This window comes from Shewanella sp. SM32 (assembly GCF_025654235.1).
Classification (GTDB): Bacteria; Pseudomonadota; Gammaproteobacteria; order Enterobacterales; family Shewanellaceae; genus Shewanella; species Shewanella oncorhynchi.
Genome location: NZ_JAKKRO010000030.1, coordinates 1 through 57,671, shown reverse-complemented (window position 1 = coordinate 57,671; position 57,671 = coordinate 1). Strand labels below are relative to the sequence as shown.

The 57,671-nt window shown below is 46.3% G+C and carries 49 protein-coding genes and 2 pseudogenes (1 of these 51 running past the window's edge); 21 read left to right on the top strand and 30 right to left on the bottom strand.

Translation table 11 applies throughout. The annotated features are described in order from the left end of the window. From L5M10_RS13535 to gmtY, 3 genes are all read right to left on the bottom strand, one after another. A protein-coding gene (locus L5M10_RS13535) for an integrase repeat-containing protein (RefSeq protein WP_263255415.1) crosses the window boundary here: on the bottom strand, positions 1-1,800 show its 5' portion. The gene continues 327 nt to the left of window position 1, outside the view; the window shows 1,800 of its 2,127 coding nt (coding positions 1-1,800); it begins with the start codon at positions 1,798-1,800; the stop codon falls past the left edge of the window. A gap of 88 nt (positions 1,801-1,888) precedes the next feature. Further along, on the bottom strand, positions 1,889-2,203 hold the full coding sequence (locus L5M10_RS13530; RefSeq protein ID WP_263255414.1) for an integrase repeat-containing protein: 315 nt from the start codon (positions 2,201-2,203) through the stop codon (positions 1,889-1,891). Then, entirely contained in the window at positions 2,200-3,501 is a 1,302-nt protein-coding gene (gene gmtY, locus L5M10_RS13525) for a gamma-mobile-trio recombinase GmtY (protein ID WP_263255413.1), read from the bottom strand. Before gmtY ends, L5M10_RS13530 begins: the two co-directional genes overlap by 4 nt. A gap of 137 nt (positions 3,502-3,638) precedes the next feature. Here gmtY and L5M10_RS13520 point away from each other — a divergent pair. The 3 genes and pseudogenes from L5M10_RS13520 to L5M10_RS13510 form a co-directional block, all read left to right on the top strand. Continuing rightward, a pseudogene (locus L5M10_RS13520) lies at positions 3,639-4,001 on the top strand (GreA/GreB family elongation factor); the annotation flags it as partial. 162 nt (positions 4,002-4,163) lie between these two features. After that, positions 4,164-6,527: a Tex family protein gene (locus tag L5M10_RS13515; protein WP_198572413.1), complete on the top strand. Its 2,364-nt coding sequence runs from the start codon at positions 4,164-4,166 to the stop codon at positions 6,525-6,527. 218 nt (positions 6,528-6,745) lie between these two features. Further along, complete coding sequence (locus L5M10_RS13510) at positions 6,746-8,710, top strand: LTA synthase family protein (RefSeq protein ID WP_263162437.1); 1,965 nt, start codon at positions 6,746-6,748, stop codon at positions 8,708-8,710. 99 nt (positions 8,711-8,809) lie between these two features. On the opposite strand, the gene L5M10_RS13505 is transcribed toward L5M10_RS13510, so the two are convergent. Both L5M10_RS13505 and bioH read right to left on the bottom strand, forming a co-directional pair. Next, entirely contained in the window at positions 8,810-9,367 is a 558-nt protein-coding gene (locus L5M10_RS13505; protein ID WP_173248241.1) for a hypothetical protein, read from the bottom strand. Positions 9,368-9,428: 61 nt separating this feature from the next. After that, positions 9,429-10,223, bottom strand: a complete 795-nt coding sequence (gene bioH / locus L5M10_RS13500; RefSeq protein ID WP_212599493.1) for a pimeloyl-ACP methyl ester esterase BioH — start codon at positions 10,221-10,223, stop codon at positions 9,429-9,431. 32 nt (positions 10,224-10,255) lie between these two features. Here bioH and L5M10_RS13495 point away from each other — a divergent pair, with 32 nt between their 5' ends. From L5M10_RS13495 to nfuA, 7 genes are all read left to right on the top strand, one after another. Next, on the top strand, positions 10,256-11,038 hold the full coding sequence (locus L5M10_RS13495) for a ComF family protein (RefSeq protein WP_263162434.1): 783 nt from the start codon (positions 10,256-10,258) through the stop codon (positions 11,036-11,038). A gap of 177 nt (positions 11,039-11,215) precedes the next feature. Beyond that, a complete protein-coding gene (locus L5M10_RS13490; protein ID WP_263162431.1) occupies positions 11,216-11,962 on the top strand; it encodes a helix-turn-helix transcriptional regulator in 747 nt (248 codons plus the stop codon). 2 nt (positions 11,963-11,964) lie between these two features. Further along, entirely contained in the window at positions 11,965-12,642 is a 678-nt protein-coding gene (locus tag L5M10_RS13485) for a response regulator transcription factor (protein ID WP_263192496.1), read from the top strand. After that, positions 12,629-13,873, top strand: a complete 1,245-nt coding sequence (locus tag L5M10_RS13480; RefSeq protein WP_263196380.1) for a sensor histidine kinase — start codon at positions 12,629-12,631, stop codon at positions 13,871-13,873. The genes L5M10_RS13485 and L5M10_RS13480 overlap by 14 nt, the downstream gene beginning before the upstream one ends. 174 nt (positions 13,874-14,047) lie before the next feature. After that, entirely contained in the window at positions 14,048-14,812 is a 765-nt protein-coding gene (locus L5M10_RS13475; RefSeq protein WP_263196378.1) for an outer membrane protein OmpK, read from the top strand. A gap of 92 nt (positions 14,813-14,904) precedes the next feature. Next, positions 14,905-16,653 (top strand): urocanate reductase, encoded by a 1,749-nt coding sequence (gene urdA, locus L5M10_RS13470; RefSeq protein ID WP_263196376.1) that lies wholly within the window; start codon positions 14,905-14,907, stop codon positions 16,651-16,653. A gap of 239 nt (positions 16,654-16,892) precedes the next feature. Then, positions 16,893-17,471: a Fe-S biogenesis protein NfuA gene (gene nfuA / locus L5M10_RS13465; RefSeq protein ID WP_006079591.1), complete on the top strand. Its 579-nt coding sequence runs from the start codon at positions 16,893-16,895 to the stop codon at positions 17,469-17,471. 83 nt (positions 17,472-17,554) lie between these two features. Here the strand turns inward: nfuA and L5M10_RS13460 are convergent. Together L5M10_RS13460 and L5M10_RS13455 are read right to left on the bottom strand one after the other, a co-directional pair. Next, positions 17,555-19,482, bottom strand: a pseudogene (locus L5M10_RS13460) (alpha/beta hydrolase family protein). An 80-nt stretch (positions 19,483-19,562) separates the two neighbouring features. Further along, positions 19,563-20,930 carry an MATE family efflux transporter gene (locus tag L5M10_RS13455; protein WP_263141484.1) on the bottom strand — a complete coding sequence of 456 codons (1,368 nt, stop codon included), beginning with the start codon at positions 20,928-20,930 and terminating at the stop codon, positions 19,563-19,565. A gap of 22 nt (positions 20,931-20,952) precedes the next feature. Between L5M10_RS13455 and L5M10_RS13450 the strand changes: the two genes are divergently transcribed. Beyond that, complete coding sequence (locus tag L5M10_RS13450; RefSeq protein WP_263196374.1) at positions 20,953-21,999, top strand: polysaccharide deacetylase family protein; 1,047 nt, start codon at positions 20,953-20,955, stop codon at positions 21,997-21,999. On the opposite strand, the gene L5M10_RS13445 is transcribed toward L5M10_RS13450, so the two are convergent. The 5 genes from L5M10_RS13445 to L5M10_RS13425 form a co-directional block, all read right to left on the bottom strand. Further along, the gene (locus tag L5M10_RS13445; RefSeq protein ID WP_263196373.1) at positions 22,000-22,632 is read right to left on the bottom strand and encodes an SCO family protein; all 633 of its coding nucleotides are present in this window, start codon (positions 22,630-22,632) and stop codon (positions 22,000-22,002) included. A 47-nt stretch (positions 22,633-22,679) separates the two neighbouring features. Beyond that, entirely contained in the window at positions 22,680-23,585 is a 906-nt protein-coding gene (gene cyoE / locus L5M10_RS13440; protein WP_168827217.1) for a heme o synthase, read from the bottom strand. A gap of 14 nt (positions 23,586-23,599) precedes the next feature. Continuing rightward, a complete protein-coding gene (locus tag L5M10_RS13435; protein ID WP_263162416.1) occupies positions 23,600-24,577 on the bottom strand; it encodes a COX15/CtaA family protein in 978 nt (325 codons plus the stop codon). After that, a complete protein-coding gene (locus tag L5M10_RS13430) occupies positions 24,577-25,122 on the bottom strand; it encodes a hypothetical protein (protein ID WP_198572401.1) in 546 nt (181 codons plus the stop codon). Before L5M10_RS13430 ends, L5M10_RS13435 begins: the two co-directional genes overlap by 1 nt. Positions 25,123-25,212: 90 nt before the next feature. After that, complete coding sequence (locus tag L5M10_RS13425; RefSeq protein ID WP_263162685.1) at positions 25,213-25,977, bottom strand: SURF1 family protein; 765 nt, start codon at positions 25,975-25,977, stop codon at positions 25,213-25,215. Here L5M10_RS13425 and L5M10_RS13420 point away from each other — a divergent pair. Continuing rightward, positions 25,976-26,194: a DUF2909 family protein gene (locus tag L5M10_RS13420; RefSeq protein WP_105250645.1), complete on the top strand. Its 219-nt coding sequence runs from the start codon at positions 25,976-25,978 to the stop codon at positions 26,192-26,194. The genes L5M10_RS13425 and L5M10_RS13420 overlap by 2 nt on opposite strands. Positions 26,195-26,198: 4 nt before the next feature. Here L5M10_RS13420 and L5M10_RS13415 read toward each other — a convergent pair whose 3' ends face one another. From L5M10_RS13415 to lexA, 6 genes are all read right to left on the bottom strand, one after another. Continuing rightward, positions 26,199-27,074 (bottom strand): cytochrome c oxidase subunit 3, encoded by an 876-nt coding sequence (locus tag L5M10_RS13415; RefSeq protein ID WP_105250644.1) that lies wholly within the window; start codon positions 27,072-27,074, stop codon positions 26,199-26,201. After that, positions 27,071-27,652, bottom strand: coding sequence for a cytochrome c oxidase assembly protein (locus tag L5M10_RS13410; protein WP_198572399.1), 582 nt, complete (start codon positions 27,650-27,652; stop codon positions 27,071-27,073). Before L5M10_RS13410 ends, L5M10_RS13415 begins: the two co-directional genes overlap by 4 nt. Before the next feature lies 1 nt (position 27,653). Continuing rightward, complete coding sequence (gene ctaD, locus L5M10_RS13405; protein WP_263162411.1) at positions 27,654-29,246, bottom strand: cytochrome c oxidase subunit I; 1,593 nt, start codon at positions 29,244-29,246, stop codon at positions 27,654-27,656. A gap of 9 nt (positions 29,247-29,255) precedes the next feature. After that, the gene (gene coxB, locus L5M10_RS13400; RefSeq protein WP_263162408.1) at positions 29,256-30,791 is read right to left on the bottom strand and encodes a cytochrome c oxidase subunit II; all 1,536 of its coding nucleotides are present in this window, start codon (positions 30,789-30,791) and stop codon (positions 29,256-29,258) included. 403 nt (positions 30,792-31,194) lie between these two features. Beyond that, positions 31,195-31,707, bottom strand: a complete 513-nt coding sequence (locus L5M10_RS13395; RefSeq protein ID WP_131524817.1) for a cell division inhibitor SulA — start codon at positions 31,705-31,707, stop codon at positions 31,195-31,197. Beyond that, positions 31,704-32,324, bottom strand: a complete 621-nt coding sequence (lexA, locus tag L5M10_RS13390; protein ID WP_105250639.1) for a transcriptional repressor LexA — start codon at positions 32,322-32,324, stop codon at positions 31,704-31,706. The genes L5M10_RS13395 and lexA overlap by 4 nt, the downstream gene beginning before the upstream one ends. Positions 32,325-32,484: 160 nt before the next feature. Here lexA and plsB point away from each other — a divergent pair, with 160 nt between their 5' ends. From plsB to L5M10_RS13375, 3 genes are all read left to right on the top strand, one after another. Further along, the gene (gene plsB / locus L5M10_RS13385; RefSeq protein ID WP_263168569.1) at positions 32,485-34,908 is read left to right on the top strand and encodes a glycerol-3-phosphate 1-O-acyltransferase PlsB; all 2,424 of its coding nucleotides are present in this window, start codon (positions 32,485-32,487) and stop codon (positions 34,906-34,908) included. Next, complete coding sequence (mtr, locus tag L5M10_RS13380; RefSeq protein ID WP_263168567.1) at positions 34,908-36,164, top strand: tryptophan permease; 1,257 nt, start codon at positions 34,908-34,910, stop codon at positions 36,162-36,164. The genes plsB and mtr overlap by 1 nt, the downstream gene beginning before the upstream one ends. A 148-nt stretch (positions 36,165-36,312) precedes the next feature. Next, positions 36,313-37,086 carry a VOC family protein gene (locus L5M10_RS13375; protein WP_263168563.1) on the top strand — a complete coding sequence of 258 codons (774 nt, stop codon included), beginning with the start codon at positions 36,313-36,315 and terminating at the stop codon, positions 37,084-37,086. Between the two features lie 76 nt (positions 37,087-37,162). Here L5M10_RS13375 and L5M10_RS13370 read toward each other — a convergent pair whose 3' ends face one another. From L5M10_RS13370 to L5M10_RS13350, 5 genes are all read right to left on the bottom strand, one after another. Then, positions 37,163-38,329, bottom strand: coding sequence for a ribonuclease T2 (locus tag L5M10_RS13370; protein WP_263147440.1), 1,167 nt, complete (start codon positions 38,327-38,329; stop codon positions 37,163-37,165). 218 nt (positions 38,330-38,547) lie between these two features. After that, a complete protein-coding gene (locus L5M10_RS13365) occupies positions 38,548-41,688 on the bottom strand; it encodes an efflux RND transporter permease subunit (RefSeq protein WP_263147443.1) in 3,141 nt (1,046 codons plus the stop codon). 9 nt (positions 41,689-41,697) lie between these two features. Beyond that, complete coding sequence (locus L5M10_RS13360) at positions 41,698-43,239, bottom strand: efflux RND transporter periplasmic adaptor subunit (protein WP_263168561.1); 1,542 nt, start codon at positions 43,237-43,239, stop codon at positions 41,698-41,700. Between the two features lie 21 nt (positions 43,240-43,260). Beyond that, positions 43,261-43,521, bottom strand: coding sequence for a heavy metal-binding domain-containing protein (locus tag L5M10_RS13355; RefSeq protein ID WP_198572393.1), 261 nt, complete (start codon positions 43,519-43,521; stop codon positions 43,261-43,263). Between the two features lie 278 nt (positions 43,522-43,799). Further along, complete coding sequence (locus L5M10_RS13350; protein ID WP_168827238.1) at positions 43,800-44,237, bottom strand: hypothetical protein; 438 nt, start codon at positions 44,235-44,237, stop codon at positions 43,800-43,802. A 593-nt stretch (positions 44,238-44,830) separates the two neighbouring features. Between L5M10_RS13350 and L5M10_RS13345 the strand changes: the two genes are divergently transcribed. Continuing rightward, positions 44,831-45,394: a NapC/NirT family cytochrome c gene (locus tag L5M10_RS13345; protein WP_105250630.1), complete on the top strand. Its 564-nt coding sequence runs from the start codon at positions 44,831-44,833 to the stop codon at positions 45,392-45,394. Positions 45,395-45,472: 78 nt separating this feature from the next. Here L5M10_RS13345 and L5M10_RS13340 read toward each other — a convergent pair whose 3' ends face one another. Continuing rightward, entirely contained in the window at positions 45,473-45,757 is a 285-nt protein-coding gene (locus L5M10_RS13340; protein ID WP_173248200.1) for a DUF1145 domain-containing protein, read from the bottom strand. Then, on the bottom strand, positions 45,732-46,400 hold the full coding sequence (rsmD, locus tag L5M10_RS13335; protein ID WP_263196370.1) for a 16S rRNA (guanine(966)-N(2))-methyltransferase RsmD: 669 nt from the start codon (positions 46,398-46,400) through the stop codon (positions 45,732-45,734). The genes L5M10_RS13340 and rsmD overlap by 26 nt, the downstream gene beginning before the upstream one ends. Before the next feature lie 213 nt (positions 46,401-46,613). Here rsmD and ftsY point away from each other — a divergent pair, with 213 nt between their 5' ends. From ftsY to rpoH, 4 genes are all read left to right on the top strand, one after another. Further along, positions 46,614-48,224, top strand: a complete 1,611-nt coding sequence (ftsY, locus tag L5M10_RS13330; protein ID WP_263196368.1) for a signal recognition particle-docking protein FtsY — start codon at positions 46,614-46,616, stop codon at positions 48,222-48,224. A gap of 3 nt (positions 48,225-48,227) precedes the next feature. Beyond that, entirely contained in the window at positions 48,228-48,944 is a 717-nt protein-coding gene (gene ftsE / locus L5M10_RS13325) for a cell division ATP-binding protein FtsE (protein ID WP_212599516.1), read from the top strand. Continuing rightward, the gene (gene ftsX / locus L5M10_RS13320; RefSeq protein ID WP_113940269.1) at positions 48,941-49,906 is read left to right on the top strand and encodes a permease-like cell division protein FtsX; all 966 of its coding nucleotides are present in this window, start codon (positions 48,941-48,943) and stop codon (positions 49,904-49,906) included. Before ftsE ends, ftsX begins: the two co-directional genes overlap by 4 nt. A gap of 225 nt (positions 49,907-50,131) precedes the next feature. Further along, positions 50,132-50,989, top strand: coding sequence for an RNA polymerase sigma factor RpoH (gene rpoH, locus L5M10_RS13315; RefSeq protein WP_006079635.1), 858 nt, complete (start codon positions 50,132-50,134; stop codon positions 50,987-50,989). 100 nt (positions 50,990-51,089) lie between these two features. Here the strand turns inward: rpoH and menE are convergent, their stop codons facing one another. From menE to L5M10_RS13290, 5 genes are all read right to left on the bottom strand, one after another. Continuing rightward, a complete protein-coding gene (gene menE, locus L5M10_RS13310) occupies positions 51,090-52,529 on the bottom strand; it encodes an o-succinylbenzoate--CoA ligase (RefSeq protein ID WP_411569267.1) in 1,440 nt (479 codons plus the stop codon). Then, a complete protein-coding gene (gene menC / locus L5M10_RS13305; RefSeq protein ID WP_263196365.1) occupies positions 52,495-53,607 on the bottom strand; it encodes an o-succinylbenzoate synthase in 1,113 nt (370 codons plus the stop codon). The genes menE and menC overlap by 35 nt, the downstream gene beginning before the upstream one ends. Positions 53,608-53,633: 26 nt before the next feature. Further along, a complete protein-coding gene (gene menH, locus L5M10_RS13300; RefSeq protein WP_263196364.1) occupies positions 53,634-54,422 on the bottom strand; it encodes a 2-succinyl-6-hydroxy-2,4-cyclohexadiene-1-carboxylate synthase in 789 nt (262 codons plus the stop codon). Next, entirely contained in the window at positions 54,422-56,143 is a 1,722-nt protein-coding gene (menD, locus tag L5M10_RS13295; RefSeq protein WP_263196362.1) for a 2-succinyl-5-enolpyruvyl-6-hydroxy-3-cyclohexene-1-carboxylic-acid synthase, read from the bottom strand. The genes menH and menD overlap by 1 nt, the downstream gene beginning before the upstream one ends. 185 nt (positions 56,144-56,328) lie before the next feature. After that, positions 56,329-57,297, bottom strand: coding sequence for a LysR family transcriptional regulator (locus L5M10_RS13290; protein ID WP_105250597.1), 969 nt, complete (start codon positions 57,295-57,297; stop codon positions 56,329-56,331). Between the two features lie 192 nt (positions 57,298-57,489). On the opposite strand from L5M10_RS13290, the gene L5M10_RS13285 reads away from it, so the two are divergent. Continuing rightward, the coding region (locus tag L5M10_RS13285; RefSeq protein ID WP_263175411.1) for a transposase at positions 57,490-57,671 on the top strand (182 nt) is incomplete at its 3' end.

The following is a 57,671-nucleotide window of genomic DNA, read 5'->3' as shown; positions in this document are numbered from 1 at the left end:
TAGGTAATCTGGCTGAGAAGTGATGCTGAGGGCTTGGGCAGCCAGTTGGGCTTCGGCGAGGGAGGCATAGAATTTATTTTCTGTACCTAAAAATGTGGGCCAGGATTGCCAGTCGGCGGAATAGGTTGCATTCGGGGCGCTGGGCAAGCGCGGGTCTTCACGGTAGCGCTGTTTGTAATCTGGCTGAGAGGTGATGCTGAGGGCTTGGACAGCCAGTTGGGCTTCGGCGAGAGTGGTATAGAATGTTTTTTCTTCTTTACCTAAAAATGTGGGCCAGGATTGCCAGTCGGCGGAGTAGACTGTCACAGGGCGACTGGGCAAGCGCGGGTCTTCACGGTAGCGCTGTAGGTAATCTGGCTGAGAGGTGATGCTGAGGGCTTGGGCAGCCAGTTGGGCTTCGGCGAGGGAGGCATAGAATTTATTTTCTGTACCTAAAAATGTGGGCCAGGATTGCCAATCGGCGGAATAGGTTGCATTCGGGGCGCTGGGCAAGCGCGGGTCTCTACGGTAGCGCTGTTTGTAATCTGGCTGAGAGGTGATGCTGAGGGCTTGGGCAGCCAGTTGGGCTTCGGCGAGGGAGGTATAGAATGTTTTTTCTTCTTTACCTAAAAATGTGGGCCAGGATTGCCAGTCGGCGGAATAGACTGTCTCAGGGCGACTGGGCAAGCGCGGGTCTTTACGGTAGCGCTGTTTGTAATCTGGCTTTGAGGTGATGCTGAGGACTTGGGCAGCCAGTTGGGCTTCGGCGAGGGAGGTATAGAATTTATTTTCTGTACCTAAAAATGTGGGCCAGGATTGCCAGTCGACGGAATAGACTGTCTCAGGGCGACTGGGCAAGCGCGGGTCTTCACGGTAGCGCTGTAGGTAATCTGGCTTAGAGGTGATGCTGAGGACTTGGACAGCCAGTTGGGCTTCGGCGAGGGAGGTATAGAATTTATTTTCTGTACCTAAAAATGTGGGCCAGGATTGCCAGTCGACGGAATAGACTGTCTCAGGGCGACTGGGCAAGCGCGGGTCTTCACGGTAGCGCTGTTTGTAATCTGGCTGAGAAGTGATGCTGAGGGCTTGGGCTGCCAGTTGGGCTTCGGCGATGGAGGTATAGAATTTATTTTCTGTACCTAAAAATGTGGGCCAGGATTGCCAGTCGGCGGAATAGACTGTCTCAGGGCGACTGGGCAAGCGCGGGTCTCTACGGTAGCGCTGTTTGTAATCTGGCTTAGAGGTGATGCTGAGGACTTGGGCAGCCAGTTGGGCTTCGGCGAGGGAGGCATAGAATTTATTTTCTGTACCTAAAAATGTGGGCCAGGATTGCCAGTCGGCGGAATAGGTTGCATTAGGGTTGCTGGGTAATCGTGGGTCTTCACGGTAGCGCTGTAGGTAATCTGGCTGAGAGGTGATGCTGAGGACTTGGACAGCCAGTTGGGCTTCGGCGAGGGAGGTATAGAATGTTTTTTCTGTACCTAAAAATGTGGGCCAGGATTGCCAGTCGCCGGAATAGGTTGCATTAGGGTTGCTGGGTAATCGTGGGTCTTCACGGTAACGCTGTTTGTAATCTGGCTGAGAGGTGATGCAGAGGACTTGGGCAGCCAGTTGGGCTTCGGCGAGGGAGGCATAGAATTTATTTTCTGTACCTAAAAATGTGGGCCAGGATTGCCAGTCGGCGGAATAGGTTGCATTAGGGTTGCTGGGTAATCGTGGGTCTTCACGGTAGCGCTGTAGGTAATCTGGCTTAGAGGTGATGCTGAGGACTTGGACAGCCAGTTGGGCTTCTGTTAACGAAGCATAAAAATATTTTTTCATTGGCCTAACTCCCTAGCTTTTCTATAATTTCATAGTGTTGAGGTTGAAATTACAACAAACAACTTTCTGTGTTTTATGGTTCCCAGGTTTATTCGACATTTCTCCCAGGGCTTCTTGGCAGACGCGGGTCTTCGTGGTAACGCTTTTGGTATTCAGGCACTGAAGTGATGCCTAGCGTTTGAGCGACCAGCTGAGCTTCTGTGAAGGAGGGATGGAATGTTTTTTCTTCTTTACCTAAAAATGTGGGCCAGGATTGCCAGTTGGCGGAATAGGTCACATTCGGGGCGACTGGGCAGTCGCGGGTTTTCAAGGTGTCGCTGCTGGTATTCTGCCTGTGAGGCGATGCCAAGGGCTTGGTAGCCTGTTGGGCTTCTGCTAGCGAAGCATAAAAACATTTTTTCATAGGCTCATCTCCCTGATTTTTTCTCTAATTTCATAGTCTTGAGGTTTTATATACACCAAGCAACTTTCTGGGTTTTTATGGTGCATTGCTTTTTGAATTTCTAACTGATTAAAACCAGAAGTCGCGAGCCTATAACCATATGAATGCCTGTGAGCGTGTGGGCTAGTTCCTTGATGCTTATCCGAATCAAGTCCTATACGTTCAATTGCTTTTTGATACTTTTTTATAAAATTCTTCTTGGATTCGGGTTGCCCTTTACTGTTGGTAAAGAGATAAGGGTGATCTCCATCTACTCTGCTAGATAAGTAATCTCTTAGCAGATCAGTAAATTCGACGGCTTTAATGTGAGGAAAAATCATGACATTGAAAGAAAGGTTACGGGCAGTAAGCAGTGATCCTTTCCAACCCGAAAAAAGTCTGTGTGAGCGTTGATATTCATTTCGGGGCTTAAGATGAAACTGTAGATTTAAAAAATCGCGCCGATTTGTAAAATTAGGCAATGGACTGGCCCCGTCGCTTGGATGAAACACTGAAATGATCGTAGCGCCAGTTTTATTATCAATCGCAACATCATGAGTATAGATATGGAAACATTCGGATAGTCTTAGGCCACCATAGTGCATAAGCATCACGATGAGTATGCTGCCTAAATCGAATTTTCCAGCTTGATTGGTAAACCCATATTGTAAAAAACGTTCAAAATGTTCATCTGGGAATCGGGATACTGATTCAACCGAAAGTACATGTGCGGTTGGGGCTTGTACCCTACGACTCATTGCAAATTTGTTTGGAGATGGGTGATTTAGGTGGTTTAAAAAGCAGTTCGATTGACGTTTGTAGTAGGCACACCATCGGATTCTTTCTTCTGCCTTAGTTGCTCGTCTTAGGGGATTTAAATTGGGTAATTCGTGCCCATAAATTCCATCAATGTAATCGCAATACAAGTTGATATGACTTAGCAGAGTATTCACATCTGCAATCCTTCGAGGGAACCAGTAGAGGTTCAATTCATCAATCTGTTGGCTGTCTAAAGTTCCAAAGTTTAGGGCATCAACGAAAGATTGGAGCAACTCAGTTGCAGACATGTCTGAATGTTGATGTGCATCTATGAACTTTAAAAGTAGCTGAATTGCAAACGTATTCCGTTCAATCCAAGATTGGGATTTATTTCGTTTTGAGAAGAGAAATCGCAAATGAGAAATGAGCAAGCCATTTTCAGTGAAAAGGGCAGGAAGTCTTATTGCTGTAGTTGCATAAGAAGTGGTAAATGCAACATTGAGCTTTAGAACTGAAGGCATTTTTATACCAACAAATTAATAGTATAAAGTATATAGTTGGGGATTCTAATTTTGTCAAAGTGATAAGGATTAGGAAGAAAAATGATCTCATTGAGACGATAACGATGTATTTAGTATGATGTTGTTAGGAGTACTAATACACCTACAACAAGCGTTTGTTAAGACAAATTGATGGCCGAGTCAGATACTTAGTTAAGCGGTTAGAAGAATTAAAAATCGTCGATTACTCGCCGCAGCAGGAAGGCAAAATATTCTTTGGCGCTTGGTTTGAGCTTGAAAATGAAGCAGGTGATCGAGTGCGTTATCGGATCGTCGGTAAAGATGAGCTCGATACAAAATTAGGCTATATCACCATCGACTCGCCCATGGCGCGTGCCTTAATCGGCAAGCAAGTGGATGATGAGGTGCTAGTGCAAACGCCATCGGGTCCAAAAGAGTGGTATATCAATCAGATCCGTTATACCCCTTTTGAAACTACTCTCGCCAGCGAGGCGAATTAACCACAGACTTGCCGCTCTTAAAATAGCGGCGGTAGTCACTGGATTGCGGGAAAGATCAAACTCTCTGATTTGACCTAGGCTTTAGCATGAAACATACGGGGCGCCTGTGGTATCTTTGGCGCAATAACGATTTACTTTACAGTTAGGCACGACACTTTATTTATGCAAACTAATGCACATAACATCGCTCTGATTATCGCTCAAGAACTGAATGTTCGTGAGCAACAAGTTGCCGCAACCATCACTCTGCTCGACGATGGCGCGACAGTTCCCTTCGTTGCCCGTTACCGTAAAGAAGCCACAGGCGGTTTAGACGATACACAACTGCGTACCTTGTACACACGTTTAGGTTACCTGCGTGAGCTGAACGACAGACGCCAAGTGATCCTGTCTAGCATCCAAGCTCAGGGTAAGTTAACGCCAGAATTACAATGGGCGATTGACGAGGCAGACAGTAAGACACGCCTCGAAGATTTATACCTGCCCTTCAAACCTAAGCGTCGTACTAAGGGCCAAATCGCTATCGAGGCTGGGCTTGAGCCATTAGCCGATGCATTACTGGCTGATCGTAGCGTAGATGTCGAGACTACAGCGGCAGGCTATATCAATAGCGAAGCGGGTTTTGCCGATGTTAAAGCTGTGCTCGAGGGCGCGCGTTATATCCTGATGGAGCGTTACGCCGAAGACGCTGAATTACTGCGTAAAGTGCGTGAGCATTTAAGCCAAAACAGTGTGTTAGAAAGCCGTTTAATTGCTGGCAAAGAGAAAGACGGCGCGAAGTTCCGCGATTATTTTGAGCATACAGAACAGTTAGCTAAGATCCCATCACACCGTGCACTGGCTATGCTGCGTGGGCGTAATGAAGGTTTCTTAACCTTATCTATGAATGCCGATCCAGCCGCTGAAGCGGGCCAAGGTAGTTACTGCGAAGTGATTATCTGTGATCATTTAGGGCTGAAATTAGGTGATAGCAGCGTTGATCAATGGTTGAAAACTGTGGTGACGGCGACATGGCGTATTAAGATTGCCCTGCAGATGGAAACTGAGTTTATTTCGCAAATGCGCGAACGCGCTGAAGCCGAAGCGATTAAAGTTTTCGCCCGTAATCTAGGTGATTTATTGATGGCCGCTCCTGCGGGCGCGAAAGCCACCATGGGACTCGATCCTGGTTTACGTACCGGTGTTAAAGTCGCTGTGGTCGATAACACAGGTAAGTTGTTGTGCCATGCGACTATTTTCCCACACGCACCGCAAAATCTGTGGGAAAAGTCGATCCGTACTTTGGCTAACTTAGTCAAAATGCATAAGGTTGAGCTGATTGCGATTGGTAACGGCACTGCATCAAGGGAAACTGACAAACTGGCTGCTGAGCTGATTGCCGAAGTGAAAGATACCCATCCACATTTGACCAAAGTGATGGTCAGTGAGGCGGGTGCGTCTGTGTATTCTGCATCGGAATTGGCGGCGTTGGAGTTTCCTGATCTTGATGTGTCGATTCGTGGTGCAGTGTCTATCGCCCGTCGCTTGCAAGATCCATTAGCCGAATTAGTGAAGATTGAGCCTAAGTCTATCGGTGTCGGTCAATACCAACACGACGTGAGTCAAAGCCAATTATCGGGTTCGTTGGAAGCCGTGGTGGAAGACTGTGTAAACGGCGTGGGTGTAGATCTCAACATGGCCTCAGTGCCGTTATTGTCACAAGTGGCAGGTTTAAATAAGACGTTAGCGAAAAACGTGGTCGATTATCGCGATGCCAATGGTCAGTTTAAGAATCGTAAAGAGCTGCTGAAAGTACCGCGTTTAGGGCCTAAAGCCTACGAGCAAGCAGCGGGCTTTTTGCGTATTCGAGAAGGGGACAATCCACTCGATGCCTCGTCTGTGCATCCTGAGGCTTATTCGCTAGTGGAAACTATCGCTAAGACTAAGCAAGTAGAGTTGGCGAGCCTGATGGGTAACTCTGATTTGCTGCGCAGCATCAAGGCAGAAGAGTTTATTACGGCGGAATTTGGTTTGCCGACGGTCACAGATATTTTAGCCGAACTGGATAAGCCTGGACGCGATCCCCGCGGTGAGTTCAAAACCGCCAAGTTTAAAGATGGTGTTGAAGAACTTAAACATCTGAAACCTGAAATGGTACTCGAAGGCGTAGTGACCAACGTGACTAATTTTGGTGCCTTCGTCGATATTGGCGTACATCAAGATGGGCTCGTGCATATCTCTTCTCTAACCGACAAGTTCATCAGCGACCCGCACACTGTGGTGAAAGCGGGAGATGTGGTGAAAGTCAAAGTAATGGAAGTTGACGTTGAGCGCCGCCGCATCGGTTTGAGCATGCGTTTGGATGAAGCTATCGACCAAAGCAAGCCGCAGCAAAGACCGCACAATCCTGCCAGAACTAATCATGGTAAAACACCGCAGTCAGCGAAACCGGCTGCGCGTCCTGCGCAAAAGCAAGCACCTAAAGCGCCAGCAAACGCGGCCATGGGCAATGCCTTTGCTGATGCCTTCGCTAAGCTGAAAAAGTAGACGCTGTAATGTTAATACTCGGACATACGTCATGTCCGAGTCGACTTTTTAACCTGTTACTCACAAAATTGTTGCATAAATGTCGTCTTAGGGAATATAAAGTCGGCATTTAATGCAACGTTAAGCAAAATCGGTTGTCATAGCACAGCTTATTCACCGATTTTTCAAATTGACACTCCAAAGCAGAGTGGCTCTTTTTACACGTTTTGGGGTAACACATGCAATCTGGTTTATCACCTCGCGGGCGAAACAATGCCCATGGGCCTTTTCGCGCCATCTTTATCTTTTCGTTATTAGTGCTTTTCATTGCCACCGCGAGCCGTATCGCTTTAGGGCTGTGGCAAGCCGATCGCGTGGCCGCTGTGGATGGTTGGTCGCATCTCTTAATTCAAGGTTTACGCGTCGATATCGCTACCCTGTGCTGGTTATGGGGTATTGCTGCCTTAGGAACCGCATTATTTTCAGGTGATCATTTTATTGGCCGTCTGTGGCAGCCGATTTTACGGGTGTGGTTAACCGTCGGTCTGTGGATAATGCTGTTTTTAGAAGCATCGACCCCCGCTTTTATTGAAGAATACGGTTTTCGTCCGAATCGTTTGTATGTGGAATATCTGATCTACCCGAAAGAAGTGCTTTCTATGCTGTGGGCGGGTCGTAAGCTTGAGCTTATTTTCTCAATATTATTAACCATAGGTACACTCTGGGGCGGTTGGGTTCTCAGCGGTAAACTGACGAAAAACCTGCGCTTTCCACGCTGGTATTGGCGTCCAGTATTAGCGTTAATCGTTATCGCAATTACGATATTAGGTGCCCGTTCAACCTTGGGTCATCGTCCGCTTAACCCCGCTCTGGTGGCCTTTGCTGACGATCCATTGGTGAACTCTTTAGTGATTAACTCTGCTTATTCCTTGGTGTTTGCCATCAAGCAGATGGATAGTGAAGAAGATGCTTCTAAAGTGTATGGCAAGCTAGATAACGCGGAGGTTATTGCAACGATTAGGCAGGAAAGTGGTCGCCCTGAAAGTGCCTTTACTTCAACGGATATCCCATCACTGAGCTTTAACCAAGCCAGTTATACTGGTAAGCCAAAGAACTTAGTGATCCTACTGCAAGAGAGCTTAGGCGCCCGTTTTGTCGGCAGTTTAGGTGGGTTACCCCTGACACCGAATATCGATGCCTTGTCTAAAGAAGGTTGGTATTTCGATAACTTGTACGCTACTGGTACACGATCTGTACGCGGAATCGAAGCCGTGACAACAGGTTTTACGCCAACGCCAGCTCGCGCTGTGGTGAAGCTAGGTAAGAGCCAAGTTGGCTTTTTCAGTATTGCTGAATTACTTAAAAATCATGGATATACCACGCAGTTTATTTATGGTGGTGAGAGCCATTTCGACAATATGCGTAGCTTCTTCTTGGGCAACGGCTTTAGTGACATTATAGATCAGAAAGATTACAAATCTCCGGCCTTCGTGGGTTCGTGGGGCGCGTCAGACGAAGATTTAATGCGCAAGGCCAACAGTGAGTTTGAGCGTCTGCATAGTGAAGGTAAGCCTTTCTTTAGTTTGGTGTTTAGTTCGAGTAACCATGATCCATTTGAATTCCCAGATGATCGTATCGAACTTTATGAACAACCTAAGCAAACTCGCAATAATGCGGCGAAATATGCCGACTATGCGGTTGGTGAGTTTTTCAAATTGGCGAAAAACGCAGACTATTGGAAAGACACGATTTTTATCGTGGTTGCCGACCATGACAGTCGAGTGGGTGGCGCGGATCTGGTGCCAGTGTCACGTTTTCGTATTCCGGGATTAATTCTTGGGGATAATGTTGCACCAAAACGCGATCATCGTATTGTGAGCCAGATTGATTTACCGCCAACACTGTTATCATTGATTGGTATTTCAGACTCTTATCCTATGCTGGGCCGAGATTTGACCCAAGTCAGCGATGATTGGCCTGGACGCGCGTTAATGCAATACGATAAAAACTTTGCCCTGATGGAAGGTAAAGATGTAGTGATCCTGCAGCCAGAAAAAGCGGCTCAAGGTTTCGAATACAATGAAAAAACTGAGCAGTTAACGCCTTATGCGCCAGCCGCTGCAGCGCTAGAGAAGAAAGCCTTAAGTTGGGCATTGTGGGGCAGTTTGGCCTACCAGCAAGAGCTGTATCGTTTGCCTAAATAAGCGTTAAACAGAATGGAAAATGCCGCTATTTTTAGCGGCATTTTTGTTTATCATTCAGGTTAATTTTGTGCGCAAACGGATTCATACGATTGGAATAGGTTAAATCCACGTCGACATAATAGATTCTTGCTCTGGCTGAGTCTGTTGTTGATAGAACTGACTAATGCGTTGCCCAAGTTGTTGATAAAATTGACTCGATTCGCCTTGAAGCGATTGCCTTGCCGTACTGCTGGTATTCGCTTTGGCGTTACTGCTGGCATAATTTGCCGCACCTTGACTGACCTTTAAGCGTATATCCTTACGTTGCAGCGCCGCTTGGCCTCTTGCAGCAATTTTTAGCGTTTTAGGTAAAACACGCTCGGCCACTACAAGGGGCGCTTTTTTCTCTTGCTGTTGTTGGTTCTGTTGCTGTGAGGATTGCTGTTGCTGCTGTTTTTCTTGAACTTGTTGCTGATTATGCTCGAGCGTTTTCGCCTGTTGTTGAGCTTGATCCGCAGTGCGTTCATTCTGTGGATTAAAGGCGCGTTCTTCGTGACCTTTAGTTGCAGCTTGTGGTGGGATGACCACAGGTTTCAGTTGGTTGTCGACCCGAGCCGAGTCCGTCGCGACATTACTGGTCGCTAGCGGGACTTGGGGGTAGTTACTGACAACTAACATGGGAAATTCCTTGGCACATTAATGGTTAAATACTAGTCATTAATCGCTCAAAGATAAAGCGTTAACGTGTCTGTAACGTTAACCAAGGCATAAATACCTGCAAAAACTCCTGCTGATGGGAAATAAAGGGCGCGTGAGAGGCTTTGGCGAGCATCACATCCTCACTTTGAGCTGTGATGGGCATTTTAGGTGGTACGCGTTTGGGTACTAGCCCGTCGAGTCGGCCCCAGATCCTTAGCCAAGGTTGTTGCAACTCTATCAGTTGCTGCCTTAAGTCGACGTCGGTCAGCATATTTAGGCCTTGAGTTAAGGCTCTGGCATTGGGTAAAGGGCGTGCGAGGACAAGATCGCGCAGTTGTTTGATGTCTTCTTTGGCGGTTTCGCTACCCATGGCTTGAATCGCCAGAAATCTCTCTATAGTTTTAGGTAAATTTTGGCCGAGTTGTTCTCTAAATTGATTGAGGACTTGTGGCGGAATGCCCGGCCATGCTTCGTCCTCCCTTGCCATAAAGCAAGGGGATGAGGCAATAGTAATCAAGCCTTTGATTTTTTGTGGATAACTTAACGCTGCCTGAGTCGCAACGAGCCCACCGAGTGACCAGCCGGCCCAAATAGCGTGTTCAGGCAATGCAGCGACCAAGGTATCTACCCAGGTTGATAGGCCACCTTCAACCATTTGGCTATGGCCAAAGCCCGGCAAGTCTACATAGTGTACCCTATACTGAGACAGTGACTCATGTAATGGCGTAAACACAGCGCTATTCACTCCCCAACCGTGAAGCATCACCAGATCTGGCCCTTGGCCGCTGATTTCAATATGCAAATTTGCTTGGTTTGTGGATGTCACTTGGCTCACTTGAGTGCCTCAAAAATGGATTAGGTGAATGTATGCCGTACTTTGTCAAAAGGATTTGGTCGCAATCTGCTTTGCGGGTAATGCGTTTAGGCTATCAACTCGGTACAAGGTGGTTGGCGGGCAGTTTACCTAACCGTTGCCTGCTGTGCCACCAATCCATATCACTTCCCGAGACTGGCATTTGCGCCGTTTGTCTTCAATCTGGCTTATATCATGGGCCTATTTGCTTAGGTTGCGGTAAGTCGATGCAAATAGAAGTCGATTATTGCGGTGAATGCCAAAAGCGTCAGCCACGTAAAGTCATTGCGCCTTGTAGTTATCATCAAGGTTTGGGTGCTTGGGTTGGTGCGATTAAATATCAAGGTCAACTTGCCGCTTTGCCCGTGCTGTGTCGCGCCTTAGTGGCACGACTTAAGGTATTAGAACAGCAAGGATTAATCTCGCTGCCTCAAGCGATAGTGCCAGTTCCATTGCATCCAAAACGTTTGCAACAACGGGGATTTAATCAGGCGTGGTTAATTGCCCATGACTTATCGCAGCTCTTGCAACTGCCATTAGTGAGCGAAGGGTTAACGCGTCAACAAGACACTCGACCGCAGGCGGGGCTTTCGGGGGCGCAGCGACGACGCAACTTACATGATGCCTTTATGTTAGCGGATGATTTTGCGTTCCAGCGTATTGCATTGGTGGATGATGTGGTCACCACTGGCACTACAGTCTCTGAAATTGCTCGCTTATTCGAAGCGCGTTATGTGCATGTTCAAGTATGGTGTTTGGCAAGGGCTGAGGCGCCAGGCTTGTTGGATGATATTTAAAAAGGTTAAAAGCATTGCTCCATTATATCTTTGTGTATGTCAAAATTATGTCAAAAATACTGCGTAAACATGAATAAGTTTTAATTTTGCGACAAGATGTAAGTATCTGTATCAATGGGTTTTGTTTATTTTTTGTATTGAGATACCTTCCTATATTATTTCGTTTGGAGGGTATTTATGGACGCTAAACTGGCGCGATCAAATGCAGATACGGCATCAACGCTGAAGGACGTTATTCAGGCGATAAACTACTCTTTAAAGCTACATGGTTTTTGTGGTTTCTGGTTTCAAGGAGTTCCACATTGTGCGTATGAAAATTATCACTTTCCAAAAGATACCAATCTGTTCTCTCCTACGGCACTAAGAAAACCTATCGCCAGCATAGCTTCTTCCCATGTCATAGCTGAATTACAGCATTTTTATTTAAATCAGATAGCCTCCCATGATTTCAATTTTGGTTTTTCATTGGATACTTCAAAATCTTATATGTATAGATTCACGAGTGAAAAAAATGATAAGACCAGCTTACTGTTTAGTAAGCATAATATTCAAAGTGTTTTGAGCTGGCCCATCTCATGCCACTCTAATCGTCATTGGGCAGGCCGGTTTATACTACTTAGCCATCTTAGTGCTTCGGAGGTGGTATTAGAGGGATTGGCAGACACTTTAAAGGAAGCTCAAAACAAGCTTTTTGAATGTAATAAACAATTGTTCAATCCATTTCTACAAAGCTCTCTGCTTAAAGATAATGCGAGAGATATCCTACTTATGGTCGCAAACGGTCTTCAAAACGACGAAATTTCAACTCAGCTCCCGATAAGTGTCAGAGGAGTTGAATATCATATGGAATCTATGCGTAAGAAGTTTGGGGCTACAAATAGAGCAAATTTAATCCATTTAGCCCATCAATATGAGTTGATTTAAAAATGTTGATATTACTGGTTGAAGATAATCGACTTCTTTCTAACAACATCATTCAATATCTTGAATTGAGTGGTATAGAGTGTGATTACGCTTTCAACTTGGCACAAGCGGATATGCTCATTAGTCAGCAGCAGTTCGACGCTATTATTCTCGATCTAAATTTGCCGGATGGTGATGGGATTGAAGCGTGTGAACGCTGGAAAGCACAGTGCATTACCTCACCAGTAATCATGTTAACTGCACGAAGTAGTCTGAATGATCGCTTGAGTGGGTTTGCTGTGGGCGCGGACGATTATTTAGTAAAACCCTTTGCAATGGAGGAACTGGTCGCGCGATTGAAGGTGGTTGCTCAGCGTCGTCCCGCACCCCAAAGGTTGACTATTGGCGACCTAGAAATCGATTTTGCAAACCACATGGTGTATCGGCAAGGGCAACTGCTGGCTTTGTCTAAAACCGGATGGCAGATCTTGGCTTTATTAGCTAGGCGTAGTCCAGAAACGGTGAGTAGAGAAGAGATTGAGCGAATGCTTTGGCCCGACAGTACACCTGATAGTGATAGCTTGCGCAGCCATATTCATCTTTTGCGCCGAGTGATCGATCGCCCCTTTGAACGGCAAATATTACATACGATTCGTGGCGTCGGTTTAAGCCTTAGAGATGATATCAATGCAAGCGCCTAAACTTAGCCTCAAGCGTAGTTATCAAGTGTGGGGAGTTATTTTTCTATTAATAACCTTAGGTGTAAATAGTTTTATCCCGCTTTGCATGATGTGTGCAGGTATGATTTCTATGCATGAAGTCACAATGCACAATGCAGGGCAAGCGGCCGAAGCATTACTGAAGCTGGCGGAGCCAACTCAGCAATCATTACTTCATCAACCACTTCTAAAAACCGATAACTTAACAGTCTATCCTCATTGGCGAGATATTCCGCTGCAAATTCGTGAGTTAAGTAACAATGAAGTCTTAACTGATGCGAGCACAATTCACTATGAGCATGCAGAAGGTCCCATTGTTAACGCGTTAAGTGTGTACTACACTCAAACTGGCCAGCCGCTATATGTTTGGCTGCAGTTTAGTGTTACCCATGATTTGCAATTTGCCCCTAAAAATATGACGGCGATCTTGCTGCTTGTCTTGATAACCTTTTGTGCCAGTGCAAGTTTAGCGTTTTATATGCAAAGTAAAGTGATTACGCCTGTTCATCAAATTAGTCATGCGATTAAACAACATGATTGGGAAGGAGGAGGAAAACTGAGTTTACCAGAACAAGAATATGCTGAATTAAAAGCTATTGTTGATGCTTTAGATAACTCGATTTTACAACTTCAGGAGGCTCAGCAGCGAGAACTCAATTTTTTACGTTTTGCTAGTCATGAGTTACGTACGCCAGTCGCCATATGCCAATCTTCATTCGAAATCCTCGCATTACAACAAGGTGAGCTTACGGGGGCAACTCTGTATGCTTCCCAAGCGACCAATCAAATGAAGTCACTCATTGAAACCCTACTATGGTTAACTAATAAAGAGTGTTCAAACCTAGAAAAGGAAAACGTAGCATTATCGCCTTTACTTGCCAGTATTATCGAGGAGCAGCAACGGGTACATGGTTATGAGCAAAAAATTCAATTATTGTGTGACGATACTTGCTTGCCCGTCCAGCTTCATCCGCTAAAAATCATATTAAGCAATTTATTAAGGAATAGTATTGAGCATGGTGGGATGGATATTAGTATTACTCAAGATGCTTGTTGTATAGCAATAACCAATTCCTACAATAGTAAGGGCCGCCATGGATTTGGTTTAGGGCTTTTACTGGTGAAACGTCTCGCGAATCAACTGGGTTGGATTTTTACTAGCTCATCTGCAAATAATTTATTTACTGCTAGGCTGGTAATATCTAATAACTAAAGAATGGGAACTATAGATTTACTGCATTAAACCACACACTTTTAAAATGCAAAAGCGCCGTTGGGCTTAGATCACATAGTCATCATGCTATTCGTAGTAACTTTATTATATAAAGTTTACTGGTCGATAAGTATTTTAAAATACTTCCTAGAATACATGGTTGAGAGGGACTCTATGTGTAAAAAAAGTGTGGCATCCATTTTAGTCAGTGCAATTATTTTTAGTGGTTCAGTATATTCTGATGTGAATAAAACGAGCGTGGATTTAGGTTATAAGTTTTATACCAGTGACGCAAAAAATGATAACCCAGGTGTTTTTAATCAACCTTTTGTAAAGTTGAATCATTTAGGAATTGCTGATTGGGGTACTTACTTTGCTAATCTTAAGCTCGAAAACCCTGCTGAAATCGCGGAAAATCAGAAGAACCTTGATGGTAAAACTACCATTAAGTCATTATTGATACTTGAAAATAAGCTGGGAGAGTCGCAGTTCAACTTCTGGACTCAGAACTTTATCTCTGCGAGTGAAACGCTAGTTGAAGATAATCTTTACTTAGGTATTACCCATAATGCAAAAATTCAAAATTTATCACTAAACTATGGTGTCGGTTTAAATTATACCATTGGTAGCTTTTCTCCCACATCAGAGAAGTTTAATGATCTGTCAGGTTATGCCGTGGTTTTAAATGCAAAGTACCCATTTGAGTTGCTAGGGTTAAAACATAGTTTAAGTTTGAATTATGAAGCACAAATTGATAGGGATGCAGCGCATCAAGCATTATTTTCATATGACAGCTATGGCCATCAGATAATTACAACATTACAAACAAGCCTCACGGATTCAATATTTTCAAAGTTATATATCACCCATTATGATAGCTGGGGCTCACAATATAATGATGGTATTGAATACGGTATATCTGTTGGTTATCAGTTTTAACGGTTTATCAAATAGGTTGAAATTTTGATAAGTAGAATCTCATTTAATTTGGTGCTGTTCTAATTTTCATCAAAAATAATAAGGGAATTGTAATGCATTATAAAAAATCCATTATTGGTATTGCTGCCACGGCAACAGCAATTATTGTCGGCTGTCAAGTTACCCATCAAATAGTAAAAAGCCAGGGAACCGCTCAAGGCAAGCATGGCGAAGTGCAGGTCGAAACCACATTCAAAGACGGACACATTGTGGCGATTGATGTACTAAAGCAAAAGGAAAATAAGGTCCTTGCTGGTGCCGTATTTAAAGATGTTAAACAGGCGATTATTGATAATAACTCTATCGAGGTTGACGGTATTGCAGGCGCAACCGTAACGTCTAAAGCGCTTAAAGAAGCCGTGGGTAAAAGTGTTGAAGCCGCAGGTGTTACGTTAGTTGCTGTCGCTTCAGCTAAAAAAAATGAAGCATTAACACCAGCAGAATATACCTATGATGTGGTGATTATTGGCTCGGGTGGTGCAGGTTTCAGTGCTGGTTTAGAGGCTATGGCCGCAGGCCGCTCCGCCGTTATTATTGAAAAAATGCCAATTATTGGTGGTAACTCATTGATCTCGGGTGCTGAGATGAATGTTGCTGGTAGTTGGGTACAAAAAAATATGGGTGTTACTGATAGCAAAGAGCTGTTTATTAACGACACGCTAAAAGGCGGCGATTTCAAAGGTGACCCTGAAATGGTTAAGACCATGGTCGATAATGCGGTTGATGCAGCTGAGTGGTTAAGGGATTACGTCAAAGTAGAATTTTACCCAGATCAATTATTTCAGTTTGGTGGACACAGCGTGAAACGAGCGCTAATCCCTAAAGGTCATACCGGAGCAGAGGTGATCAGCAAGTTTTCTATTAAAGCTGAAGAAGTTGGCTTACCAATTCATACCAATACTAAGGCTGAAAAGTTAATTCAAGATCAAACGGGCCGAATTGTGGGTGTAGAAGCGACTCATAATGGCAAAACGGTAACCTACTATGCAAAACGCGGTGTTGTGATTGCCACGGGTGGCTTCTCGTCTAACATGGAAATGCGTAAAAAATATAACCCAGAGTTAGATGAACGATATGGCAGCACTGGTCATTCAGGTGGTACTGGTGACGGTATTGTGATGGCAGAAAAAATACATGCAGCAGCTAAAAATATGGGATATATCCAGTCATATCCCATTTGTAGCCCAACCTCGGGTGCGATTGCCTTGATTGCTGACTCTCGCTTCTTTGGTGCGGTGTTAATCAACCAGAAGGGTGAGCGCTTTGTTGAGGAATTGGAACGCCGAGATGTGATTTCACAGGCCATTCTAGCCCAACCAGGCCGTTATACTTATCTGCTCTGGAACCAAGCTATTGAAGATGTTGCCCATACTGTTGAAATGCATCAAGGTGAACTGAAGGAATTCACAAAAGACGGGCTAATGTATAAGGTCGACACCTTAGAAGAAGCCGCTAAAGTCTTTAATATTCCTGAAGATAAGCTGTTATCAACGATTAAAGACGTGAATCGTTATGCCGCAACAGGAAAGGATGAAGCCTTTAATCATCGCTCAGGATTGGTTGATTTAAGTAAAGGACCTTATTGGATTTTAAAGGCGACACCTTCTGTGCACCATACAATGGGTGGACTAGCGGTTGATATACGTACTCGTGTACTTGATGAACAAGGAAAGGTGATTCCGGGCTTGTTTGCTGCGGGTGAAGTGACTGGTTTAACCCATGGAACCAATCGACTCGGTGGAAATGCTTACACTGATATCATTGTCTTTGGTCGTATCGCTGGACAAGAAGCGGCTAAATAGTTTGTATTTTATGTCTGGCTTAAAGCGACCCAATTGGGTCGCTTTTGTTTGTAAATGATGCAGTTCACTCGCGTACAACACATTCGTTTAAAGCTTGTTTATGATGAATAAATCGTGATCGCTATGGCAAAAATCCATAAACTTGCTATCCAAAGGACTACAAAGCGAAGGTGAGTCGGAGTATCATACGGCTAATTCTTACTAAAACACTCAGGTATCCCCTGACGGAGCAGGTTTTCATGATTACCATTTCCGATGCGGCTCAAGCCCATTTTGTTAAGTTGTTAGCAGATCAACCTGAAGGCACTCATATTCGCGTATTTGTGATCAGTCCTGGTACCTCGCAAGCCGAGTGTGGTGTGTCTTATTGTCCACCGGATGCAGTGGAAAGTGATGATATTGAAATCGAGTTCACTGGCTTCAATGCTATGGTCGATGAGAAGAGTGCACCTTTCCTTGAAGATGCCACTATCGATTTTGTGACTGACCAATTAGGTTCACAACTCACGCTCAAAGCACCTAACGCAAAAATGCGTAAAGTGTCAGGTGATGCACCTTTAGTCGAGCGTATCGAATACGTGATCCAATCTGAAATCAACCCTCAGTTAGCTGGCCATGGTGGTAATATCATGCTGGTTGAAATCACTAAAGAAGGCGTGGCTGTACTGCAGTTCGGCGGTGGTTGTAACGGTTGTTCTCAAGTTGATATCACCCTGAAAGATGGTATCGAAAAACAATTGTTAGACATGTTCCCAGGTGAGTTGACTGGCGTACGTGACGTGACAGATCACCAACACGGTGAACATTCTTACGCTTAATCTTGTTTGTTAAGCTGAATGAAAAACGCGACCTTGAGTCGCGTTTTTTATATTTGGCTTTCGCTTTAAGTGCAGTTGTTCAGTTATAACTTAGGGTTGAGATTATCAGCTAAGAACTTATCTAAGGCTTTAAACGTCGCGAGTCTGTTGTCGTTATTGCTCAGGTAATGATCACCATTTTCCAACTCAATATACTCCACTGGTTTATTCAGTGATTTGAGCTCGTCATACATTTCTCGGCTATGTTGAACCTTAACGACTCTGTCCTTATCGCCATGTAGCAGTAATACTGGGATGTTAATTTTATCTGCTTTACTGATAGGTGAGCGCTCATAGAGGGCATCGAGATCATCTCCTATTTGCTCTTTAACCACTTCATAGTTGGTATGTCTGCGGCTTGATTTTACTAGGTAGGCCACATCGGTCACACCAGCCACACTGATGGCGCAACGGTAAAGATCGGGAGCCCCATTAAGGCCGCGTAACCACCATAACTCGCACCGGCAATACAAATGCGTTTAGGATCGCTAATCCCTTGAGCTATTAGGTAACGAGTCCCGTCTTCAACATCGTTTTGCATTTCGAGACCCCAGCTTTTTAGGCCAGCCTTCATAAACTCATAGCCGTAACCTGCCGACCCCCTGAAATTCATTCGAAATACCGCATAACCACGATTAGCGAAAAACTGTGCCCAGTAGTCGAAGTCGTTACTGTCATAACTGATCGGGCCGCCATGGGGGAAAATAATCGTCGGTAGCTGTTTGGCTTCGAGTCCCTTTGGCACTGTTAGGTAAGCATCGATTTTGAGCTTATCCCTTGCTTCGTAAGTTAGATGTTGGGTGTTGGCGAGTAGCTCACTATTGAGCTTGCCGTATCTGTTCGCGATGGGATATAACGTTTTTTCGTCCCTATCGCCGAAGTAATAAGTGCCAGGCTCGGTTGAGCTGGTGGAATACACTATGTAGCGGCGTTCATTTGCACTGAATTGAGTAATATAGTTGTGAGCATCGGGTAATACAGCCTTAAGACCATTTTGTAGTCCGACATATTCTGTTTCCCAGAAGGTGTATTCCTCGCCGTCGCCTTCACTGATACCAATGACTTTTTTCTTTAATTGCGAGTAGAGTAAATCCCCTTCGACGTCAGTTGCTTCATTGGCGTAAACCAACTCTTTTGTAAGATTAGGGTCGGTCAGGTTCACTTTAAAAATGGCTTCGAAACCTTGGTGATAGGCGCGAACGTAGAGGATATTAGGGTCTGCATCAAAACCTAATGGCCAAACCGTGTCCTCAGAGAAGGCTTTAAAGGTCCAAAGCAAGCGTGAATCACTCTTTTGCTCGGCCTGTTCATAAATACGGTACTCAGTATCATCGTTGTAGATAGAAATTCGGACTTTGTGCTGCCTGTCGGTAATCCAACTTATAATCTTCTTTTTAGCATTTTGGGTGTAACTGGATTTCCCCTGCGCTAAATTGACTTTCAGAACGCTGTCTTCGCCTACGTTTTCGCCCATTCCGTCTAATGACAGTAAAATATTATCGGGATCATCTGGCATAAGATCGATAATTTGCCCCTGATGTTGCGGGATCCAATTAAGACGGTCTAAGACGCTGCGCGGAAGGACACTCGAGGTCTTTTTCGTGGTCAAATCATACTTAACAAGGCGGGTTTCGGTTGTAGGTGTACCGTAACGGTTAGCCGGAAACTTAGCACTGATCAGTAAGATATTATCGTTTGCCCACTGCAGAGACAGGATGACAAATTTTTGATTATCCGTGTGCAGCGGAATGCTTTTTTCGCCTGTTTCTATATCTTGGATACTAACGACAGTACCTTTGAGTTTGGCTTGATCGACCCGTACAACAGAAGCGATTTTTTTGCCATTAGGCGAGAGCTGCACAGAGCTAACATCTGGGATGCTTGCAAAGGCTTCAACGGGTAATTGTGGCGCAGTGTTGGCAACCGTATAGTTACATAGCCACAGCAATAGCAGCGGTAAAATCCTTTTCATTATCGATTCACATCTTCGTTACAATTGTAAAATCAACATAATAATGATTTTGAGATTAGTAAACTACTGTCTTTACAGATTTATTTATGTAAAAAGGCCTGACTGAAATAATAATGCCCTGCGAGCGTTAGGCTTCTGACGATCATAAAGACACTCATCGCGGCCCAGAGGGCATGGTTGCCTTGCTCTGGTAGTAATAGCTGCTGCAGTAAATACCATGTTGGGAAAAACGCGCCAAAGGTGGCGAGTATCATGCTATTGCGCATCACTTTTCCTTTAGCGGCACCTATGTAAACACCATCGAATAAATACGAGCTAAAGGACCATAAAGGCAAGAATATTAGCCAGATAAGATAGGTTTGCGCAGTGGCTCTGACCTCATTAATACTGGTCAATAACGCGATAATATTACTGCCAAAAAGACTAAATACAGCGCAGAATCCTAGTGCCGTTATGGCCGACCAGCACCAAGCTAAGATCACAGCTTCCCTTAATTGTTCTGCCTGTTTTTGCCCATAGGCTCGACCGACTTCTGCCTCGGCATAATAGGCTATACCATCTAGAGCGTAGGAGATTAATAGCAGTAAATTCAATAACACGGCATTGGCCGCAACGGTATTATCACCTAGACCTGCACCATGGAATGTCATAAAGGCAAAAGCTGCCTGCAAACAGAGGCTGCGGACAAAAATATCTGTGTTGAGCCTCAGTAATTTGCCATAACCCGTTAAGGTGACATGGGGGAATAGCTGAGATAAGTGAAACTCGGGTGCGCGCTTGAGTTGTTGTAACACCATAGTGAGTGCGACTGAGAAAGCGGTGATATCGGCAAATACTGAGGCGAGGGCAGCGCCTTTAACGCCCCAACCCAAGCCGAGGACAAACACCACATCGAGAATAATATTGGCAAGGTTGGCTAAAATCAACTGCCACATGGCGGCTTTAGGTTGTTGTCGCCCTAAGAGCCAACCTAACATCACTAAATTGAGCAGGGCGAAGGGCGTTGACCAAATCCGTACCTGAAAATACTCGCGGCAATAACGTTCGACCTCGCTACTCGCTTCGGATAATCCTAACGCTAAATTCAATATCGGGACTTGCAGTGCGATAACGCCTGCGCCCAATAACATCGCTAGCATAGCGCCTTGGACTAAGAGTTTGTGCTGGGCGTGAAGATCGTCAGCACCAAAGGCCTGCGCGACTAAACCTGTCGTCGCCATACGCAAAAATCCCAATAACCAAATGATTAATGTGATAATCGTTGACCCGACAGCGACTCCCCCTAAATAATAGGCCTCACTCAGATGACCTATAACAGCCGTATCGACTAAGCCCAACAGCGGGATAGTGATATTGGAGAGTATCATCGGCAGGGCGAGCGCCAGTAACTGGCGATTTTTCGCGCCGTTGAGCATGAGGTCGAGCCAAGTTGATTTAGCAGTATTCATTAATTTCAGAGGTGTTCACATTATGGTTAAACGTGTGCTGTTGGCACTCATAGGGCTAATGACGTTTTCTGCCCATGCCGTGGTCATTCTGCAATATCACCATGTGTCAGAAACCACTCCGGCGGCAACCAGCGTTACGCCCGCGCAATTTCGTGAGCAAATGCAGTTTCTCGTCGATGACGGCTTTAAGGTGATCCCGCTTTCTAAAGTGGTTGAAGCGATCAAGCAAAAACAAGATTTACCCGCTAAAACAATCGCAATTACCTTCGATGATGGTTATCGCAGTATAGCGATTACGGCGCATCCTATCCTAAAGGAATTTGGATTCCCCTACACCTTGTTTGTGGCAATTGAGCCGATTAAACAAAAGTTTACCGAGATGATGACTTGGGATGAACTCATCACACTATCCAAGGAAGGCGCCGATATTGCTAATCACAGTTGGGCGCACGAACATTTGATCCGCGCCTTAGAAAACGAATCACAGGCGCAGTGGTTAGCGCGGATAAAAGCCAATATCTTAGATACAGAAAAAGCGATTGCAGATGCCACTGGGCACAATTTTAAAATGCTGGCGTATCCCTACGGTGAGTACAATCAAGCGTTGCAGGATATGTTAACTGAGAACAGCTTTGTCGCTTTTGGGCAACAGTCCGGTGCCGCCGGGCCCTATTCGCCATTAACGGCCCTGCCGCGTTTCCCCGTTGCTGGACAATATGCTGACCTAAAAAGCCTTAAGGCAAAGTTATACAGCTTAAATATGCCTGTGATTGCACAAACCCCAAGTGATCCTGAGTTAAAGGGCGGTCATTGGCGTCCAGAGCTTAAAGTGACCCTCGATATGAGTGATATCTCTGCTAAGCAAATGATGTGTTATATCCAAGGTCAAGGCTCAAAACAGCCGACTTGGCTCAATGAAAACGAGTTTAGTGTTCAAGCGGATTTAGCCTTGCCTGCGGGGCGATCGCGTTATAACTGCACAGCGCCGAGTAAGGCGCGCAATGGCTACTATTGGTTTTCTCAGCCTTGGGTGAGTCCAAAGGACGATGGCTCTTGGGTCAAAGAGTGATCAGCGGCTAGGTTTGTATTGCGCCACTATTTTTTCAAAATCGCTAATTAATTTATCATTTAATACCTGCGGCGGTTTGCCTAACGCTGCCGTAGGTTTAAATACCGCAACTCGCGTTCCCTGCGGCGACACCAACACATAACCCGCACTATGGTCGACTTGGTAATTTTCTCCTTCACCCACCATGGCATAAGTGAGTCCTAAGCTGCGGGTGAGGGGAAATATCTGCGTTTGTTCACCCGTTACAGCTTTAAACTCTGGATTGAAAAAATTTACATAGGTTAAGAGTTTATCCGGTGTGTCCCGTTTGGGGTCGACGGATAAAAACACCACCTGCAATGGCGCGATCTTGTTTAGATCGGGATAAGCCGCCGCAAGTTTATTTAAGGTCGTAGGGCAAATGTCGGGACAAAAGGTAAAACCGATAAAAAATAAGCTCCATTTTCCCTGCAAACTGGCATTGGTAAAAGCTTGCTTGTGTTGATCAACTAATTCAAAGGGCGCTAATTCATAGGCCTGTGGAAACAGAAAACCGCTCTCTAACTCGATAGGTTTTGGGGGATTAAATTTCACCGCAAATAGGCCGCCAAGACCGAACAACAAAATGGCGATGACTAAAATTCTTTTCTGCATTATTCGCTCCATAAATACAGGTTAGCGCGACAAACTCGTTCCATACACTAGTTCCACAAATAGTGGTCTAGCAGTAATGCCATAAATAACAACATTAAATGGTAGATAGAGAAGCGGAACACTTGCATCGCTAAGCCATCATGATCCCGATATTTAAGTTGCCATGCTTTATAGATAAATCCCGTACTGAGTAAACTCGAGCTGACGAAATACACTGGCCCACACATACCAACCAGCACAGGTAACAGGCAAGCAATCGCCAGCAATACTGTGTAGAGCAAGATGCAGGTTTTCGTAAATTCGACACCGTGGGTGACTGGTAGCATGGGAATATCTACTTTGGCATATTCGGCGCGTCTGTGAATGGCCAGTGCCCAAAAATGTGGCGGCGTCCACGTAAAAATGATGATCACTAGCAATAACGCATGGCCGTGAAATTCGTTCGTTACTGCCGTCCATCCCAGCAAGGGTGGCATGGCTCCCGCAAGGCCGCCGATCACAATATTTTGTGATGTTGCGCGTTTCAAATAGGCTGTATAAACCAAGGCATAGCCAATCAGGCTGGCAAAGGTCAGCCAAGCTGTGAGTGGATTGACTAAGGAATATAAGACGATAAAGCCAAGACTACCTAAGCTAGCGGCGAAAATTAACGCGCGTGTGGCCGAAATACGCCCTTTGGGTAGCGGGCGATTGTAGGTGCGTGCCATTAAGCCATCGATACGGCGATCGATCAGATGATTCAACGCCGCCGCAGAACCCGCCATCATAGCAATACCCAGCATACCGGCGATTAAAGGTTGAACGGGGACTGCATGGGGCACAGCAAGACACATGCCGACTAAGACTGTGAGCAGCATCAGTGCAACCACTTTAGGTTTGGTCATTTCAAAATAGGCGCGCCATGTTACGCTGAAAGTGGGCAGGCTACTGGTGATTGAGAGTGGTTTTGCCATCTTGGATCCCTCGCTTATGCTTTGCGCCATAAAAAATAGTTGATTGTGACTAAGGTCAGTAGCAGTAGTGCCGCACCACCGTTGTGAGACACGGCAATACCGAGTGGCAAATGCATCACTACGTTAGAAATACCTAAGCTCACTTGTAGTATGACTAGTCCCACTAATAAAAGGCTTAAAGCCTTAAGTCCCGTAGCGCCCACAAATAATCGGTAGGCGAGCACGAGTAACAAGCTGGCAGTGACGATAGCGCCAATTCTGTGGGCTACGTGGATAGTCATTCGTGCAGGGTAATCGAGTACCCCAAATTCGAAGCTAGGGTGTTGGCCTTGGAACGGTGAAAATGCCTCGGCTATTGCTAAGTTATCTACCCAATTTCCCTCACAGATGGGTAAAGAGGTGCAGGCGAGCGCCGCGTAATTCGATGATGTCCAAGCGCCCAACATAATCTGACCCACAAGGACGAATAGGCTCACCAACGCTAACGGTGCGAGATGCCGAGGATGGGTTTCGCTATTAAATATACGCCGAGATCGGGTTCGCAGGTAAAGGAGTAACAGCAGCGAGATTAGGCTAAAGCCACCAATAAGATGCGACATCACAATTATTGGCATGAGTTTCATGGTCACAGTCCACATGCCTAGCGCTCCTTGAAAGAGGATCAGCAGCACTATGATGACCGGTAACTTTTTGGGTGCTTCAGGTGTTTTTAAGCACAAAATTAAGATGAACAACACCAGTAAGCCAAGTCCGCCTGCGATATATCTGTGGATCATTTCCAGCCAAGCTTTCTCTGGATTGATATCGTGATCTGGGAATATAGTTTGCGCATGGGCGATTTCATGGTCTTGGGTGGGCACTTTAATATGGCCGTAGCAGCCTGGCCAATCGGGGCAGCCAAGCCCTGCATCCGATAGACGGGTGTAAGCGCCCATTAAAATCACCAATAGGGTAAAGACTAAGGTTAAGCGTAGGATCCAAGTTAGTTGCATCAATCTACCCTCGACAGTTTTAACAACTTACGCAGATCCGCAATCAGCGCCTTGCCTTGAGCTAAATGTGCTTCTTTGCCCTGCACTTGAGGGTAGCGCAGGACTAAGCTGCCTAAGGGATCGACTATGATTAGCTGCTGTTCATCTAACCATTTGCTTAAGTCTGCATTGGCGGGGCGAGTGTTGAAGTGAAAGGCGCTTAAGGCGTTAAGATCGCTGTCGGGATGGGTGAGGATGAGCGGTTCTACTCGCGCCTGATCTGGCCCTAACGCTGTGTGGCTTTGGCGCAAAATATACAGGCGTTCGCGGCAAGTATCGTTGCATTTGGCGGGCAATAAATACAGTAGTTGCCATTCTTTGGGATTAGAATTTTCAACCCCAAGGCTGGCATAACTGGTTTCGGGACTGATCAGCTCGCCATGATTGGTGGCACCGCCATGGTATAAATTCAGGCTCAGCACTAGCTTAGCAATCACTACGGGGGCAATAAACGCCAGCAGTAATAGCCCTAATGCTTTGTGTTTAGATTTATTCTGGGAGTTCATGCTTGCTCCTCTCATTCAAATTATCCCTAATTTATTGTTTTATATTTATTTAGTTTTATTAGTGTCTTGCTAAGTATGGTACGAATTTCCCTATTTGCTCCTTGAGTTTGCGACTGTTTGGGCGCTATGGCGTTTTACATATTTAATCCCTTGCCACAGCATTAGTCCTGCAAATACGGCTGCCATCGAAAACCACTGCAACGCATAGCCCCAATGTTTTTGTGCTGACAGTGGGAAAGGTTGCCAAGGATGGGGCAATGTGAGGGAAGGTAATTGCTCTGGTTGCAACACGACAGGTAACACTGGGTGCCCTAATACCTTAGCCATTTCGGGCATATTTAAATTTTGAAAGCGAATACTTGTCCCTGTTTCTGCCATTAAAGCTTGGCTCAAGGGATTGATTTGCTTTTGATAAAGCCTGCCTTCGATATTTAATGCCCCGCTTAGGGGAGTGATGTGGGGTAACTCATCCCGATGGGAGCCTGCGGCAACAAAGCCTAACTCGACCAGCAACCAAGGTTTTTCAACTTCTACTTGCAATGGTTGGAAGGCTAAATAGCCCACTTGACCTTGATAGATTTGATTATCCAGCAGCCAGATTTGTGAGCTTGCGGGAGTGGCGCGTACTTGCAGTCGATAACCCGTTACGCCTTCTTTGCCGACCTTGAGTTGGAGCTGCTCAAAACTTAATGGCAGCAAAGCTTGCCTTGCTTCCATTTGGGCTAAAAGCGTCGTTTTATCTTCACCACGGGCTAACTGCCATAAACCCAACTTGACCAATATAGTTAATACAGCCACAGTCAATATCAGTAGAAAAACCGTTAATTTATTCAGCAGAACATGAGGATATTGTATGAATAGCCTGTTCATTTTTAAGTTGGTCTTAGTTCTGCTGTTGCTATTCATCATTTTTAATCTAGGTCGCGCCTTGTTTATTATGGTGAAAGGTGATGAAAAAGTGCCTATGAGCCGTTATCTTGGTCGGCGAGTGATTTTCTCCGTGCTCGTTATCTTGTTATTGCTGGTGGCCTTAGGGACTGGGCTGATTAGCCCCAATCCCACACCTTACTAAAGCACTAGAGAACGTAAACGAAAATAAACAAACACAGCCAGACCACATCCACAAAGTGCCAATACCAACTCCCCGCTTGGAACGCAAAATGTTTATCTGCGCTAAAGTGCCCCTTCAACACTCTGAAAAACAACACGAATAAAAAGAGAGTCCCCAGAGTGACATGCATGCCGTGAAAGCCAGTTAACAGGAAGAAGGTGTTGCCATAAATCCCAGAGGTTAGGGTGAGTCCCATTTCCCGGTAGGCATGCATATATTCTTCTGCCTGTAAGGCAAGGAAACCCATACCCAAGAGTATGGTGATACCAAGCCAGAGAGTAATGGCAGAACGTTTACCTTTTTCTAGGCTGACATGGGCGAAATGTAAGGTAACTGAGGAGGTTAGCAGTACGATAGTGTTGATTAATGGCAGTCCAGTCCATGGCATAGCTTGGGTTTTAGTGCCATCTGGCGTAGTAATGAGCGGCCAAATAGCTTCAAACTGAGGCCAGAGTACTTCGTGGGTCATGGCATTATTCGATGCGCCACCGAGCCAAGGCACTGCGAACATGCGGGCATAAAATAGTGCCCCGAAAAAAGCCCCGAAAAACATAACTTCCGAAAAAATAAACCAGCTCATACCTTGGCGAAACGATCGATCCATTTGGCTAGAATAGAGCCCTGCCATCGACTCTTGGATCACGGTTCTAAACCAACCTACCAGCATGAATAGGATCACAGCTATCCCAACCAGCAGCACATAACCGCCACCGGATGCACCTGATTTCAACTGTTGCACGAAAAGGCCTGCACCAGAGGCGATTAAGAACAAGCCAATGGCACCTACAATAGGCCAGACACTTTGGGATGGAACGTAGTAAGACTGATGTTTCGTTGTCATTTTGCAGCTCCTTGCTCTATGGCAGACGCTAACTGCTTGTCGGTAATGTCGTAGAGAGTGTAAGAGAGGGTCAGAGTATGGATAGACTCAGGTAACTGAGGATCCACATAGAAAATGAGCGGCAGCTCAGCGCTAGTGTCCGCCGCTAAGGGTTGTTGATTAAAGCAAAAGCATTCTGTTTTATTAAAATAAGCGGCACCTTGGCCGGGCGAAACTGAAGGTATCGCTTGGCCAATAGTTGCTTTAGCGGACATATTGCGCGCCAAAAATGCCGTATGGATTAGCTCGCCAGGGTGAACTTCGAGCCGTTTGGTTTGTGGCGCAAATGTCCATGGCATGCCTGTTTGTACCTGAGAAATAAATTCCACAGTCACTATTCGGCTTGTATCTACTGTGATTGCTTGATAACTACTCGCGGTATTGGAGGGTTTTCCATTGATACCGAGTTGCTCGCACAACACATCGTAGAGCGGCACCAGCGCGAATCCAAAGCCAAACATGCCAATACAGCCTATAACTAACATGCTGATAAGTTTACGATTTGACTTAGATTTATCTTGCTGGTGTTGGGTTGCCATTTCATTTCACCTCAGGTGGTGTCGTGAAGGAGTGGTAAGGCGCAGGGCTTGGCAATGTCCACTCTAAACCCTCGGAACCTTCCCAAGGTTTAGCGGGAGCTTTTTCGCCGCCACGGATGCACTTAATTACTAATACTAAGAAAATCAATTGCGATAAGCCGAAGGCGAACCCACCAATCGAGACGATTTGATTAACATCGGCAAATTGAATCGAGTAGTCAGGGATACGCCTTGGCATTCCTGCCAGCCCAAGGAAATGCATCGGGAAAAATAGCACATTGACTGAAATCACCGAGCACCAGAAATGCCATTGTCCCAGTCGTTCGTTGTACATGTGTCCCGTCCACTTAGGTAGCCAGTAATAGGCCGCTGCCATGATGGAGAAAATCGCACCAGTCACGAGCACATAATGGAAATGTGCCACAACAAAATAAGTATCGTGGTACTGGAAGTCGGCGGGTGTAATGGCGAGCATTAATCCCGAAAAACCGCCAATAGTGAAGAGTATGATAAAGGCTACAGCAAACAGCATGGGCGCTTCGAAACTGAGTGAGCCGCGCCACATAGTGGCAACCCAGTTAAACACTTTCACCCCAGTTGGCACTGCAATCAACATAGTGCAATACATGAAAAACAGCTCGGCAAACACTGGCATACCTGTGGTGAACATATGGTGCGCCCACACGAGGAACGACAGAATTGCAATACTAGCCGTAGCATAAACCATGGATGCATAGCCAAATAAGGGTTTACGACTGAAGGCTGGGACTATGGCAGAGATGATGCCAAAGGACGGCAAGATCATGATGTAAACTTCAGGGTGGCCGAAGAACCAGAAAATATGCTGGAACATCACAGGATCGCCGCCGCCCGCCGCATCGAAGAAACTCGTGCCGAAAAACTTATCGGTCAGCACCATAGTCACTGCGCCCGCGAGTACGGGCATAACTGCGATCAGTAGGAATGCCGTGATAAGCCAAGTCCAGACAAACAATGGTAACTTCATCCATGTCATGCCTGGCGCGCGTAAATTCACTATGGTCACAATCACGTTGATCGCGCCCATGATCGAACTTATCCCCATGATGTGAATAGAAAATACAAAGAGCGCCGTGCTATCTGGGCTATAAGTTGTTGATAGTGGTGCGTAGAAGGTCCAACCAAAGTTAGGTCCGCCACCTTCCATAAACAGCGAACTGAGAAGAATAGTAAAGGCGAAGGGGAGTATCCAAAAACTCCAGTTATTCATCCGTGGCAGCGCCATATCTGGCGCCCCTATCATCATCGGGATCAGCCAGTTAGCTAGCCCTGTAAAGGCCGGCATTACCGCGCCGAATACCATGATCAACCCATGAACAGTTGTCATTTGGTTGAAAAAGTTGGGCTCGACCAATTGTAATCCAGGTTGAAAGAGTTCAGCGCGGATCACCATGGCCATAGCGCCACCGGTTAAGAACATAATGAAGCTGAACCATAAATACAAAGTACCTATGTCTTTATGGTTGGTGGTTAGCAGCCAGCGCATGATGCCCTTTGGCGCACCATGATGATGGTCATCATGGGCTGCGGTTTGATCTTGAGTCGTAGTGCTCATCATTATCCCCTACTGTCCATGACTTGCGATATCAGCAGGTTGCACTGTATCGCCGGTATTGTTACCCCAAGCATTGCGTTCATAGGTAATGACTGCTGCAAGTTGCTGTGGGCTAAGCTGTTTGCCAAATGCCTGCATAGCCGTGCCCGTTTTGCCGTGCATCACAATATCGATGTGATTGGCGACTGGTCCAATGGCGATAGCACTACCCACTAGCGCGGGGAAGGCGGGTGGTATTCCTGCACCTGTCACTTGATGGCAGGCAGCACAGAAGGTCGCGTAGACAGTTTCACCTTCGGCCATGAGGGCGTCATGGCTGAGTGTGGGGAGGCTTGCGGGATCGACTGCAGCTGAGACGTCTTTTGCAGGAGCGGGTGTCGGGGTTGTACTGCTTGGTACCGCGGCGGATGTTTGTGCAGAATTGCCGTTCATGTACTCGTTGACGTCTTTGGCTTGCACTGCATCTCCAGTATTATTGCCCCAAGCATTACGCTCGTAGGTAGTCACTGCCGCGATTTCTTGTGCAGTCAATTGTTTACTAAACGCTTGCATGGCTGTACCCGTTTTACCGTTGAGCACAATTTCAAGGTGGCCGCTGAGCGGTCCCGTTGCAATCGGGCTACCTTTAAGGGGCGGAAATACGCCTTGCAATCCTTCGCCATTGGGCTGGTGGCAGGCTGCGCAGTGCCCGAGGTAAACTTGTTCGCCTAGAGTCATCAACTCTTCTTTACTTAGGGTTTGTGATAAAGCGGCTTGAGCGGCTTCAGCCGCAGCACCTGCGGCTTGTTTTTGCTCTGTGACCCAAGCCTCAAACTCGGCTTCGGGTAAGGCTTGTACTACGATAGGCATAAAACCATGGTCTTTACCGCAGAGTTCGGCGCATTGACCACGATAAATGCCGGGTTTGTCGATGCGAGTCCAGGCCTCATTGATAAATCCAGGGTTGGCATCTTTCTTAATGGCAAAGGCGGGTACCCACCAAGAATGGATGACATCCTCTGAAGTCATCAGAAAGCGGATTTTGCGGTTTATCGGTAGAACGAGCGGTTTATCGACTTCCAATAGATAGTTTTCACCCTTGGTTTCGGTGCCTTCGATTTGTGCTCTGGGTGTTGTCAGTATGCTATAAAAATCAATATCTTGATCGAAATAGCTGTAATGCCATTTCCATTGGGACCCCGTCACTTTTACGGTGAGATCGGCGTTACTGGGATCTTCCATTGCGATTAAAGTTTTTGTCGCTGGAATCGCCATTAAGATCAAAATGATAAATGGCAGAATCGTCCAAGCGATTTCAACTTTAGTGCTTTCGTGAAAGTGGGACGCGACAGCGCCTTTGGATTTTCTGTGGTTGATCATGGCGTAAATCATGACGCCAAAGACCACTAGGCCTATTGCGCAGCAGATATACAAGATGGTCATGTGCAAGTGATAAACCTTGCCACTGATCTCGGTCACGCCAGGGGTCATGTTGAACCGCATGTCTGCGGCGGTCAACGGTGGTGCGAAAAGCACCACGAGTAAACAATACAACAATTGCTTCACAAGACTTCTCCTCTGCCAATTGCGAATAGCAACTACAAAGAAGAGCAACACAGTAAGTCTCAACTCTATGCAAACTCTTCAGTTCCCAAAAAAGCTTTTTTGACTTCAACGTGCGTTGGCGGCTGTTACTTTTAATCAAGTATTGTTACTGCTGGTAATTAGCCACGCTGGCACATACTGCTGAAATAAATCTGTTCTCTATTTTTAGTGGCGCTTCGAGTTCGATAAATACTCGATTCATTGACCACGGAAGGTGATATATCATCACCGACTTAACCAACCATACTTGCTGTTTAAATATTGATCAAGATCACTTATTTATCTAATTATCTGAAAAATTGCCAAAAAAAAGCCTCACATTCATAGGTGAGGCGGCTTTCAAGGTAAAAAATTAAATGAATATTTAGTGTACAGCGCTAAAAAAAGATTGCTGACCGAAGAGATTGCCTTGCTCAATGCGTACGTCGGCATGTAAGTGACTGTTTACGTCTTCAAGCACTATGCCCATAGCTCGGGCACTTTTAGCCACGATTTGTAGGCGTCGATTATCCCGCGCATCTAATGATTGAGTCCAAGTAATGACTGCACTGGACGTACCACTTGTCAGGGCTTTTTCCATCGCCCACAGGGTTTCGACTTCATCTTTAGCATGTACCAGCAAAACTCTATCCATACGCACACCTGCGCTGGCAAGCATTTGCTTGTAGCCAATACTTGGTGGGTTGATGAGCACTAACCAACGGCCCTGTTGGCTTAACTGAGCGAGTTGTGCACTCAGATGAATTAATTCTTGGCGACCTTGAGTCTTAGTTGGCATACAGGCGATAGGCGCATGGTGCCAGTCATAGTCGGCATCACGGACTTCATCGAGCCACAAGCCCGGATGGCGGGGGGCATTGCCAAGTAGTTTATTCATAGCCAATCTCCATTACGGATCACACCGACGGCGAGTCCTTCAATTGTTAAACTTTGGAAGCCTAAATCCACTTTAATCGGGGAGTAATCTTCATTTTCGGCATGTAGATAGACCACATTACCTTTTTTTTCGAAACGTTTAACAGTGACATCGTCATCGACTCTAGCGACAACCACTTGACCATTTCTAGCTTGTTCTACTTTATGAACTGCCAGCAAATCACCTTCGAGAATGCCGATATTCTTCATGCTGTCACCCTTTACTCGCAGTAAAAAATCGGCGGCGGGATGGAACATGCTTGGGTCGACTTGGTAGTACTGTTCAACATGTTCTTGGGCGAGGATAGGTTCACCTGCGGCCACTTGGCCGATGAGCGGTAAACCTGTTTCAGTCAAATCTTCGATTTCCGCAGGCAGACGAATGCCTCGAGATGTGCCTGGCATGATCTCAATGCAGCCCTTTTTTGCCAACGCTTTAAGGTGTTCTTCAGCCGCATTGGCGCTCTTAAAACCTAAACGGGTTGCGATTTCTGCCCGAGTGGGTGGCATGCCAGTATCGGCAATATTTCGTTTAATTAGCTCTAAAATTTCAGCTTGGCGTGGCGTCAAAGGTCTCATGGTGTTTCCTGTTTTTCTATACAGTTACTGTTAGTATATACAGTATTATTTGCAGCGCAAGTATTAACCACTTTTTAGCTATGTTGGAGAGAATTAGCGAATATTGCCCATAGTCTGGTATTCTATCGGGCTAGTAAACGCACTTAATTGCATAAGAATAATGCCTAAACACGACTCTCTTTGGTTGAAATCATTACGTTGGATCCAAAAACACTTAGTGCACACTATTGTGGTGCCTCAGGATCCCTTTGCCGATCTGAATCTGGATGCTTCCAGACCCCTTGTTTATGTGATGAAAACTGAATCCCTTAGTGACATAGCTGCTTTGAGCGAAATAACGGCTAAGTTAGGTTTACCAAGCCCTTATGAGCCTCTAGTGGCTAATGGTGTGACTGCGCCTCGGGTTGTCTGTCTTCAAGGACGTAAGCCACTGTTTGGCGAACGTGCTGGTAATGAGCCTTTCCTCGAATGCTTTATGCGTTTGTTAGCCGTGCATAAGGAACGTCCTGAATTGGATATTCAACTGGTGCCCGTGAGCTTGTATTGGGGTCGCACGCCAGGGAAAGAAGACGACACTATGAAGGCGGCCGTATTTGAGCGGGAAAACCCGACTTGGTTGCGCAAGTGCTTGATGATTCTGTTCTTAGGTCGACATAACTTCGTGCAGTTTTCGAATGCCGTATCCCTGCGTTACATGGCTGACGAACATGGCACCGACATGGGGATTGCCCATAAGTTAGCACGGGTTGCGCGCGTGCATTTCCGTCGTCAACGTAAGGTAATGACAGGGCCTGTGCTGCCAAACCGCCAAGCACTGTTTCATTCGTTACTCAAATCTGAGTCGCTGCGCAAAGCGATTCAAGAAGAAGCCGCCAGTAAAAAGATTTCTGAGACCCAAGCGCGCGAGACGGCTATTGAGTATCTCGATGAAATCGCTGCCGATTACTCAGACAGTTTAGTGCGTATTGCCGAGCGTTTTTTAACTTGGCTGTGGAACAAGCTTTACAGCGGGATCAACATTAAAGGCGCCGAGCAAGTTCGGCAGTTACACCACGATGGCCACGAGATTGTTTATGTGCCTTGCCATCGCAGCCACATGGATTACCTGCTGTTATCGTATATTTTGTATTATCAAGGCATGGTTCCGCCGCACATTGCTGCCGGCATTAACCTCAATTTCTGGCCCGCGGGACCTATGTTCCGTCGCGGTGGTGCCTTCTTTATCCGCCGTAGTTTTAATGGCAATAAGCTGTACACCGCAGTATTTCGTGAGTATTTAGATCAGCTGTTTGCTAAAGGTTATTCGGTGGAATACTTCTCCGAAGGTGGCCGTTCACGTACTGGCCGTCTGTTGGCGCCGAAAACTGGCATGATCGCCATGACGATGAACAGTGTGCTGCGCGGTATCGAGCGTCCAGTCACGCTAGTGCCTGTGTATTTAGGCTATGACCATGTGATGGAAGTGGCGACGTATCATAAAGAGTTAAGTGGTAAGAAAAAGAAAAAAGAATCTGTGTGGCAGGTGTTTGGTGCGATTCGCAAACTTGGTAATTTCGGCCAAGGTTATGTGAACTTTGGCGAGCCGATTACTCTGCAAAACTTCTTAAATGAGCGCGCGCCAAACTGGCGTACTGAGTTGGCCGATGATCCTGAGCAAAAACCAAGCTGGTTAACGCCAGCGGTAAACGTGCTGGCGAATCGAGTGATGACGAATATTAACGATGCGGCGGCGGCGAGTTCGGTGACCTTGACGAGTTTAGTGTTGTTGGCCACAGATCAAAATGCCTTAGAGCGCAGTCTGCTGGAACGTCAGCTTGATCTGTATCTGACTCTACTCAAAAAAGTGCCTTACACTACTTATACTTCGGTTGCCGAAGGTGATGGTAAGCATTTAGTGCAGCAAGGTTTAGAGCTGAACAAGTTTGTTGTTTGCGCCGATCCTTTAGGTGAAATTGTGTCTATCGAGACGAGTCAGGCAGTGTCTATGACTTACTATCGTAACAATATCATCCACTTATTTATTGTACCGTCATTAATTGCGAGTTGTTTAACGCATAATGAGCAGATCCCGCGTCAGCAAGTTGTGTCAATCGTTGCCGATTTTTATCCACTGCTGAAAGCCGAACTCTTCATGGGCATTAAGGATGTACCTGCCTATGTCAATCAAGTGCTGGATTTCTTCATTGAACAAGGGTTAGTGGTTGAGACTGATACCTTAACTGTCGTGCCTGAACACACTAGCCAACTATTATTGTTAGCCAGTTCAGTGAGCGAAACTCTGCAACGCTATGCCATTATCTTCAATCTGTTAGCGAACAGACCTAAGATGGAGCGCTCAGAACTTGAGTCTGAGAGTCATCTACTTGCCCAGCGTTTAGGCGCTTTGCATGGCATTACTGCGCCAGAGTTCTACGATAAGAAACTTTACGGCACCTTGAGCGTTAAGCTCAAAGAATTGGGATATCTAGCGGATAACCAAGATAAGTCCAATATCAATCGCATACGAGATCAAGCCAATAGCTTATTACGTCCGTCAGTGAAACAAACGATAGTGGCGAGTGTCACCGCGGAGCATACAGTTTAATGGCAAATCATATGAATGCGGCTAAGCATAAGCCCGCAGGTAAGTCCTTGCTCGGCGGCGCCATGATTATTGCTGGCACGACCGTAGGTGCTGGGATGTTTTCTCTGCCCGTGGTCGGTGCAGGTATGTGGTTTGGCTATTCGATTTTAATGTTATTGGGCATTTGGTTTTGCATGTTGATGTCGGGCTTATTGCTACTCGAAACCAATTTGCATTTCGAACCGGGTGCTAGCTTCGATACTTTAAGCAAGCAAACCTTAGGGCAGTTTTGGCGGATAGTGAACGGCGTTTCCATCGCGTTCGTGCTGTATATTTTGACCTATGCCTATATCAGCGGCGGTGGCTCGATTGTGAATCACAGCTTGCAGGGCATGGGAATTGAGTTACCGCAAAGTGTGGCAGGGCTAGTGTTTGCCATAGTATTGGCGAGCATAGTGTTGATCAGCACTAAGGCCGTGGATCGCATTACCACGATTATGCTCGGCGGTATGATCATTACCTTCTTCCTCGCGATCGGCAATTTATTGATCGAAATTGATGTGACTAAGTTGCTCGAACCCGATGGTAATAACAGCTTTTCACCTTATCTGTGGGCGGCGCTGCCCTTTGGTCTCGCCAGTTTTGGTTACCATGGTAACGTTCCCAGCTTAGTGAAGTATTACGGCAAAGATTCCTCCACCATTATCAAGGCGATTTTCGTCGGCACCTTTATCGCACTGGTGATTTATGCCTGTTGGTTAGCGGCAACTATGGGCAATATTCCCCGCAGCCAGTTTATCGACATTATTGCCCAAGGCGGCAATATGGGTGTGTTGGTGGGCGCTTTGTCTGAGGTGATGGCGAGTAGCTGGTTAAACAGTATGTTGACCTTGTTTGCCAACTTGGCTGTGGCTTCATCTTTCTTAGGGGTGACCTTAGGTTTGTTCGATTATCTCGCCGATTTGTTTGGTTTTGATGATTCACGCTCTGGCCGAATGAAAACCGCGTTAGTGACCTTTGTGCCGCCAACGATTTTAGGATTACTGTTTCCCGATGGCTTCTTGGTGGCGATTGGCTTTGCGGCATTAGCGGCAACTGTATGGGCGGTAATTGTCCCGGCGCTGATGGCCTATAAATCGCGGCAGTTGTTCCCCGATAGCACAGGTTTTAGAGTGATAGGCGGTACACCGCTGATTATTCTTGTGGTGTTATTTGGCATAGTCACGGGTGCATGTCATCTGCTCGCGATGGCAAATTTACTGCCGCAATATTCCTAATTTGTTGTGATGATTTAAGCCCTCCATGTGAGGGCTTTTTTGTCTTTAGCGGTTGAGTTTTGTCTTACAGATCTTTTTAACCTGAATACTGGACAGAAATACAAACTCAGGCTTAACTCGAATGATTGTTAAAACAAAGGAGCCGATAATGAAAATGACTCAGTACGCACAAGGACATGCATGTTGGGTTGAACTTGCAAGCCATGATTGGCAGGGAACAACAGCATTTTACCAAGCGTTATTTGGTTGGAACTCGGTTGAAATGCCGATCCCTGAAGGTCACTTTTCGCTATTTAATTTAGCGGGAGATGACTTAGGCGCCATGTATCAAATCCCTGAGTCAGAAGCACATATCCCCAGCCACTGGCGTATCTACTTTGCCGTCGATGATATCGATGCCAGCATTGCAGAGATTCAAGCGGCGGGCGGCCAAGTGCACATGGGGCCGCATATTGTGGGTGATGCGGGCGTGATGGCGCAGGTGAGCGATCCTGAAGGCGCACGCTTTGCTTTATGGCAAGCGAAGAACCACATAGGTGCTCGCCGTCAGGGTGAACTCAATACCCTTTGCTGGGTTGAGCTGGCTTGCAAAGAGCCGCGTACTGAAGAAGCCTTTTACTGCAAAATCTTCCCTTGGACCAACATGCCGAGTGACATGCCTGACATTGAATACTCAGAATGGCAGCTTAATGGTCAATCCATCGGCGGCATGATGACGATAATGCCCGAATGGGGCGATATTTCTCCCCATTGGCTGCTTTATTTTGCAGTAGCCGATTGCGATGCATTTGCAGAAAAAGCCCAAGCGTTAGGCGCGCAAGTGTGCATTCCGCCTAGTGATATCCCTGATGTGGGACGATTTTCTGTCATTGCTGACGCCCAAGGCGCTACCTTTGCGGTGATCAAGCTTAATCAGATGTGACTGGCATATTAAGTGCTGTCATTAAGGTTAAAAACGGCGACGCTAAATCGCCGTTTTTATTTGTCTAACTATTTGTTTAATTAGCGTTATCAATCATGATTGTTTCAGGGCAGGAGCCTTTTGAGGCCTTATTGGCTTTGGCGAGTAGGCTAGGTAAGGAGTCAGAAGTTTTAATGACTTCGGGCAAGTTAATGCGGATTTCACTCAGTAATCCCTTGCCACATTCAAGACTCATTTTAGTGTGAGCGCCTTGACCGAAGCTGCTATCAAAACTTTGGTTTAACTCACTTTTACTGACACTCTTACCTATGTTGTCATGAATAAATTTTTGTACCCATGCCGAGGCATTGACCGCTTGGGTCAGCTGGGTTGCCAATAAAAAGTACTCGTTAGGGTCTTGGCTACGGCAAGTGCCGTGTTTCCACCATTCGTGGCGTTCTAAACAGGTGCCATATTGGGCGCTTGGCATGACTTCTTCTAAATTTTTGCGCACCGATGGATTCAGTTCAAACTCTGGATAAGTACAGAAATCATTCGGTTGCAGTTTGACTGTGCTGCAATAGCCATATCGCGTGCCGCATTGTTGTTTATTCGGCCACAGTCCGTGCAGGCTGAAGTGTTGCCATTGGCTCGATTCTGGCGTTTGGCTGAGGGCGCGACATTCGGCTTTACGGCGGCCATAGAGTTCACAAAAGGTGCTTTGCCAGCTTAATGCCAGCACGTTGGCGTCAAATTCACCGCCGATTCGGCATTGATTTCCTTGGCGTTTCTCTGGGGTACCATGCTCTTTAAGGCTATCTCGGCTTTTTGCTTTGATGTCCGATGCCGTGGTGGTTTGCGCCGGTTCCGCCGCCGTTGCAGGTGTTGATAAATTACTGTCAGCAACATTAGATAGATATTGACCACAATCGCCGCTGATCCAACGCATGGGAGACTTCACCGCATTGGTGCGCACTCTTAGCCAATCAGGTTTAGCACTATTGCCGAGGATTTCAAGTACAGGGTAGCGCTCACCAATATTGCTCTGCCATTGGTCTGGATTCGTCTGCTTATTTTTCGATTGAAATAGCTCACAGCGTTTGTCGGCAACGAATTCACCGGTTGCGGGTGCGGCAAAGGCGGGTGCTGTAATGATGAGCGCAGCGCATAAACCGAATGCGGCAAGTAATGCGCGTGATGGGGTTTTAAGGGAAAGTGCTTGCGGCCATATCCGGCTGATGGTTAAACAAAATGACTTGGTCATGTGATGGAATCCTTCCTGCGGCAGTGAATTGAGTCAATTCTGTGTGGCACTGAGTCAATGGTACACATAAGCGCTATAAACTTAGAGGCTTATTTTACCCAGAGTGGTATATGGCACTGTTGTAAAATTAGATTTTTAATCTGATTGAATGAGAAAATCCCCTCAAACTTTAATGGTTTGAGGGGATTTTTATCGGTGTTCTAGCGCCGTACACTCAATTACGCCGCGTCTTTCTTTAATTTACGCGAGTAAATCAGTAGATAAAGTGCGGGTAGTACAAACAGTGACAGTAATGGGGCCGTAACCATGCCGCCGACCATAGGTGCGGCAATTTTCTGCATCACATCGTTACCCGATCCTGCACCCCACATAATGGGGAGTAGACCGAAGAAGATGGTCGCTACTGTCATGGCTTTGGGGCGGATCCGCATAACGGCACCTTCCATTAACGCTTCTTTTAAGTCGCTGACGCTGTGGTAATTATCTTTCTCTTGTCTGTGCTTGATGGCGTTATTGAGATACACCAGCATTACTACCCCAAACTCGGCGGCTACACCCGCTAAGGCAATCATACCGACGGCGACTGCCACTGAGATGTTGTAATCCAGTAGGTATAACAGCCAAGTGCTGCCGACCAACGCGAAGGGGAGGCTGAGCATGATAATACTGGCCTGAATGGTGGAGCCAAAGGTCATCATCAGCAGGATGAAGATGACGGCTAATGCCATAGGGATCACTTGCTTAAGTTTTGCATCTACCCGCTGCATATATTCGTACTGCCCTGCAAAAGTGTAGCTGTAGCGCGGGGGCACCTTGAGTTCGGCATTTAAAGCTTTCTTGGCGGTCGTAATATATTCGCCGATAGACGTGCCTTCAATATCGATAAACACCCAAGAGATTAAGCGACCGTTTTCACTGGTGAGCATAGGTGCGCCATCGGTGATTTCTATATCCGCTAAATTTCGCAGTGGTAGATAATTTCCCGATTTAGTGATCACAGGGAGTTCGCGCAGCTTTTCGATATTATCGCGTAGCTCACGGGGATAACGTAGGTTGATGGGATAGCGCTCAGCCCCTTGTACCGACTCGCCAATATCCATACCGCCAATGGCGTAACGCACGACATCTTGAATATCTTGCAGTGACATACCGTAACGTGCGGCCACATCGAGTTTGGGGGTGATATCGATATAACGCCCGCCACCACTGCGTTCAGCATAGGCTGACTTAGTGTGTGGCACTCTACTGAGGATGGCCTCTATTTCTGCCCCTAGATTTTGCAGCTCGTTGACATCGGCGCCGGTGATCTTAATACCGACGGGGGTTTTTATCCCCGTCGAGAGCATGTCAATACGGGTTTTGATGGGTTGTACCCAAGCATTGGTGAGTCCTGGTACTTTGACGGTTTGCTGTAGTTGGGCAATGATGCCATCTAAGGTCATGCCTTCACGCCATTCCTCATGGGGTTTGAGCATGATAGTAGTTTCAAGCATGGTCAGCGGCGCGGGATCGGTCGCGGTTTCGGCGCGGCCTACCTTGCCAAACACGCGGGCCACTTCGGGCACGGTTTTAATCAAGCGGTCGGTTTGCTGCAAGACTTCGGCGGCCTTACTGGCACTGATACCGGGCAATGCCGTTGGCATGTAGAGCAAATCGCCTTCTTCAAGGGCGGGCATAAACTCACTACCCATGCGGGTCATGGGATACCAAGCACTGGCCAGCGCGACTAACGCTAACATCAGGGTGACTTTAGGAAATTTAAGCACCAGTTTGAGCGAAGGTTGGTAAAGCGCGATCAAGAAGCGACTGAGAGGATTGCTGCGTTCGCTGGGAATTTTGCCGCGAATAAAGTAACCCATCAAAATCGGCACTAAGGTGATCGATAAAAAGGCCGCCGCTGCCATGGCGAAAGTTTTAGTGTAGGCCAGTGGCGCGAATAATCGACCTTCCTGCGCTTCGAGTGCGAACACAGGCACAAAGCTTAAGGTGATAATAATCAATGAGAAAAATAACGCAGGGCCGACTTCAATCGACGCTTCGGTGACGATGCGCCAATGCTCCTTAGTATCGGGCTCGCGATCATGTTTGGCTTTGAAATGTTCTAAATGCTTGTGCAGGTTTTCGATCATCACAATCGCGCCATCCACCACGGCGCCGATAGCAATGGCGATGCCGCCAAGGCTCATGATATTGGCGTTCACACCCATCTTATTCATCACGATAAAAGCGATAAGGATGGATAGCGGCAGGGTTATCACGGCCACGAGTGTGGAGCGCGCATGCAGCAAAAACAGTAAGCAGACTAAGCCAACCACCAACATTTCTTCGACGACCTTGCTAAACAAGTTGTCGACGGACTTAAGAATCAAGTGGGATCTGTCATAGGTTGGGATAATCTCAACCCCATCGGGCAGGCCCGCTTTGAGTTCTTCGAGTTTAGCTTTCACCGCATCTATCGTCGCTAAGGCGTTTTCGCCGTAACGCATCACCACAATTCCGCCAACGACTTCACCTTCACCGTCGAGTTCGGCTATACCGCGGCGTGAGGCTGGGCCTTTGCGCACAGTGGCGACATCTTTGAGTAATAAACCTGTACCAGAAGGGCTGGTGATACCAAGGGGAATTTCACGAAAATCCTCTAGCGTCTGGCGATAGCCTTTGGCGCGCACCATGTATTCGGCTTCGGCCATTTCGATCACTGAGCCGCCAGCTTCGCTATTAGCTTTATCGATCGCTTGTTTAATGCTGGCGATATCGAGCTTATAGATCGCCATTTTATCGGGCTCAAGCACTATCTGATAGGTTTGCTCCATGCCGCCGACGGTGGCAACTTCAGACACGCCTGCCACGCTTTGCAGCTCTAGCTTGAGATACCAATCCTGCAGACTTTTGAGTTGCGATAAATCTAAATTGCCAGAGCGATCGACCAGCGCATATTCATACACCCAACCGACACCGGATGCATCGGGACCGAGTGAAGGTTGTACGCCCTGGGGTAAACGGCTGCTAATTTGACTCAGGTACTCGAGCACCCGCGAGCGTGCCCAGTAGATGTCGGTGCCATCTTCAAAAATCACATACACATAGGAGTCGCCGAACATGGAATAACCACGTACGGTTTTGGCGCCTGGTACGGCTAACATGGCGGTCGACAAGGGATAAGTCACTTGTTCTTCAACCAATTTAGGCGCTTGGCCCGGGTAAGGGGTTTTAATGATCACTTGTACGTCGGATAAATCCGGCAGCGCATCAAGCGGCGTTTTGCGCAGCTCCTGCACGCCCCAAACTGTGATCATGATGGCGATAATCAACACCATCAATCGCTGCCTGATTGACGCCTCGATAATATATTTCAACATAACGCGCTCCTAGTGCTGATGACCGCTGCTTAAACGCATTAAGCTGCCCTTGAGACTGGCTTCGGAGTCGAGTAAGAATTGCCCCGAAATCACCACACGTTCACCTTCATTCAGGCCTGAAATAATCTCGGCTTTACCTTGGCTCATCATGCCGACTGTGACGGCCTTGGCGGTAAAGCTGTCATCGGTTTGTTTGACGATCACGCGGTTTTCTTTACCCGTCTGAATTAAAGCTTCCTGCGGGATCACGAGCACATCTTTATTCGGGCCACCGAATAGCGAGACTTTCGCGAGGGTTTTAGGTCTTAAATCTACGTCGGCATTGTTGAGAACCACTCGTACTCGCAGGCTGCGAGTGACTGGGTCAAGCTCAGGGTAGATATAATCGATCGTGCCTTCGATGCCACTGATATTCATGGCGGGAACGGCAATTTCGGCCTTTTGACCTTTAGCAATCCAGCTTTGCTCATTCTCGAATACGTCGGCAATCACCCATACCTTAGAGAGATCCACTAGGGACATGACTTCGGTCGAAGGCTGAATGTACATGCCATCACGAACGTCGAGGGCTTTAACTATGCCATCCTCTTTGGCGTAGAAAGGTACGCGATACTGGGTTTGATGTGACTCGGCTAATTGTTTGATTTGTCTGTCGTTAAAACCGAGGAAAGATAAGCGTAAACCCGCATTGCGCACCAAATCTTTGTAGCGGCCTTGGCCGTTTGCTTTGGCGGTGTCCATGGCGAGCAGGTAGTCATCTTGGGCGTTAATTAAATCGGGAGAGTAGATCTCGTAGATCAGTTGGTCTTTCTTGACGGTATCCCCCACGGATTTGACCATGAGCTTTTCAATCCAGCCAGTGACGCGGGCATGGATATGGGTGATCTGGCTTTCGTCGTAATCGATTTGACCGACGGTTTCGACAAATTTCCACAGTGTGTCGCGTTCAACCTTGGCGACTTTGAGTGCCAGCGCTTGCTGCATACTGCCGGAAACATTGATATTGATTTCTTGGGTATTGCCGCCCGTTTCGACTTTTTCTAAGTTCATGCCGCAGATAGGGCAAGTGCCGGGCACATCGCTGATGATGTGAGCATGCATAGGGCAAACGTACTTGATTGTTGTCACGTGGTTTTGGGCTTTAACTAAGCTGTCGGCCTTAGGTGTTGGGGTATCGAATACCTGGCTCGAAGCTTTCGCTGCCAAGATTTGTCCATGCTCAGAGGCTTGGTGATCTGCGACTTGATGCTGTGCATGCTCGGCCGCAGAGTTTGCGGTATCTTGTTTCTCAACTAAAAACATATTGCACTTAGGGCAGCGACCAGGCTCATGGCTGAGCACTTCGGGATGCATAGGGCAAGTGTAGGTTTTTACTTGATTTAACGAATTATTTTTAGGCGCTGTTGCAGAATTTACTGCAGCTTCGGTCGCCACGGGCTCTTGTGTGCTCGCCAGTTGGGCATGGCTCAACCAAGGCGTACCTAAGAGTAAGCTACTCAAGATCAGTACGGCTTTAGGGGTCTGCTTTTTTACGGTTTTAAATGAATTCATATGCCTCATCTCCAGCCTAGCTTAGTGGTGTTTGTGGGCGTTTTTTGCCGCACCTTCAGCCGGTTTTGCTTCTATTGCCTTTGGCTCTAAGTTCATACCACATTGAGGGCAAGTATCCTCTTTGCTGCCAGTCACTTCAGGGTGCATAGGGCAAACATGGGTATGTGCTTGTTCCTGTGGATTGGCATTGTCGTGTTGATGTGCGTGCGGCGCGGCCGTCGCAAACACGCTTGTGCTGGTCAGCAAGAATGTGATTAAGGCGAGATTAGTTAGTGTTTTCATATTATTCACTCCATCGGATTAACGGCCGAATACGAGCGCATAAACGTCAGTGAGCACAGTGGATCAAAGCGGTTCGCTTCGATAGACGAATTGATGCCACAATTTGGCATTCGGCTCAGTAATCAACGTTTTGCTAGACTCGGGTGCACGATTTAATGATAAGGCACCACAATAAACGGCTAAATAGGGCGTTAGCTTAGGGCTAACAGCATTGTCGTTTTAGCTTGGTCGTTTGGCTTTTTTTAAGGGTTTATTTGCCCAATAAGCACAAAGTAGAGCTAGGCTATCGGTGGTTTAAAGGCCGAAGACAAAGAGATAGAGTGGAAATGAGGCATAGGAGTGGCCATTGCAGTATCGCTCATGCTCACACTTGGCCAGAGGTGTGGGCTGAATAGAGTGCCAGCGACTGAAATCGTCAAACAATGACCACAATCATTTGAACATGATGTGGTGCCATCACAGCAATGCTGTTTCGCGCCGGGAAGCATTTTATCGTTGCAGCAATCCGCGTTGGCCATTGAATGTGAGTCAGAACTGTTCTCTGTGTCCATCTGCATCATTGTAGCGTGGTGCATTTGGGAGGAAACCTCATGATTCATCGCACTCATATCCATAGTGTGTGGCACCATGGCGTGACCATTAGACACGACACTTTGCCCGACGAGTGCGAGTAGAGTGAATATGACTAAAAAATAACGACCGAGTGTGTGATGCATAAGTCTTCCAAATGATGAACGGCTCGATTCTAGCATAGCAATGTTTAGCTGTAATGATTTAACTCACACTTCAGTTAACGCCTCAATTCAAATATCTAATTAATCTAAATTAGCAAATAGAATTTCTGACTCGAAGTTTTGTCTTCAACGGGCTTATCATGAATATGACTGCGTATTCTAAGAGACTCAAATTGATCGTAGAAAGTTTCATTTCGAACAGTATTATTCGGCTTACCTGCGTTTTACCATTTATTTCTGCTTCACTCTCAAGGTGCAATAAACATTGGCGCGATCACATTTCTGTTTTCTAGAAAATAAATTTCTAGTTCTAGATTATCAAGGGGGAGCCTAACTATAAAAAAAATCGGTAACTTGCGATTATCGGGTGATTGCATTAGCTTTAGTTAAAGTGCATCACAGTTCAGCTAGCGGTTTTTACCAAATGACGTCCAAATAGTTAGAGCTAAGTCTCATTTTGCGCTTTTAAGGTTAATTTAATCAGCAAATTTCGGCTTAAAATCAAATTTCTAATAAATGAAAGAGCATAAACTAGTCTTATAAAAACTAATTTTGACAATTTTGGAGATAGAGTGATGAACTGGCGTGCACTATTTAAACCTAGCGCGAAATATTCAATCCTGGCGCTACTGGTCGTCGGTATTGTAGTGGGTGTTGTGGGATACTTTACCACTCAACAAACATTACACGCGACCAGTACAGATGAGTTCTGTATGTCTTGCCATAGCAATCATTCGCTGAAGGATGAAGTGTTGGCTTCTGCCCATGGCGGCGGCAAAGCAGGGATTACGGTTCAGTGTCAAGACTGTCACTTACCCCATGGTCCAGTCGATTATTTGATCAAAAAAATCATCGTATCTAAAGATTTATATGGTTTCATGACAATTGATGGCTTTAACACTCAAGCTTGGTTAGATGAAAATCGTAAAGAACAAGCGGATAAAGCGCTGAACTATTTCCGTGCGAACGATTCTGCTAACTGTCAGCATTGCCACACTCGTATTTACGAGAATCAGCCAGAAACTATGAGTAAAATGGCTGTAAGAATGCACTCAAATAACTTCAAGAAAGAACCTGACGCGAGAAAGACCTGTGTTGACTGCCATAAAGGCGTAGCACACCCATATCCAAAAGGATAAGGTTTAGCGATTAAGTTTCTTAATTAATAGCCATTAAAAAGCCCTCAATAGAGGGCTTTTTGCTGTCTGTGTGCTCGGTTAATTCGCTTGAGTCATCACTCGTTGCCGATAAGCTAACAGGCTGAAAATTCCGAAGATAAACACTTGTAGATAATCTTGTTGCGTTAATGGTAGCAAGGTCTTAAACAGCATGTGGAAAATCGCGACTTGGAAGCAATGCATCATGCAGGTAATGGCAAACAGGATATTTAAAGTAATCGCCACATTGCCTTCAAAGGGGATGACTAAGTTGTAGGCCATCATCAACCATGCAATCAGAGTGATGGCTTTACCTAAGTTAATTAATAAGGGCATGGTTTTCATCTTCGATGGGCTCAACAGTGGTTTCTGAGTGATATTGATATAAACGGTAGCTCACTTGCCCTGCATTCTTTTCTTTTAAGGCGTGCCAGCGAGAAGGGATAGCAAGTTGCGGCAATTCAGACTCGATTTCGACATAAATCAGCGCACCATCATTGAGCCAGCCTTGAGTATCTAGCAGTTGAATCGTCTTTTCTGCCAATCCCTTACGAAAGGGTGGATCGATAAACACCACATCGAAACCTTGCTCGCAGCCCCTTTGCAGTACCACTAACGTATCAGCATTGAGCACTTCGGCCTTATCGCATTTAAGGGTTTGCAGATTTTCTTTTAATTGCATGGCTGCGCCGCGTTGCAACTCGATAATTTTGGCGAAACTGGCATAGCGGGACAAGGCTTCGAGAGCTAAAGCGCCACTACCGCCAAAACAGTCGAGTACACGTGCATTGACTAAATCATTAGCCAGCCAGTTAAAGAGTGTTTCGCGAACCCTGTCTGTCGTTGGGCGTAAACCTTCGAGATCTTGGATAGGTAGACGACGCGAGCGCCATTGGCCTGCGATGATCCGCACTTGTCCACTGCCGGGTTTATTTTTGGCTGTTTGACCCTTGGTCACATTATTTTTGACCGTTCGATGATTAACCAAAGTGCCCCCGTGATTTTGCCTGAAGAAAGAAAGTGGTAGACTGTGCCACCTTAATAAAGGCCGTTATTTTATATCAAAGTCTCACTAAAAGGTGAGAAGGCTAACTGAGCTTAGCTAATTGCCGACTTTTTGGGCGTAATTGCCGAGGCAATCTGGTATAACATCAGGGTCTTATTCAAAATTCAATACTGAAGTAGAGCGCTGGAATCACACATGGCAAAGAAAGGTTTTTTCTCTTGGTTTCGTAAAGATAAGTCACAAGATGAGGTCGTCGCTGAAACGCCAGTTGTTACTCCAACACAAGATACTGATGCAGCACAGCGTGTCGCGCAGGAACAAGTAGAGACACAAGGGGTCATCGAGGCCGAAGCTCATGTTGAAAAACAGGCAGCAGAACAGTTAGCGGCCGAACAAACACAGGCAAAAGCCGAAGCCGAGCAATTCGCCCTTGAGCATGCCCGAATTGAATCGTTGCATTTTGCTAATCAGCAAGCTGAAGCGACACGTTTGGCTGCTGAACAACTTAGTGCACAAAAGCATGCTGCAGAGAAGTTAGCCGAAGCACAGTTAGAAGCAGAGCAACTCATTGCAGAACAATTGGCAGAACAGCAGTTAGCAGTTGAGCAAGCCGCCGCAGAGCAATTAGCTCAAGCAGAGGCGGCGCGTGTAGTTGCCGCTCAGCTAGAAGCAGAATTACTCGCAGCGGAACAAGCTGAACTTGCCCGCTTGGCCGCCGAACAGCATGCTGCTGAAGCCTTAGCGGCAGAACAACTTGCTGGCGAAGCACTAGCACGTGAGCAAGCAGAGGCTTTAGTCCAGCAACAAGCTGAAACTGAGCAAGCTGTTGTAGCAGTTGCTGAATTACAACCTGAGCCGCAGGCTCGACCCGTTAAGGAAGGGCTCTTTGCTCGACTGAAACGTGGCTTAATGCGCACCAGTGAGAATATCGGCAGTGGTTTTATCGGCCTTTTTCGCGGCAAGAAAATCGATGATGATCTGTTTGAAGAACTCGAAGAACAATTATTAATCGCCGACGTTGGTGTCGAAACCACTACGCGATTAATCAAGAATTTGACAGAGCATGCCTCACGTAAGCAGCTTAAAGATGCCGAAGCTTTATATGAATTACTGCGGGATGAGTTGCAAAAAACACTCGATCCTGTCGCTATCCCGTTAGTACCAGACAATGCTAATGGCCCATTTGTTATCTTAATGGTTGGCGTTAATGGCGTGGGTAAAACCACCACTATTGGCAAATTAGCTAAACAATATCAGAGCCAAGGTAAGTCAGTGATGTTAGCCGCGGGCGATACTTTCCGCGCTGCAGCGGTTGAGCAGCTACAGGTTTGGGGTCAACGTAATGATATTACCGTGATTGCCCAGCATACTGGTGCCGATAGTGCCTCTGTGTTGTTCGATGCTTTGCAAGCGGCCAAGGCGCGTAAAGTGGATGTATTGATTGCCGACACTGCTGGTCGTTTACAGAATAAAGCGCACTTGATGGAAGAATTGAAGAAAGTCGTTCGAGTGATGAAGAAACTCGACCCAGATACGCCACATGAGGTCATGCTGACACTAGATGCGAGCACAGGACAAAATGCTATTAGCCAAGCGCAATTATTCCAAGAAGCCGTAGGTGTAACGGGTATTACCATCAGTAAGTTAGACGGAACGGCTAAGGGCGGCGTGGTCTTTGCGATTGCCGACAAGTTTAATATTCCGATCCGTTACATAGGCGTGGGTGAGCAAATTGATGATTTGCGTACTTTTAATTCGAAAGAATTTATCGATGCCTTGTTCACTCAAGAAAAAGCGGATAGCTAATTTATGATTGATTTTCAGCAGGTCAGTAAGATTTATCCTGGCGGCCAAATGGCGCTGGAGGATGTGAATTTTCATCTACAGCAAGGTGAAATGGCATTTTTAACCGGCCACTCGGGGGCGGGTAAAAGTACGCTGTTGAAATTAATCACGGTAATCGAGCGGGCAACAACGGGGCGCGTCGCGATTAACGGTCACGATATCGCCAAAGTTAGCCCTAAACATGTGCCTTATTTGCGCCGCAATATCGGGATGATTTTCCAGAACCATCACCTATTGATGGACCGAAGTGTGTTCGACAATGTGGCTTTACCACTGGTGATTGAGGGATTCTCCCATGGCGAAATCCGTAAGCGTGTTGCGGGTGCCCTCGACATGGTGGGTTTATATGGCAAGGAGCGGCATAACCCGATTATGTTGTCCGGCGGTGAGCAGCAACGTGTTGGCATTGCCCGTGCGATTGTGAATAAACCGCCTTTACTGCTCGCCGATGAGCCTACGGGTAACTTAGATCCTAAATTATCTATGGATATTTTGCGTCTGTTTGAAACCTTTAATGATGCGGGAACCAGCGTATTAATCGCCACCCATGATTTAGGTCTTATCGCACGAATGAAATATCGCACTTTTACCCTCAAACAGGGCCGTATGTTAGGTGCACAAGAGTTGCATCCTAATGTGCACACTCGCAGTGCATCGACGAATAGAGGCGAAGGGCAATGAGCGATAGCGCAAAATTAACTCGCAGCAAGCTGCCTCTGTCTGGTCGGATTGTGATGTTTTTTATTCGCCATGCGCAGCAAGCAATGGCTAGCATGGGAGAGCTCTGGCGCAACCCAATATCCTCTGTGATGACCATGGCTGTCTTAGGTGTGAGCCTAAGTTTGCCTGCAGCATTGCAAGTGTTAGTTAAAAATGCCGAGACCATTACCAGTTCCTGGAACAGCGCGGCAGAGATCTCCTTGTTTATCGACGATAATCGTAGTGAACAAACGATTCAGAGCCTGCTGACGCGCATTCGGACATATCCCGAAGTGGATAAAGTGCAATACATAGATAAAAATCAAGCGCTAGAAGAATTCCAACGCTTATCTGGGTTTGGTGAGGCCTTGGCCTATTTAGATAAAAATCCTTTGCCCGCGGTCATTACCGTTACGCCTACGCCGCGTTACTCAACACCAGTGGGCGCCCGTGAACTCTTAACTAAACTAGAGCGCGAGCCTGAGATTAGCTTTGGCCGTTTAGATATCGAATGGTTAGAACGGTTACAGGCGGTAGTGCGTCTACTCGAACGTACTGTGATGGCGATTGCTGCATTACTTGTGCTGGCAGTGGTCTTAGTGATAGGTAATACGATTCGCTTAGCGATTATGAATCGGCGCAGCGAAATTGAAGTGATGAAGCTAGTCGGAGCAACTGAAGCCTTTATTCAGCGCCCATTTCTCTACACAGGGATTTGGTACGGAGTCATTGGTGGCATATTGGCTTGGCTTATCATCAACTTATTAGTGTGGTATCTCGATTCCGCCCTTGCCGAGCTTTTAGGCTTGTATGGCAGTCAGCTTGAAATGAAATCACTCACTTTTATTGAACTGCTGCAATTGGTTGGACTTGCCTCATTTTTAGGTTGGTTAGGTTCGTATTTGTCTGTACGTCAGCATTTACGGTCGATTGAACCTTCATAATAATCAGTCGATTAAACTAAAAAAAGTGACGAAAAAAATGCTGAGGAATGAACTTTTGTTCACTTGCAATGTCTACTTCAGCGAGGTAAAAAGGGTATCTACAAACGAGCTGAGGTTGACATACTCTGTCAATTAGCCGATAGTTCGTGAGCTTATTCTTAGGGTATTTTGTTGTTGAACCTAAGAATGCACTCGTTAAGTAGTCTGATAAATGTAGGAGAGCGAATGACCTTTCAAACGCAATCAATGGCACTGACAGTCCCACAGGGCGCCAGTAGTCTAGAAGCTTATATCCATTCAGTGACTAGCATCAGCATGCTGGACGCTGAGGCTGAGTATGAGTTAGCCAAGCGTTTACAGGAAACTGGTGATCTACAAGCTGCGAAGCAACTGATTATGTCGCACTTACGTTTTGTAGTGCACGTTGCTAAAGGCTATTCAGGCTATGGTTTGCCACAGGCAGACCTGATCCAAGAAGGCAACATAGGCTTGATGAAAGCGGTTAAACGCTTCGATCCCGATGTTGGCGTGCGTCTTGTGTCTTTTGCTGTGCACTGGATCAAAGCTGAAATTCATGAATATGTGCTGAAAAACTGGCGCATTGTTAAAGTCGCGACCACTAAAGCACAACGTAAGTTGTTCTTTAATATCCGTAAAGCGAAAAAACGCTTAGGTTGGTTCAGCGATGCAGAAGTCACTATGGTGGCTGAAAATTTAGGTGTGTCTAAGGCCGATGTGACCGAAATGGAATCACGTATGGCAGCGCAAGATCCGGCATTTGATTTAACCAATGATCAAGACGAGGAGCATGATTTTGCCCCCGTCCATTATTTGGAAGATCATTCATCGGATTTAGCGGAAAATATTGAAAACGACAACTGGGAATCCAATGCTCAAGGTCGTTTATTATCGGCCATCAAAACCTTAGATGAACGTAGCCAGCATATTCTGCGCGCTCGTTGGTTAGATGACGATAAAACCACACTGCAAGAACTTGCAGAGACTTATCAAGTGTCGGCCGAACGTATTCGCCAACTTGAGAAAAATGCCATGAACAAGCTAAAAGCTTGTATGGAAGCCTAAGTTGCGTCACGTGTAAAGTGATTTTAACTTAGCCATAAAAAAACCTGCTGCGGCAGGTTTTTTTATGGGTGAAATTTGGCTTGATGACGTTGATGATAAATCAGTGTTTAACAAGATTAGCTATCAAGGCTTTTCTATTTACTTTCAGCCCTGCCTGCTCATGATTTTCTGGCCATACATAATACTGTCTTGGGCGTTTGAAGCGGGCGATTTTGTTGGCAAGGAACAGTTCGAGCGTATTTGCAATCGACTCTGGGTGGTGGGTTAAACTGCCGCGAATGATGGCGGCGGGGAGACTGCCAAATTGTACATCTGGTATGGCGAAAACGATTGCATCGTCTATTTGTGGGTGCAGTTTAAGCGCGGCTTCGATTTCTTCTGGCTGGATGTTTTCGCCGCCGCAGATAAACATATTATCGACGCGGCCATGAATGCGCAGATTACCATTTTCGTCCCATTCGCCCATGTCTTTGGTGTAAAACCAGCCGTCTTGTTCAACGCACTTTTGTATTCCATCCGCGGTGAGATAGCCCATAAACAGGCATGCGCCGCGCACCAAAATCACACCATCTTCGATTTTAAGCTCACGCTTGGGGAGTAATTTGCCACTGCTGCCGTCGCTAAAAGCGTGACCTGTGGTGATCTGCGAGCCCATTTCCGTCATGCCGTAACTGGTGTAACTGGCGATATTGCGTTGCTTAAGTTGTTGGAGTAAGTCGATTGAGACTGCGCCGCCACCAAGTAATAAGGCTTTGATACTTTTAAGCTTGCTGCTCGTATCGACGAGTAACTTGCTCAGTTGTGTGGGAACGAGAGATATGTGAGTCAACTGATCTTGGTCAATCTGCTGACCAAGGCTAAGCGCTTGATCTGGCAGGACAACACTGGCACCGACTAAGGCACAGCGGTTTAATATCGCAAGACCGCCAATATGGAATAAGGGCAAGGAGAGTAGCCAAGCATCACCTTGTTCGAGTGGGATTAAGCTGCGGGCACCTTCGGCATTGGCAATATGATTCGCTAAGCAATGCACCGCCGCTTTGGGAAAGCCACTAGAGCCTGAAGTTAAAATCACATTAGCTGGGCGAGTAAAGTCGACAGGCAGGGCTAAGTCACTGCTAACGCGATTGAAATTTAAGCGCAAGTGATGACAATTCTGTAGTTCGTAAACCTCAGTACTCCAAATATAGCGGATCTGATGTTGATCAACTAAGCCTTGGATCTGAGCGAGGGGAAAACGTGGCGAGATAGGAAAAAAGATTGCTCCAATATCGATGCAGGCCCAATAGAGACAAATCATCTCGAGATTATTGCTAGCAATACAGGCGAGCGGCTCACCGTTTGAGATCCCCGCAGCACTTAGCTGCTTAGCCAGTGCGATAACGCACTGGCTAAGCTTTGAGTAACTAATGTCTTCCCCCGCCAACTTGATGGCTGTTTGCTGTGGAAACGCAAGCGCAGCTTGGTGCACGGGTGGCAGTGCAAGCGGTTTTGATAGGCTGGCATTAGACAAACTCGTTTCCCTCACTTTTAGCTGCATCATCATTTTGTTGAGTTGAATCAATGACATGTGGTGCAATGGGCTCAAGTTGCGCGAGTGTGAGGCAGTATTTTTTGCCCGATGACACGACTAAATCTTGGCTAAAGGCGCTGAGGGTATCGAGCCCAGGGATTTCATCCGGAGTGAGAATCGCGGCTAAATGGGCCAGAGCATTAATGCCTAAACTGCTCTCTAGACTCGAACTGATAATGCAACGTACGCCATAGCTTTGCGCCGTATCGATTAAATTAGCTAGCTTTTCGATACTGCCGAGCAGCATAGGTTTGATGACAAGCGCAGTCAGACCATTTTGCATTACAAACTGGTATTCTGGATCGTTGAGCGATTCATCGAGGGCGTAGGGTATACCAATTGCTTGATAAAATTCATGATTATCATGAGGATTCAGGCAAGGTTCCTCAATGTACTCTATGGTATCTAGGGGTAAGCAAGCGGCAAATTCGATTGCTTGCTCAAGTGTAAACCCTCGGTTCGCGTCCAAACGCAATTTGAGATCGGGGCGGGTACGTAAAATGCCATAAATCAGGCTTAGTTCATCTTCGATTGAAGTTTGCGCGACTTTGACTTTAACCGAACGAACACTCCTGCCAAGGGCGGCAATTTTGCTATCGAGCAAGTCTTTGCTCGCATCCGTTGGATGATAAATCAGAGGGACTGTGGCCGTTTGTGGACGAATGGCATCGAGTTTGCCCATTAACTTGGCATGTAACAGACTTAAACCAAAGGCCAAAGAAGGATAATGACTTTGCTCGGCGCATTCCAGCAATGTATCAATATGCTGACCGCAGAGTTGGGGTAATAATCCAGTCAAAGCCGTTTGCACTTGAGTGAGTGTTTCACGGCTGAACCCCATCAAAGCTTGTTCATCGACATCTATGCCAGATAGTGGGGCAATTTCAACTTCGACTTGTCTATGCTCGCCACCAGCATTAGCGCTAGCACTTACACTGGCTTGTAGTACTAATCCCGCTCTGTGATCGATACGTTGCTTACCGACGGGCAATAATACGTCGAGCGGTAGTCGATATTGATACAGGTTAAGCGAAGTTAATATCATATATTTCCTACATTTTAATTCTGTCATTACCCTAGCAACTTCACTATTTTTGAGGTTAATGCCTCGGGAGCGGCTTGGTGTATGTTGTGGCCGGCGCCGTGAATACTATGGACGAGGATGGGCGCGTGTAATTGCCACTCTTGGGCGAGTGCGTGGAACTTAGCATCTTGGTTGCCCGCAAAGAAATGGCACTCACAGGTAAGCTGCAAAGGTACATCCCACATCGATGCTTGGTGTGCGAGTGAGGTGGCTATGAATACCTCTTTAAGCCGCTGTTTAGGATGCAAATCTAATGCTGCAGAACGATGCTCGATTAGGGTTTTTCGTTTGGTAGCCGTCATATCGGCAAATACGGGCTGCTGATACCACAAGCTTAAAAAGTCTTTGCTATTCAGATGCAGTAAACGCTCGGCCCACTGGGTATCATTTTTGATTCTGGCAAGTTTTTCTTGCGGGTCTGTAAGTCCAGGATGGCAGGATTCGAGGTTTAGGCTCAGTAGTCTTTCTGGATAGGCTTTGGCAAGGTGCAGAGCAATACGGCCACCGAGAGAATAACCATAGAGATGGAATTGACCAATATGAAGGCCATTCAGGTGTGCCAACACATCTTCAACATATTGGTTAAATCCATCTAATTCGGTTGGCTTCAACTCCTTTTGGTTATCCCCATGGCCCGGCAGATCTAAGCAAATACAGTGAAAGTGCTGGCTTAGCGCAGGCATTAACGGCAACCAGTCGGTCTTAGTGCCTAAAAAGCCATGCAGTAACACTAAGGTCGGTAGTGAAGGATCGCCGTAACGGGCCATGGTTGGCATTAGCTTTGTTTCACCCACAAGTTGAGCTCGGCGATTTGGTCGCTGGCTTGTGTTTGACTTACATTGACTTCAATGATCGAAGCCCCCTGAAAATCCAGCGCTTCATTATAGCTATCTTGAAAATCGGCTAAATTATCCACTTGATTATAGGGCAAATTAAACATAGCTGCGGCGTAGCCAAATTCTAAACCGTGGCTGAGTCGATAATAATCGCTACGGACTTGTTCATTGGGAACGGGCAATAAGTTAAAGATGTTACCGCCATCGTTATTGAGGATCACGATCACCAGAGGACTGGTTAAGCCTTTAGCGATGGCCAGTGAGTTAAGATCGTGCAGTTGTGATAAATCACCGATGATTAAACTCGTGGGTTTGCCTTCATGGGCCGCAATACCGCAGGCGGTGGCGAGTAATCCGTCAATACCCGATGCGCCACGATTAGTATAAGTGGTTGCCGTACAACAACTGACAGGGGCATACATGTCGTACAAGCGTACAGGCAGGCTATTGCCGATAAAAAGCTGCTGTTCTAGCGGACGAGTATTGGCGATGGCGCGCACAACTTGTGCTTCACCAAATTCCCCTTGGTCGATATTGCGCACAAATAAGTTATGCAATTCATCGTTATAGGTGATTAGAGTATTCGCCCAGTTTGCAGAGGATGAGCGATACCAATTTAAGGCCGCAAACTGCTGTGCATTCGCGTGCCAAATGTGTTTAGCATTGTGACTAGGGTCAAGCCTGTCTTGTTCTGGTAAAACCTGCCAATAGCTGTGCCAATTTTGCTCGGCGAGATAACCTATCAAGCGTTTTGATAATAAACGGCCGCCGAATACGAGTACACGATCCGCTTCCTGCAATAGATTACGCGCCCTTGGATGTTGCAGCAGTTGATCAATATTACCTATCGCCGCGGGATGCTGACGCAGTTGCGACTGGGCATCGGTAAGTAATGGCCAGCCGATTTTTTGCGATAGGGCAATGAGCTGTTGTGGATCTTGTTCAGGCGTGAGAGTACCGACAACGATCACCCCTTTACCGTGGACGAACCGCATAATGGCATCGTCACTTGGGCCGCTCACCTGTTTGCTCTTACCGTATTGGGTATACGGGCGTGCGAGCTGTAGCCAAGTTTGCAATGGTTTGAGATAAGGTGATTCGGCATCGAGAATCGCGCCACCGAGTTCACTCGGATACAAGGGCTCACGGTACATGCAGTTGATATGCACTGGGCGAGTTTGATTCGCCACTGCTTCATCCACTGTGGTAAGCAACGCCTGCGGTGCGATATGTGTATCCGGTGTTGGCAAATTCACTTGAGTGGCATAATTCGCAAAAATTCCCGGTTGGACTATGGCTTGATTAGCACCGCAGCCGAGTAATTCTGGCGGACGATCGCCACTTAAGACGATTAAAGGTACATGGGTCAGCCACGCCTCCACAATGGCAGGGTACAAGTTGGCGACTGCTGTGCCTGAGGTCGTAATGATGGCGACCGGTGCGCGGCTGGCTTTGGCTAGACCTAAGGCCATAAAGCCGAGCCCACGTTCGTCGAAATGTAAGTGACGCTGGAGTTTAGTTTGCTGGGCGGCGGCGAGGGTTAACGGTGTTGAGCGCGAGCCCGGCGCCATACACACATGTTGCACGCCAAGACGTGCTAACTCCTCAAGAATAAGGGCGCCCCAAATAAGATTAAGAGTGGCTGTATTTTCGGTCCGCATAGCTGAATCTATTAGGATAAAGATGGGCTTAGTGTAACGTGTTTATGCTCCAAGATGTATGCTTGGTTTAACAATTCTCGAGTGGATCGCATGGGGGCTGAGGTGGAGCCTAAGCTAAGGCAGAGGATGCCTGTCACCTCGTGTATCGGTGGTTTGTTGTTTGGATATGTTGAGCTATTGCTTGGCTAGATAATACGATCGACGATTTTTTTAATCTCTCCGCTTAACCATTTCAAGTCCTCATTGATTGCATTAGGCTGATTTTTTTGCACTAAGAAAATCGTTGGGGTTTCTGTATCTGCATATAAACGTTCTGCTTCATACTGCGATAGTTGACACGTATGCAGCTCAGGAATATCACTCACCATTTCGTAAACTATCCGATAAGGCAATAGGGAGACTGCATTACTTTCGCCTAGATATTCAAACAAACTTGAAATACTGGTAATGGTAATTTCAGTATTGAGTTTAATGCCATTCGTTATGCAAAACTCTTGGTATGGACTCAATTTGGTGCTGGGATTACCAAGATCCGTATTGACATAGGGGTATTCCGCAATCGTCTCTAGGGTGATTTCCCGTTTAAAAATAGGATGATGCCTGCTAGCAATCAGGTAGAGTTTGTCCATACGTTGCAATTCAGTTGTTAGCAGTTTATCGCCGAAGGCGGCAACATCGGCAGCACTTTTATTGCAACAAATACCTAGGGTTGTATCACCATTAATAATGTCTTGAGTCGTATGCATAGACCAAGGGTTTATATTAATGTGCATGGGTTTTTGCTCTTCTTTAATAGCCTGCATCAAGGCCTTAGGGAAGGTGTAGGCAATTAATCCTGGCGCTGCTATTTCGACATGCGTCTTAACTTGGCGAGTGTTTGCTATTCTGGCTTTTTGAAACTTATCAGTACACTCAATTGCTTCTTTTGCAATTGGATATAAATGAGTAGCAAACTCATTTGGGAATAAGCCATATTTACGACGGATAAATAACTCATCACCAAAAATTTCCCGTAGATTTTTAAGGCTACGGCTGATTTTAGGAGCTGGAATGTCTAGCGCTTTCGATACATAGGTTGCTGACTTGTTCTCATATAATGAAACAAGTATTTTTAAACTCAGAATATCGAGGCCATCCATGTTACTAATGTGCATTTTTTATATTCCTTAATATTGAGCAAATACTTAAATCAACGCCTAATTATGGTGCTAATTAATAATTTTAATGTGAAACTAATCCCAAGTTTTGGATCTAGATTTTATCTATGTGTATCAAAGGTTGTTCTGGTCTAATCCCATCGGACACTTAATTTTGAGACAGTATGGTCAATAAATTAAGAGGTCTATATGAGTCTGAAGAAATCACATAAGAGTTATCCGCAGGCATTTAAAGATGAAGCCGTCTTGATGGTGCTAGAACAAGGTTATAGCGTTGCCGATGCGGCAAAGTCTCTTGGAGTTAGCACGAGCCTGCTTTACAACTGGAAGGAAAAACACGAAGCCCTGAAACAAGGTATCACCTTAGAAGA

Excerpts from the sequence above, each read along its gene's own strand:
- L5M10_RS13530 (WP_263255414.1), bottom strand. The coding sequence starts at position 2,203 with ATGAAAAAATGTTTTTATGCTTCGCTAGCAGAAGCCCAACAGGCTACC.
- gmtY (WP_263255413.1), bottom strand. The coding sequence starts at position 3,501 with ATGCCTTCAGTTCTAAAGCTCAATGTTGCATTTACCACTTCTTATGCA.
- L5M10_RS13515 (WP_198572413.1), top strand. The coding sequence starts at position 4,164 with ATGCAAACTAATGCACATAACATCGCTCTGATTATCGCTCAAGAACTG.
- L5M10_RS13510 (WP_263162437.1), top strand. The coding sequence starts at position 6,746 with ATGCAATCTGGTTTATCACCTCGCGGGCGAAACAATGCCCATGGGCCT.
- L5M10_RS13505 (WP_173248241.1), bottom strand. The coding sequence starts at position 9,367 with ATGTTAGTTGTCAGTAACTACCCCCAAGTCCCGCTAGCGACCAGTAAT.
- L5M10_RS13495 (WP_263162434.1), top strand. The coding sequence starts at position 10,256 with ATGCCGTACTTTGTCAAAAGGATTTGGTCGCAATCTGCTTTGCGGGTA.
- L5M10_RS13490 (WP_263162431.1), top strand. The coding sequence starts at position 11,216 with ATGGACGCTAAACTGGCGCGATCAAATGCAGATACGGCATCAACGCTG.
- L5M10_RS13485 (WP_263192496.1), top strand. The coding sequence starts at position 11,965 with ATGTTGATATTACTGGTTGAAGATAATCGACTTCTTTCTAACAACATC.
- L5M10_RS13480 (WP_263196380.1), top strand. The coding sequence starts at position 12,629 with ATGCAAGCGCCTAAACTTAGCCTCAAGCGTAGTTATCAAGTGTGGGGA.
- L5M10_RS13475 (WP_263196378.1), top strand. The coding sequence starts at position 14,048 with ATGTGTAAAAAAAGTGTGGCATCCATTTTAGTCAGTGCAATTATTTTT.
- urdA (WP_263196376.1), top strand. The coding sequence starts at position 14,905 with ATGCATTATAAAAAATCCATTATTGGTATTGCTGCCACGGCAACAGCA.
- nfuA (WP_006079591.1), top strand. The coding sequence starts at position 16,893 with ATGATTACCATTTCCGATGCGGCTCAAGCCCATTTTGTTAAGTTGTTA.
- L5M10_RS13455 (WP_263141484.1), bottom strand. The coding sequence starts at position 20,930 with ATGAATACTGCTAAATCAACTTGGCTCGACCTCATGCTCAACGGCGCG.
- L5M10_RS13450 (WP_263196374.1), top strand. The coding sequence starts at position 20,953 with ATGGTTAAACGTGTGCTGTTGGCACTCATAGGGCTAATGACGTTTTCT.
- L5M10_RS13445 (WP_263196373.1), bottom strand. The coding sequence starts at position 22,632 with ATGCAGAAAAGAATTTTAGTCATCGCCATTTTGTTGTTCGGTCTTGGC.
- cyoE (WP_168827217.1), bottom strand. The coding sequence starts at position 23,585 with ATGGCAAAACCACTCTCAATCACCAGTAGCCTGCCCACTTTCAGCGTA.
- L5M10_RS13435 (WP_263162416.1), bottom strand. The coding sequence starts at position 24,577 with ATGCAACTAACTTGGATCCTACGCTTAACCTTAGTCTTTACCCTATTG.
- L5M10_RS13430 (WP_198572401.1), bottom strand. The coding sequence starts at position 25,122 with ATGAACTCCCAGAATAAATCTAAACACAAAGCATTAGGGCTATTACTG.
- L5M10_RS13420 (WP_105250645.1), top strand. The coding sequence starts at position 25,976 with ATGAATAGCCTGTTCATTTTTAAGTTGGTCTTAGTTCTGCTGTTGCTA.
- L5M10_RS13415 (WP_105250644.1), bottom strand. The coding sequence starts at position 27,074 with ATGACAACGAAACATCAGTCTTACTACGTTCCATCCCAAAGTGTCTGG.
- L5M10_RS13410 (WP_198572399.1), bottom strand. The coding sequence starts at position 27,652 with ATGGCAACCCAACACCAGCAAGATAAATCTAAGTCAAATCGTAAACTT.
- ctaD (WP_263162411.1), bottom strand. The coding sequence starts at position 29,246 with ATGAGCACTACGACTCAAGATCAAACCGCAGCCCATGATGACCATCAT.
- L5M10_RS13395 (WP_131524817.1), bottom strand. The coding sequence starts at position 31,707 with ATGAATAAACTACTTGGCAATGCCCCCCGCCATCCGGGCTTGTGGCTC.
- lexA (WP_105250639.1), bottom strand. The coding sequence starts at position 32,324 with ATGAGACCTTTGACGCCACGCCAAGCTGAAATTTTAGAGCTAATTAAA.
- plsB (WP_263168569.1), top strand. The coding sequence starts at position 32,485 with ATGCCTAAACACGACTCTCTTTGGTTGAAATCATTACGTTGGATCCAA.
- mtr (WP_263168567.1), top strand. The coding sequence starts at position 34,908 with ATGGCAAATCATATGAATGCGGCTAAGCATAAGCCCGCAGGTAAGTCC.
- L5M10_RS13375 (WP_263168563.1), top strand. The coding sequence starts at position 36,313 with ATGAAAATGACTCAGTACGCACAAGGACATGCATGTTGGGTTGAACTT.
- L5M10_RS13370 (WP_263147440.1), bottom strand. The coding sequence starts at position 38,329 with ATGACCAAGTCATTTTGTTTAACCATCAGCCGGATATGGCCGCAAGCA.
- L5M10_RS13365 (WP_263147443.1), bottom strand. The coding sequence starts at position 41,688 with ATGTTGAAATATATTATCGAGGCGTCAATCAGGCAGCGATTGATGGTG.
- L5M10_RS13360 (WP_263168561.1), bottom strand. The coding sequence starts at position 43,239 with ATGAATTCATTTAAAACCGTAAAAAAGCAGACCCCTAAAGCCGTACTG.
- L5M10_RS13355 (WP_198572393.1), bottom strand. The coding sequence starts at position 43,521 with ATGAAAACACTAACTAATCTCGCCTTAATCACATTCTTGCTGACCAGC.
- L5M10_RS13350 (WP_168827238.1), bottom strand. The coding sequence starts at position 44,237 with ATGCATCACACACTCGGTCGTTATTTTTTAGTCATATTCACTCTACTC.
- L5M10_RS13345 (WP_105250630.1), top strand. The coding sequence starts at position 44,831 with ATGAACTGGCGTGCACTATTTAAACCTAGCGCGAAATATTCAATCCTG.
- L5M10_RS13340 (WP_173248200.1), bottom strand. The coding sequence starts at position 45,757 with ATGAAAACCATGCCCTTATTAATTAACTTAGGTAAAGCCATCACTCTG.
- ftsY (WP_263196368.1), top strand. The coding sequence starts at position 46,614 with ATGGCAAAGAAAGGTTTTTTCTCTTGGTTTCGTAAAGATAAGTCACAA.
- ftsE (WP_212599516.1), top strand. The coding sequence starts at position 48,228 with ATGATTGATTTTCAGCAGGTCAGTAAGATTTATCCTGGCGGCCAAATG.
- ftsX (WP_113940269.1), top strand. The coding sequence starts at position 48,941 with ATGAGCGATAGCGCAAAATTAACTCGCAGCAAGCTGCCTCTGTCTGGT.
- rpoH (WP_006079635.1), top strand. The coding sequence starts at position 50,132 with ATGACCTTTCAAACGCAATCAATGGCACTGACAGTCCCACAGGGCGCC.
- menE (WP_411569267.1), bottom strand. The coding sequence starts at position 52,529 with ATGCAGCTAAAAGTGAGGGAAACGAGTTTGTCTAATGCCAGCCTATCA.
- menC (WP_263196365.1), bottom strand. The coding sequence starts at position 53,607 with ATGATATTAACTTCGCTTAACCTGTATCAATATCGACTACCGCTCGAC.
- menH (WP_263196364.1), bottom strand. The coding sequence starts at position 54,422 with ATGCCAACCATGGCCCGTTACGGCGATCCTTCACTACCGACCTTAGTG.
- menD (WP_263196362.1), bottom strand. The coding sequence starts at position 56,143 with ATGCGGACCGAAAATACAGCCACTCTTAATCTTATTTGGGGCGCCCTT.
- L5M10_RS13290 (WP_105250597.1), bottom strand. The coding sequence starts at position 57,297 with ATGCACATTAGTAACATGGATGGCCTCGATATTCTGAGTTTAAAAATA.